This is a genomic window from Methylobacterium iners, assembly GCF_022179305.1.
GTDB classification, from domain to species: domain Bacteria; phylum Pseudomonadota; class Alphaproteobacteria; order Rhizobiales; family Beijerinckiaceae; genus Methylobacterium; species Methylobacterium iners.
This window is the reverse complement of sequence record NZ_BPQP01000089.1, coordinates 1-55,162: the sequence shown is the minus strand read 5'-3', so window position 1 is coordinate 55,162 and position 55,162 is coordinate 1. Positions and strand designations below refer to the sequence as shown.

The following is a 55,162-nucleotide window of genomic DNA, read 5'->3' as shown; positions in this document are numbered from 1 at the left end:
CTCGACCGTATGGCCGAGGGCGACGCCGGCATTCTTGAGCGTGTCCGCGGAGACGATGACGTAGTAGCGCCCGTCACCGGCCGGGATGAAGGCATTCTTGACCGGCAGCTCAGCGATCTCTCCCTCGACGCGCAGCTGGGGATAGCGGTCGAACGGCATTTCCTTGGCGATCACGTCGGGCAGGAACAGCACCGCATACCAGACCTTACGGTCGCGTCCGACGCCGTGACGTTCGATCGTCGCCTCGAAGCTGTGCGTAAACGGCCTCACGTCGGCGAGGCCTGCCACCGCGCCGTCGTGCTGGTGGTCCGGCTCGGCCCGTTCCCTCGATCCACTCGGCACAGCGAACCTCCTCGTCTCATCGACTCGCCCGCTCCGGCGAGGGCGGCAGTCATTACCGTGTCGATCCCAGCTTGCGCGGACACCAGCGCCGTGGCTGGCCTGGGATGGAATCGGCGCGGAGCATCCTCATCGGCCCGCCGATCAACTCCAAGATCCATGGAATGCTGGTGTGAGGTCACGGCCTTTCTCCTTCGACCCCCGCGAAGGTCTCTCACCCCACCGACACTCGCCGCCCCCGGTTCCAGGCCAGGAACGGCACCCCCGACAGCAGCGCGCTCAGCGCGGCATCGTTCTGGTGACAGCCGTTGATCGAGATCCGCGGCAGGGCGTGCAGGTGGGCGGCATGGGCCGCGAAGAGGTGGCCGGGCCGGGTCGTGACCGCGGTGGCGAAGCCCGCGTCGCGGGCCATCGCGAATTCGCGGGGACCGGCGGAGGTCGGGTCGCCCACCGGATAGGAGAGGTGGCGTACCGAGCGCCCGAGCTGTGCCGCGATCCGGTCGCGTCCTTGCGCGATCTCGCCGGCGGCGACCGCCGCACCGTGCTTGGCGAGCATCGGGTGGCTCACCGTATGGGCCCCGATTGTCACCGCCGGATCGACTGCCAGCGCGCGCAACTCGTCCCAGGAGAGGCAGAGACGCCCGGCCTCGCCGCCGGTTGCGATACCCGCCTCGGCGCAGAGATCGGCGATGCCTGAGAGAAGCGCCGCCTCCGGGCCGGCGCGCAGGTGCCGGTAGACCGTCTCGAAGGCTGCGAATTTCTCGGACGGGTCCGTCGCCGGCAGATCGAAGGACCCGAGCCTGACCCGGTTGAGGCGGGCGATGGCCCCTTCCAGCTCGAGCCACCACAGACGGCCGCGCCCTTCCGCAAAGTCGCTCGTCACGAACAGCGTCCAGGGTGCGCCGTGCCGGCGCAGCACGGGCAGGGCGTGCTCGACATTGTCGCGGTAGCCGTCGTCGAAGGTGAGCACCGCGAAGGGCGCGCGGCTCCCCTCGCCGGCCAGGCGCCCGGGCACCGCGTCGAGGCCGATCAGGTCGAAGCCGAGCGCCTTGAGCCGGGTCAGCACCCGGTCGAGGAAGGCCGGTGTGATCGTGAGCAGGCTGTTCGGTGCGTAGGCCCCCGGTGGCTCCGGGCGGACATGATGGAAGGTGAGGATCACCCCGAGCCCGCGCGCGAGAGGCGCGAGCCAGCGATCGGCCCGCGTGCCCGCGATCGCACGGAAGCTCGCATCGAACAGGCGGTGGCGGTTGCGGGAGGACAGCATGGGGCGAGCTTCGAGGAGGACCGGCGCTCCTTCCTAAGCCCGATGCGGCAAGGTTTCGTTACCCACGCCCGCAAGATCACGCGCAGCGGACGGCACGCCTCAACCCCGGCTTCAGGCCTTCCGGGGTTGGGTGAGCGGACGTGGTGGGACTGGAGTGGTGTGGTGGCGATTGCCGTCGATGATCTGGCCGGGGTTGGCATGGTCCGGGAGAGAATGAGCGCCGGACTGAGGGCGGAGGTCTTCGAGGATCTCGCCGGCGTCGAGGCGCTGTGGCGCGGGCTCGAGAGCGACCCGGCTGTGCTGGCCACGCCCTACCAGCGCTTCGACTGGGTCGCGGCCTATCTGCGTGCGGAGCCGGCCGCCGCCCTGCGCATCATCGTGCTGCGCGACGCCGCCGGGCGGGGCCGGATGATCCTGCCGCTCACCGTCGCCCGCGAGCGGGGCGCCGCCGTCGCGCGGGTCGTCGGGGCCAAGCACGCCAATTACCACATGCCGCTCTTCGCCTCCCGCGAGGCGGCGGCCATGCCCGGCGAGGATCTGCGCGAGGCGCTGCGGCTCGTCGGCGGGTCGGCGGGCATCGACGTCTACGCGCTCTCCCACCAGCCCCGGTTCTGGGACGGCGCGGCCAACCCGCTGGCCCTGCGGGCGGAACCTTCGCCGAGCGACGCCTACGGCCTCATGCTCGGTCCCGATCCGGATTCGACGATGAAGCGCGTCTTCAGCGCGGATGCCCGCAAGAAGCTGAGGGCCAAGGAGCGCAAGCTCGTCGAGGGCTTCGGCACGATCGAGCATCGGGTGGCGGCGACGCCCGAGGAGGCGACCGCCTATCTCCAGGCCTTCTACGCGCAGAAGGCCGTTCGATTCGCGCAGATGGGAGTCGCCGACCCCTATGCGGAGGCGGGCGTGCGCGACTTCCTCTCGGCGGGCGCCGCCGGCGAAAACTCGGCGATCGAGGTCCACGCCCTTGTCGCGGTCGAGACCGGGCGCGTGCTGGCGACGTTCGGCGGGGCCGTCGACACGCAGCGCTTCAGCGGCATGATGACGGCCTTCGATGGCGACCCGGCCGCGAGCCGCTGGAGCCCGGGCGACGTCCTCCTGCACCACCTCATCCGCGACCAGGCCGTTCGCGGGCGCCGGGGCTTCGACCTCGGCGTCGGCGAGGCGCGCTACAAGGCCAGCATCTGCGACGAGACCATCGAGCTTGCGGAGGTGGCGATCCCCGTCACCCTGCGCGGGACCGTCTTCGCGATGCAGGCGATCGGCCTCTCCCGCCTCAAGCGCCGGATCAAGCGTGACCCGCGCCTGTGGGCGGTGATCCAGCGCCTGCGGCGGTGGTCGGCGAGGGGCGCGCCGGCGGCCTAGGCCGCCGACAGGCGCAGCTGCATCTCCGGCTCGACGGGTTTCGCGGCTTCGATCGCCGCGCGATCCTGGGCCACCAGAACCTGGCCGGCGCCGGCATCCTCGGCGGCCGCGTAGAGGGCGAGCAGGTCCGGGTCGTCCGCCTCGGCGTTCGAGGCGATGACCACCGCCGCCATCCGTCCGGCCGTCGCGCTCAGGATGTCGTGGGCAGGGGTCTGCGCCGCGTCGAGGCGGCAGACGATCCAGTCATAGGCCTCGGCCAGCGCGTCGAGGGTGATGCCGAGCGCCTCGGCCTCCTCGATCAGGATCTCGGCCTCGATCGAGCCGCGAGCGATCCCGTGAAGCGGGCAATCCCGGAAGGACTGGATCACGTCGAAGAAGCCCGCCTCGCCGGCCACGAGATCGGTGAGGCCGGGCTCGTCCGCGCCGCCGGTCCGGCCGTTCAGGTCGACGAGCAGCGTCCGGGCACCCGCGGCCAGGGTCCGTGCCAGGCTCTCGGCGAGTCCCTGTCCCCCCTTCACGGGCACCGTCTCGGCCACGAGCACACGGCGACCGCCGTAAACCTTGCCCGAGCGCAGGCGCTCGATCAGCGGGTCGAGATGGTAGGCGGATGAGGCCTCCCTCGCGACCGGCGCCGGTGCGGGCATCGCCGTGGCCGGTTCTGCGGCTCGCGGAGCCTCGGGCGTCTCCAGTGTGGCGGCGATGGGCGGCGGCTCCCGGGGCTCCGCGCGCATCGGCGCGGCGGGCCGGGCGAGCGCCGGGGAGGCTTCCGGGAAGACGAAGGGCACCGGCTCGGGCCGGCCCGGGGGCTCGTCGGAAGGCGCACCCACCTCCGGCTCCCGGCGGCGCATGGGCTCGGCGGGCTCCGTGAGGAGGTGGCGGCCGAGCACGAGGCCGGCCGAGAGAAGGAAGCCCATGAGGGTGGCGAGGCCGACGATCGGCAGCTTCTTGGGGAAGGACGGCAGTTCCGGCACCACGGCGCGGGAGACCACGCGGGCATCGGCCGGTGCCGCGTTCTCGGCGTCGCGGGCGCTCGCCTCGCGGTAGCGGGACAGGTAGGATTCGAGCTGCTCGCGCTGGGCCTTGGCCTCGCGCTCCAGGGCGCGGAGCTGCACCTCGCTGGAATTGCCCTTGGCGACCGTGTCGCGCTGGCCGTCGACGGTCGCACCGAGTGCCTCGACCCGGGCCTCGGCGAGCTTGGCCTCGTTCTCCATGGTGCGGACCACCCGCTCGGCGGTGGCCTTGATCTGCGCGTCGAGGTCCGCGACCTGCGCCGTCAGCTCCTTGATGCGGGGATGCTCGGACAGCAGCGTGCGGGATTCGAGCGCGAGCTGGGCGCGCAGCGTGATGCGCTGCTCGACGGTGCGCCGGATGGTCTCGTTGTTGGCGACATCCGGGATCTCGAAGGCGCGCCCGTCCTTGATCATCTCCTTGATGAGCCTGGCGCGGGCCGTCAGGTCGGCCTTGGCGCTGCGGGCCTGCGAGAGCTGGCTCGACAGCTCGGCGAGCTGCTGGGCGTTGAGGGGCTGGTTGGCGACGCCCGTCGTGATCAGGCCGTTGCGGGCGCGGAAGGCCTCGACCTTCGCCTCGGCCTCGGCGACGCGGCTGCGCAGGGTCTCGATGTTGCCGCCGAGCCAGGTCGAGGCGTAGCGGGCGGTGTCGATCTTCGCCGCCTCCAGCGAGACGATGTAGAGCTCCGCGACCGTGTTGGCGGCCCGGGCCGCGAGCTCCGCGTCCCGCGAGCGGAACTCGATCGTCAGGATGCGCGACTTGCCCGCCGAATAGACCAGCAGCCGGTCGAAATAGGCTTCGAGCACCCGGTCCTCGGCCGGCCGCTCCAGGGGATTCTGCGCGAGGCTCACGGCCATCAGCGCACGCTTCACCGGGCCGATCCCCTCAACGCTGCCGTCGAATTCCGGGTTGCCGACGAGGTTGAGCCGGCGGATCGCCTCCCGGGCGAGGTCGCGCGACATCACGACCTGGACCTGGCTCGCCACCGCCTGCTCGTCGATGGGCAGGGCCGGCTCGCTGCGCTCCTGGGCGGAACGGGCGAAGGAGGCCTCGCGGCTCTCCAGCAGGACCTTTGCCTCGCCGGTGTAGCGCGGCGGCACGACCTGCACGAAGGCGAAGGCGCTCAAGCCCGCGATCGTCGTCGCCAGCGCGATCCCGAGCGCCGAGCGCCGCAGCGGTCCCCCAATCTGCGAGACCTTCAGACCCTCGCGCGCCGGCTGGGCGGCGGGTGCTTGAGCGGGGTGGAGCGTAGAGCGGGGCATGGCACGATCTTTACGCGAGGCAAGATGACCGACCGCTCGAACGCAGTCTCGACCCCGAATAGACATCGTTAAGATTGACCAGGAGTTAATTTCCGGCCGGTCCCCCGCATCCGTTTCGCGATGTCAGCTTTCGTTAACCATATCGCCTTAGCAATACGCCTCAGTAGGCTACTCATCGTGGCAGTGGTGATGAATCGGCGCGCGCTCCTTCTCGCTCTCGGCTCGAGTCTCGCGCTCGGCGGCTGCCTGCGGCCGGACTTTCGAACGGACCTGCTCGACGCGACCGGCACCGGATCGATCGGTGCCCGCTATACGTTGGCGGCCGGCGACCGCCTGCGCGTCATCGTGTTCGGCCAGGACAACCTCTCGAACATCTACGCCGTCGACGGCGGCGGCAATATCGCGATGCCGCTGATCGGCCTCGTGAAGGTCGGCGGCCAGAGCACGGCCCAGGCCGCCAAGACCGTCGAGACGAAGCTCGCGGCGGGCTTCGTGCGCGAGCCCAAGGTCACCGTCGAGGTCGACGCCTACCGTCCGTTCTACATCCTGGGCGAGGTGACGACCTCGGGCCAGTACCCCTACGTCAACGGCATGGCGGTCGAGACGGCGGTCGCCATCGCGGCGGGCTTCGGTCCGCGGGCGGCGCGCGACTATGCCGTCGTCACCCGCGAGGGCCGGGACGGCCTCGTCTCTGGCATCGTCCCGATGACCTACCCGGTCCGCCCCGGCGACACGATCGTGATCAAGGAGCGCTTCTTCTGATCGCTGTCGTTAGGTCCTTCCTAACCGCGATCGGCGTTTGGCCGCCGCGCGGCCTGGTTGCGCCTGCCGCTTAACCAGGCACCCAGACATTTCGTCTTAGGCTCCCGCGCAAGAACCCGTCGCGTGGAGACCCCGCTTTGGTCGCGTCAGCCCTCGATCCGGCCGCCCCTCCCTACCGAATCCTGCACGTCTTCCGTGCGCCGGTCGGGGGGTTGTTCCGGCACGTCAACGACCTCGCGCGCCTCCAGGCCGCGTCCGGCCATGCGGTGGGGATCATCTGCGATGCCTCGACGGGGGGCGAGCGCGCCGCCCGGCAGCTCGCCGAGCTCGAACCCTGCCTCGCGCTCGGCGTGACGCGTCTGCCGATGCGCCGCAACCCCACCCCGTCCGACCTCGCCGTGCTGGCGGTGATCGCCCGCCGCGCGGCGGCGCTCGGCGCGAACGTCCTGCACGGCCACGGCGCCAAGGGCGGCGTCTATGCGAGGCTCAGCCCCGTCCTCGGCCGCGGTCCGGCGCCGATCCGGGCCTACACGCCCCATGGCGGCAGCTACAATTACCGGCCGGGCACCGCCCTGCATCGCCTCTACATGGGCGCGGAGCGCCTGCTTTCCTTGCGCACCGACGCCTTCTTGTTCGAGAGCGAGTACGTGGCCGGGCGCCACGCCGCCTATGTCGGCCCGAGCCGGCACCTCACCCGCATCGTCCATAACGGCATCGCCGAGGCCGAGTTCGAGCCCGTCGAGCCGGCGGCCGAGCGCCATGACCTCCTCTACATCGGCGAGCTGCGCGACGCGAAGGGCGTGCCGTTCCTGCTGGAGGCGCTGGCGAGCCTGCGGGCCGCCGGGCGGCCGCTGACCCTCCTGATGGTCGGCTCGGGACCGGATGCCGAGATCATCCGCGAGCGGGCGCAGGCCATGGGCCTGTCCGAGGCGGTCACCTTCGAGCCGCCCCAGCCGATCCGGCCGGTCCTCGCCCGCGGCGACATCCTGGTGGTGCCCTCGCTCGCCGAATCCCTCCCCTACGTCGTTCTCGAAGCGGCGGCGGCGCGCCAGCCCCTGATCGCCACCAATGTCGGCGGCATCCCGGAGATCTTCGGCGCGGCGGCGTCCGAGCTCGTGCCGCCGCGCGATCCCGGCGCCCTCGCCGGGGCGATCGCGCGGGTGCTCGACGAGGCGCCGGACCAGCGGCGCGCCCGCTTCTGCGCCTTGAGCGAATCCGTACGCACGCGCTTCTCGATGACCCGAATGGGTGCCGACGTACTGTCCGGCTACGCCGCCGCCTTCCGCGCCAGGGAAGCCGCGCCCCCTGCGCCGGTGCTGGCCGGGAACGCGCCGAAATCGACGTGATCCGTCCGCCCCGGCATTAAGTCTTCCGTGATCAGCCTTCGCTAATCCTAAGTATTGCGCGAGGGCAGCGCAGGCAGCTTCGAGTAGACCCGATGAGTGCGTTCGACGTTCGTGATCTTCTCAGGGCGGCTGGCGGCTCCGCGGCCGTCCGCGTCACGGGCTTCGACGCGCCGGCCCCGCCCGAGGCGATGCCGCCGGCCGAAGTCCTTGCTCCGCCGATGTCGGCACCTGCCATGTCGTCGGTGGTGCTCATCGGCTGCGTGCGCCTCGCCGAATTCGCGCTGATCGCCACCCTCGGGCTTGCGATGCACCAGGCGGTGCTCGCGGGGCTCGTGCCGCTCGGGTTCCGCTACGCCGGCGCGGTGCTGGGCATCGCGGGCCTCGCCACGCTCCTGTTCCAGTTCGCCGGAACCTACCGGATCGGGGCGTTTCGCGGCTTCGGAAAGACCGCCCTGCGGCTCGCCGCCTCCTGGTCCCTCGTCTTCCTCCTGGCTGCGGCCGTGCTCGTCTTCGCCAAGCTCGCAGACCAGTATTCCCGAATCTGGCTCGGAAGCTTCTACGCCGCGGGCCTCGTCCTTCTCCTCGCCGAGCGCTTCGTCCTCTCCCGCGTGATCGGCGCCCAGATGCGGCAGGGCCGCTTCGACCGGCGCACTGCCGTCGTCGGCGGCGGGCCGCTGGCCGAGGACCTCATCCGCGCCCTCGAAACCCAGTCCGATTCCGGCATCCGGATCGTCGGTGTGTTCGACGACCGCGGCGACGACCGCGCCTCGACGGTGGTCGGCGGCTACCCCAAACTCGGCTCCGTCACCGATCTCGTCGCCTATGCCCGCACGACGCGGCTCGACCTCGTGGTCTTCACGCTGCCGATCGCGGCCGAGGACCGCATGCTCCAGATGCTCGCCAAGCTCTGGGTGCTGCCGATCGACATCCGGCTCTCCGCCCAGGCGACGAAGCTGCGCCTGCGCCCGCGCGCCTATTCCTATCTCGGCGACGTGCCGGTGCTCGACGTCTTCGACAAGCCGATGGCCGATTGGGACATCGTCGCCAAGAACGTGTTCGACCGGGTCGTCGGCCTCCTCGCGCTGGTCGGCCTCGCGCCGGTGATGCTCGCCGTGGCGCTCGCCGTCCGCCTCACCTCGTCCGGGCCGGTCCTGTTCCGGCAGAAGCGCTACGGCTTCAACAACGAGCTGATCGAGGTCTTCAAGTTCCGCTCGATGTACGCCGATCGGGGCGACGCGGCGGCCGCCAAGCTCGTCACGAAGGACGACCCGCGGGTGACGCCGGTCGGGCGCTTCATCCGCAAGACCTCGCTGGACGAGCTGCCCCAGCTCTTCAACGTGGTGAAGGGCGAGCTCTCCCTCGTCGGCCCGCGCCCGCACGCCCTGCAGGCCAAGGCCGCCAACACCCTCTACGACCAGGTCGTCGACGGCTACTTCGCCCGCCACAAGGTCAAGCCCGGCATCACCGGCTGGGCGCAGATCAACGGCTGGCGAGGCGAGACCGACACCAGCGAGAAGCTGCAGCGCCGCGTCGAGCACGACCTCTACTACATCGAGAACTGGTCGGTGCTGTTCGATATCCGCATCCTGCTCGCCACCCCGCTCGCGCTGTTCCGGACGAAGAACGCGTATTGAGGCGATGGCGGGGAGAGCCGCGCGCGCCTTCCGCCACCTTTGTCATTCCGGGTCGCCGCAAGGCGAGCCCGGAACCCAGAACCGCCGACGCGGCAAGTTGAGGCGCTGTCGGCGGCTCTGGGTCCCGGGCTCCGCGGAGTTGATCCTCGGACTGGCCAAAGGCCAGATCCGGGGGCGGTCCCGGGATGACAAGCGTGAGCGGGAAAGACCTACCTCACGAAGGCTGCGTCAGACCCGTGGGAAGCAGAAGTACGTGGCATTTCAGGCCTCGAAGACGGGCCGGCCCTCGACCACGCCGAATTCGAGGTAATGCCGCAGCGGATTGATCCCCGCCGCCCTGACGTCCGGGTTGGCCGCGAGATAGGCGTTGTTGTCGAACTCGTCCGACGGATTGCGGCCCTCCCGCCATCCGAAATTCGCGTAGTGCTCGAGCGGATTGACCCCGGCGGCGCGCACGTCGGCGTTGGCCTCGAGGTAATCCTCCGTCTCGAAGAACGCGTTCGGATCGCGGCCCTCCCGCCAGCCGAACTGCGCGTAATGCATGTCCGGGTCCACTCCGGCCTCGGCCACGTCCGGGTTCCGGCTGAGATAGTAGAGGTCGTCGACGAGCGGGCTGCCGTCGTTCTGCCTGACGATGAGCTCGCCGAACACGAAGGTCTCGACGTTGACCGTCTGAACGGTCAGGTCGCCCACGCCGCCGGCATCATCATCGTCGTCGTCGTCGTCGTCGCCTGCCGGCTGGACGGGAGCGTCGTCGTCATCGTCGTCTTCCCCCTCGTCATCGTCGTCGCCGCTGGTCGAGGAGATCGTCGCCACGTTGCCCGTCGAGACCACGCGCAGGTCGTCGAGCTCCGCGCCGACATCCAGGATGTCGATTCCGGCCTCGCCGTTGAACAGGAAGTTCGCGTCGGCCGCGTTCAGGGTGTCGTTGCCGCCGCCGCCGAGGAACACGCCGCTGCCGAAGGTGACGTTCAGCGCGTCGTTGCCGCCGCCGGCCACGACCGTCACCTGGTTGGGATCGTCGTCGTCCCCGGTGATGTTGAACAGGTCGTCGCCACCATTCCCGACGACCACGATCGTCTCGTCTTCTTCTTCGATATTAAAGATTTCGGTCGCAGAAGTACCAGTGAACGTTTTCGCCACGACGTTTCTCCCCGGGAGCGGCTTCTCGGCTCTACCTGAGGGAGAGTATAGCCAGGCTTTGTCCGTGTTAAGGACGTATTCTGCCTAGCTTAGATGGCGAAAGCCTCCCGGCCGTATTGCCGGATGCTCCCGAACCTGCGTGGCCGACGCCATTCGGGGCGTCAGACACCGACCACGATCCCCGCTCCACCTATTCGACGGAGCGGGGATCACAGGTGTCCTAGGGCAGCGCGCCGGCCTGCTCCTTGGCCTTCGTCATGGTGTCCTCGCAGCCCTTCACGTCGCCGGCCTTGTCCTGGGTCTTGGCCTTGGCGATCAGCTCGCGCGCCTCCTTGATGCCGGAGACGCTCGCCGTCGTGGACGGATCGGTGGGCTTCCCGCCGGGCGGTTGCGCGAGTGCCTTGTCCGAGCCCGAGGAGGTCGGGCCGCCCGGCGGCTCCTTGCCCGTCACCCGCTCGGCGCCCGCGCTGTCGAGGCGACGCTCGATCGTGGCGATCTGCTCGGTGCAGGACGAGGCATAGGCGCTGCCGGTGGTGGCAAGCGCGATGAGGACGGCCGAGAGGCCGGTCGCGAGCCGCATGAGGGTTCCTCCTGATCTTGGTTGTCCGGGAGGGAAACGTCGGTTCCGGCGCCCGCGTTGCAGCGGCATCGTCGCCGGGCCGGGGTCCTTCCCCTGACCCCGAACGAAAACGGCGCGGTCCCTCGGGACCGCGCCGTCGCAAAGGCCGCGAAGACTTCTCTCAGAACTTGCGGATGACCGGCTCCGGCATCGGCGCCGGAGGCGGGCCGAGCACGTAGCGGATGCCGCCGTAGATGGAGAGCGGCTGCACGATGGTCGTCGTGCGCGGATCGTTGAGCGCGAAGCGGTTGGCGAAGAGCTCGCCCGGCTCGGTCCGCTCCAGGAAGGTGCCGAAATTGGCGTGGCGGCTGTTGAGCAGGTTGGTGACGAGGCCGAAGACCTGCAGGTTCGGCGTCACCTGGTAGCTCGTGTTGAGGTTGACCGAGAAGTAGGCCGGCAGCTTCGGGTTCAGGTTCGACTCGTCGCCGCGGTAATAGGACGACGAGTAGGCCGCGAGGTTGGCGCCGAACCGCCAGGCCGGCGTCAGCGCGACGTCGAACCCGACCTTGAACTGATGGTCGGGCACGAGCGGCACCTTGTTGCCCGGGCGCACGGTGATGAGGCCGTCGTTGGCGAGCGGGTTGTTGGGTGAGGACAGGTCGCCCGTGAACTGGAAGGTGGCGTCGATCAGCGCGTAGTTCGCGTAGACGCTGAAATCCGGACCGATGAGTTCGGTCCCGACCTCGATGCCCTGGCGCTGGGTCGCCGGCACGTTGACGAAGTAGCCGCGCGCCGCGTTGCCGGGCACCGCGACCTGCAGGATGTCGTTGGTCAGGTCGGTGCGGAAGGCGCCGACCTTGTAGCTGAGGAGACCGCCCGCGTAGAAATCCGGCACCGTGCCGCGGAAGCCGACCTCGTAGGTGCGCGCCACGACCTGATCGAGGGGCGGGTCCGCCACCAGCGAGTTCGGCAGCAGGCAGGGTCGCAGCGGGTTCGCGCAGGCGAGTTCGAGCGGCGTCGGGGCGCGGTTCGACTCCGAGTAGCCGCCGTAGAGGTTCAGCCAGGGGTAGAACTTGTAGGTCAGGCCGGCGACCGGGTTGATCCGGTTGAAGTAATGCGTCCCCGTGACGTCCGGCGAGAAGCCGGTCTGGTCCTGGGTCGAGATCTTGGCGAAGTTCAGTCGCGCGCCGGCCGTGAGGGAGAGGGCGTCGGTCACGTCGAAAGTGTCGAGGGCGAAGAGGCCCATGTAGAGGTTGGTGCCGATGGCGTTGCTCGGCGCGATGCCGAGCGCCGCGGCCGTGCGCAGCTGCTCGGTGCCCACGCCGGGCACGAAGCCGTAGGTCGGGTTGTTCGGGTTGGTGGTGACGCTGAGGTCCGGGTTGATGATGCCGAGCGTGCTCTGCGACTTGTAGGTGAAGTGGGCCTGCTCGATGCTGCCGCCGACGATGAAGGTGTTGCCGCGGTCGAAGACCCGGTCGCGGTTCACCGCCTGGAGCGTGCCGCCGTAGCTCTCCGCCTCGGTGCGGACCGTGTCGAGGGTGCCGTAGGGAACGCCGGGGGTGAAGGGGATGCGGGTCGCGTTCCGGCCCTGCATCAGGAACTGGTTGCGGTAGGCCTGATTCGAGAGGTTGCCCTGCTGGAAGCCGTCGTCCTCGAAGCAGAGCGAGCCGCGGAAGGAGGATTGCCGGCTGCAATTCTCGAACTCGGCGTCGTTGCCGTCGATCACGAACTGGCTGAAGCGCCGGTAATAGGCGTTGCCCTGCAGATCCCAGGTCGGCGAGAGGTTGACCTTCCCCGTGACCTGGATCTGGCCCATCCGCGTGTCGATGGTCTGCGGGTAGGTGAAGATCGCCCGGTCGTCGAGATGGGTGAAGTCGACCGGCGCGGCCGCCGCGGCGCCGAAGAAGGTCTTGGCGCCCTGCGCGATGATGTGGAACTCGGAATCGAGGCTCTTGTAGCCGAGATCCGCGTAGACGCGGCCGATCTCCGAGGGCGATTCGAAGCGCCAGCCCCGGTCGCGCAGGCCCTCGCCGGCGAAGTAGAAGCTCCAGGGGCCGACCACCTGGCCGTGCTGCAGGGTGCCGAGGATGCGCCCGTCCGAGCCGCCGAGCACGGAGATCTCCGTGCCCTGCCAGGTGTAGCCGTTCTTCATCTCGATGTTGACCGCGCCGCCGAGCGCGTTGAGGCCGAAGATCGGGTTGCCGGTGACGATGTCGATGCGGTTGATGGCCACCGACGGGATCAAGTCCCAATTGACGACGTCGCCGAAGGCCTCGTTGATGCGCGCGCCGTTCTGGAAGACCGCGAGGCCCTGCGGCGCGCCCTGGAGCGGCGAGGCGTCGAAGCCGCGATAGGTGAGCGTCTGGCGGAAGCTGTTGCCCTGGCCGTCGGAGAGGTTCACGCCCGGCGTCGTGCGCTGAAGCGTGAAGGTCGGGTCGAGGGTCGCGCGGTCGACCTCGAGCTGGCGGGCGCTCACCGTCTCGACGGTGAAGGGCACCTTATCGATCCGCTGGCCGCCACCGCCGCCCGTCCCGCTCGCCGGCGTGGTCGCGACCACGTCGAGTTCCGGCAACGTCACCGATTGCTGGCCGCCCTGCGCGTAGACCGCCCCCGGCAGCAAGGCCGCCGTCACCAACAAGCTGCTCCGCAAGGCGCGAACAGACATCCCCAGACCCTCGTTCATGCTGTTTCTGCTCCTTGTCCGGAGCTTGAGGCGCATGCTTGCGAGGATCGCGGATGGGTTGCAATCGAGCGGGGACCCGTTTCGACCACAATTGCCCAGGTTCGGCCTGCCCGACCTATGTTAGCCGCCCGGCGTTGCGCGGCGGCAACATGGTTTTCCCGGGTTTATCAGTGACTTAGGGGATTTCAGGCAATCGCCGCGGGACGAAGTGGCAATGGCGGCGGACCCTTAGAGCCGCGCCTGGATCTTGCGGGCGATCTCACCGAGACGCTGCTCGAGCAGGGTCGGCACCTCGCAGACATAGGTCAGCGACTGGCTGCGCTCCTGGAAGATGCGGCGATCCCAGGCGAAGCGGGTCTCGAGGTCCGCGATCTCCTTCGAGACCGCTGCGTCGGACGCGCTCGGGCTGTCCTTGGTGGCGCTGATCTTCTCGGCCTCGTCGCGGATGCGCTCGGCCATGCGGCGCTGCCCCTGCGCGTAGCGGGCGATGCCGGCGATCACCTTGACGCGCTCGCCGTTGAGGATCTCGAAGGCGCCTGCGAAGACCCGCGTCAGCCGCTTGGCCTTCTCCTCGCCGGCCTTCTCCGCGAAGGCATCGAGCAGCGGATCGACCTCCGAGAGCTCGGTGCGCCGCGAAGCCACCTTCCGCGCGAGCAGCGCCGCCTCGGCATCGTCCCCCCAGGACCCGGCCTCCGCGAGGTCGGGCCCGGTCCAGACGGAGCCGGCGCTCAGCGTCGGCACCTTGCGCTGAACGCAGGGCCAGTCCGGGTCGGGCCTCGGTTGTGCGAGTGCCGGGCCGGCAAGGAGGGCGGAGGCGGCAAGAAGGAGGAGAAAGCGGGTCATCGAGAAATCTCTTGTCAGGTTGGCTCCGCCGCCGGCCCCCCGCGCCGGGCCATGATGCCGCGGCCGGGATCGTAGGCGATGACGGCGAGGGTGAAGAAGACGAGGGTGGTGCCGACGACGACGGCGCAGGCGATCGGCTCGAACCGGCCGTACAGGGCGAAGCGGACGAGCTCGACCGCGTGGGTGAAGGGGTTGGCCATGCAGATGACGTAGAGCGTCTCGGAGGATTCCCGGATTCGCCAGAGCGGGTAGAGAGCCGACGAGGCGAAGAACATCGGGAAGATCACGAAGTTCATGACGCTGGCGAAGTTCTCGAGCTGACGCACCAGGGAGGACAGGAACAGGCCGATGGCGCCGAGCATCAGCCCCGCCGCCAGGAAGGCCGGCAGGGCCGCGAGGTAGCCGATCGGCGGGATGTCGAGCTCCCAGAAATAGGCGATGGCGAGGAAGGTGTAGGCCTGGACCACCGAGACCACGACGCCGGCCACCAGCTTGGCGAAGAGCAGGGTCCAGCGCGGATAGGGGCTCGTCAGCAGCACCTTCATCGAGCCGACCTCGCGGTCGTAGACCATCGACAGCGACGATTGCATGCCGTTGAAGAGCTGGATCATCACGGCGAGGCCCGGCACCACGTAGACCTCGTAGAGCACGTAGGTCTCGTAGGGCGGCACGATCGAGACGCCGAGCACGTTGCGGAACCCCGCCGCGAAGATGAACAGCCAGACCAGCGGCCGCACCAGCGCCGAGAAGAACCGCTCCTTCTGGTTGAAGAAGCGCAGCAGCTCCCGGCGGGCGATGCCGGTGAGGCAGATGAGGTAGCCGACGAGGTCGAGCCGGCCGAGATGGGGGACGGACTTGCCCGCGGGAGCCGGGAGAGCCGGTGCGGCGACGTTGGTCTGTGTCGTCATGCAGCCTGCCTCGCCGGTTCGGCGACGAGCCGTCGGAACGCGGCTTCCAGGGTCTCTCCCGGCTTGGCGATGCTCCCGGCCGTGCCGCGCGCCACGATACGGCCCTTGTGGAGCACGACCGCGTCGTCGCCCGCCTCGATCTCCTCGAAGATATGCGTCGCCCAGAGCACCGACAGGCCCTCCTCCCGCACCAGCGCGCGCACGATCGCGACGATGTCGGCGCGGGACTCGAGGTCGAGGCCCACCGTCGGCTCGTCGAGGAGCAGCAGGCGCGGCTCGTGGATCAGGGAGCGGGCGATCTCGATGCGCCGTGACTGCCCGCCCGACAGGGTTCGGATCTTGTCGCCGCGCCGGTCGGCGAGCCCGACCCGGTCGAGGAGGACCGCGATCCGCGTCTTGGCCGCGCGCCGGGCGATGCCGTGCAGGCTGGCGTGGTAGAGCAGGTTCTGCTCGACGGTCAGATCCGTATCGAGGGTGCGGGCCTGGAACACCACGCCGAGGCGGGCCAGTGCCCGCGACGGCTCCCGGTTCAGGACGTGGCCGAAGATGGCGACGCGACCCTCCTGGTTGTTGTAGAGGCGTGTGACCACCGAGAAGAGCGTCGTCTTGCCGGCCCCGTTCGGCCCGAGCAGCGCCGTGAAGCGGCCGCGCTCGACCCGCAGCGAGACCTCGGACAGGGCCGCGCGCGCGCCGAAGCGGTGGCTCACCCCCGCGACCTCGAGGGCCGCCGTCTCCAGGGCCTGCGTGGTCATTTGACGATGAACTTTCCGGTCATGCCCTTGGCCTCCAGCCCGCGGACCGACCAGGGATACTCGCCCGGCTTGATCGAGACGAATTCGAGGGCGATCTCGCCGGGATCGTCGAACTCGAAATGGTCCGGCGGCCCGCCGCCGTGGATCTCGATGTGCTGGATGACGATCTGGTTGATCCAGATGTTGCGGAAGAACTCGGGGGCGTAGAACTTGTATTCCTGCCGGCCCTTGGCGACGATCCGCAGGCGATAGGCGCGCCCGGATTCGAGCTCGATGTCGCGGTTCTGCACGACGTAGTCGTTGCCCTCCTCGTTGCCGAGGACGAGCTCGGGCAGGTTCTCGCGCTTTCTGGTGAGATCGAGAGCGGAAACCGGCGTCGCGGCCAGCAGCGCGGCCAGGGTCAGGCCCATCCAGCGCTTCCATCGCATCGTCATTCGCTCCTCCCGCTGCGCCGCCTTTTGGCGGTCACCCTTTAGAACCCGTGGTCGTATTCCGTCCCCTTTGTCATCCCGGGGCCGCAAAGCGGAGCCCGGGACCCAGAACCGCTGACAGCGCCCCAGATTGCCCCATCAGCGGCTCTGGGTTCCGGGCTCGCCTTCGGCGCCCCGGAATGACAAAGCGACCCTGTAAAAAAGAGAGCCCCTAATTCGGCGACACCGCCACCCCCCAGGGCAGCAGCCCGACCGGGATGCTCTTGACCACCTTGCCAGCCTCGACGTCGATCACGGAGACGTCGTTCGAGGAGCCGTTCGTTGTGAACAGGAGCTTCTGGTCCGGCGTGAAGGCGAGCTGCCAGACCCGCTGGCCCACGGGCAGGTACTTCTCGACCTCGTGGGTCTGCGCGTTGACCAGGGCGACGCGGTTGGCCGGGCCCAGCGCCACGAAGGCCTTGGTCCCGTCCTTGGTCAGGCGGACGCCCACGGGCTGGATCGCCTCGTCGGTCACGCTCGGGATCTTGAAGGTGATCTTCTTGATCACGCGGCGGGCGGCGACGTCGATGACGCTGATCGTGCCTCCGACCTCGGCCGAGACCCACAGGAACTTGCCGTCGGCGGTGAACTCGGCGAAGCGCGGACGCGCGTCGACCAGCACGTTGTCGATGATCTGGTAGGTCGTCGTGTCGATGAAGTGGGCCATGTTGGTGGTCTCGGAGGTGTTCACGAGGACCTTGCCGTCCGGCGAGAGGCCCATGCCCTCCGGCTCGACCCCGACCGGCACCTCGGCCAGGATCTTGTTCTTCTCGATGTCGATGATCGTGACCTGGCTGTCGTCCTCGTTGGCCACGTAGAGCGGGTTGCCCGCCGGCCCCAGGATGAACTGCTCCGGGTCCGGCCCCGAGCGGAGCGAGCGCAGGGTCTTGCCGCTCGCGGTCTCGAGGACGTCGATGCGGTCGTCGTCGCTCGCGCAGACGAAGAGCTCCTTGCCGTCCTTGCTCGTGGTGACGCCGCGGGGGCGCCGGCCGACCTTCCAGGTCGCCGTGACGGCGAGCGTGGTCGAGTCGATGACGCTGACGGTGTTGCCCTTCTCGTTGGTGACGTAGACCATGTAGGCCTGCGCCGGGCCGGCGAGGACCAGGCCGGCGAGCGTCGCCAGCGCCGTTCCGGCCAGCGCCAAACCTGCTCTCGCGCCGCGGCTCATGTCTTCCTCCCTGACGGTCGCGCTCGTTGCGGGGCGCGGTTTGGCCCTTCTTATAGGGCAGTTGCGGGCATTGGGCAGCGCGCGACCGGATTGTGCGCGCCATCCTATCGTCGCAGGCCGGTAGCCCTAGCGCAGCTTGCAGGCCGTCTCCGGCTCGTCGACGCCCAAGGTGTCGAGCGGCGTGCGCTGGTGGCTGAAGCCCTGCTCGGGGGCGACGCTCACCACCGTCTTCGGCTGCACCACGATGATCGGCTGCCGGAGTTGCCGGTCCCAGGGGCGGTAGCTCAGCGCGACGCCCTTGTAGGCCGGCAGGCTGAAGGCGGGGTCGGAGAAATAGGGCACCAGCACCTTGGGGTCGGAGGTCTTCTTCTGCGTCGCGGCCTCGCCCACCGTCCGGACCGCCGCCCAGACCTGGTAGTCGAGGGGCCGCATCAGGCGCCCGGCGAAGCGGCGGAAGCGGTTCTGGGCCTGGGCGGCGCCCCAGGTCTCGAGCGTCGGGTGCCAGGTCGTCGCGATCAGCCCCTGCGTGCCCGCCACGGGCCGCGCATCGACGGTGCGGAAGGGCAGGTAATCGCCCCAGTCGCCCGCCTCGTCGGCGACGATGGCGAGGTCGTAATCGACGCCGCGGGTGAACACCATCGCCTCCGAGCGGGTCGGCGTGTCGCCCCGCGCCCGGGCGAGCGGCCCGAAGGTCCAGGGCTTCTCGGCGGTGATCTTCAGAGCGAACTTCTTCGCGGACGTCTTGAAGGCCTCGGCATAGGCGCGATCGTTGTCGGACGGGCCGACGATGAGGAACATCTTGCTCCAGCGCATCAGCCGGAAGAACTGCCCCAGCGCGTCGGTCTGCATCGCCCGGCTCGGGATCACGTGGAAGACGTTGAGCCGGCAATCGGGCCCGCGCAGGCGATCGTCCGGCGCGGCCGTGTTGAAGACCGCGACGCCCTCCCCCTTCACCGCGTCGGCAACCGCCAGGACCTCGTCGGCCGGCAGCGCCAGGACGAGGTAGCGGAGGCCGCGCCCGACGAGCTCCCGCGCGGCCTCGACGGCGCTGCGGCCCCCCTCGAGGGCGACCTCGTCGAGGGCGTAGGTCTGCTTCGTGAAGCGGCCGGTCGTGTTGTTATCGGCGACCGCCATGCGCCCGGCCGCGACGCCCTCGTCCTGGGGCACGGCCTCGGCATCGTAGGAGGAGGGGGGCGGGACCGGCCGGTAGATCACGCCGATCCGGGTCTCGCCGTCGGCGGCCTCGGCGGCCCTGGCGGAGGCGGGCGGCTCCTGCGCCATGCCCGGACCGGCAAGGGTCGTCGACAGAGCGGTCGACAGGGCGAACGCGGCGAGAAGGGAGCGGGAGAGGAGCGTCATGCGGGCGGCACGCTAACAACATCTCGCTCCCGCGCTCAACGCCCTATGTCTGAGGGAATGATAAGGGCTTGCCGACAGGGAACGGCTGTGCCGCGTTGCGCCTGGTCGCCGGTGATGCGAAACCGGGCCGGGCGCCAGCGTCGGGGCTCGAACCGATCCGCCCGGCCAGCCGAGACAGGGACAGCCACGCCATGCTCGCCACCACGCTCCGCCCCGCCCTCCTCTCCGCTTCCTTGGCGCTCGCCTGCACCTTGCTGCCGGCGGCGGCCCTCGCCGCGCCCGACAAGGCGGCGATCTTCGGCGTCGAGTTCAGCGATCCGGGGGTGGTCGGCGGTCGCAAGGCGCAGCCGGAGGAGGCGCGCCGCCTCGAGCTCGTGACCCAGGAGCTGCGCAAGGCGCTGACCACCAACGGCACGGTCGAGGTTGTCGACGTGGCCCCGCAGAGCGCCGAGATCGCCAAGCAGGCGCCGCTCTACAAGTGCGAGGGCTGCGCCGCCACCATCGCCAGGGCGCTCGGCGCGGATCTCGCCGTCAACGGTTTCGTTGAAAGGGGTTCGGGCCAGCTCTTCAACCTCTACGTCACCATCTCCGACGCGGCCACGGGCAAGGTCCTGCGCAACGGGCAGGCGGTCATCCGCGCCGATACCGACGATACCTGGGCCCATGCCATGCGCTGGGTCGTGAAGAACCGCCTCCTCGCCGAGCCGCTGCCGAACCGGTCCTGAGCCGCCCGTGACCCCTCGCCCATCGTTCGAGTTCCGCGCCGCAGTGCCGCGGCTCCTGGTCAGCGTCCGCGACGGCGCCGAGGCGGAGGCGGCCTGTGCGGCCGGCGCCGCCCTCGTCGACGGCAAGGACCCTCACCGGGGTGCGCTGGGCGCGCTGGACCCGGAGGTGGTGAGGGCGATGGTGGCCCGCCTGGCCGGACGCGCGATCACGAGCGCCGTGGCGGGCGAGCCCGACGGCCCGGATGCGCTCGCGACATCCGTCGCAACGCTGGCGGCGACGGGCGTGGATTACGTGAAGGTCGCCGTCCAGCCCGACTTCACGGGCGCCGCCCTCGCCCGCGCCGCCTCGGCGGCGCGGGGACGGCTGATCGCCGTCCTCTTCGCCGAGGTCGGGATCGATCCCGACCTCGTGGCGCGCCTCGCGGCGGCGGGGTTCGTGGGCGCTATGATCGACACCGCGGGCAAGGACGGCCGGCGCCTCACCGATTGGCTGGAGCCGCCGGCGCTCCAGGCCTTCACAACCGCCTGCCGCGAAGCCCGGCTGCTTTCGGGCCTCGCCGGCTCGCTGCGCCTTGAGGACATTCCCGCGCTCGCGCCGCTCGGTGCGACCTATCTCGGCTTCCGCGGCGGTCTCTGCGAGGACGGCGACCGCACCCGCCGGCTCGACCCGGGGCTCGTGGCCGGGGCGGCCCGCGCGCTGCGCGCCCTCGCGCGCCGCGACGCAGCGTGAGGCCGGCGCCTTGAAGCGAGACCTCAGCGTCGTGAAGGTCGGCGGCAGCCTCACGGCCGACGAGGGCCGCCTCCGCGCGATCCTCGGCGGCCTCGCCGGGAGCGATGACGTGATCGTGCCGGGCGGCGGCGCCTTCGCCGACGCCGTGCGCGCTGATCAGGCGGCCCTGGGCTACGACGACGCCCGGGCTCATCGCTTGGCGCTGGACGCGATGACGCGGATGGGGGAGCGCTTCCTCCGCCTGGAGCCGCGTCTCCTATCCGCCCGCAGCGTCGCGGCCTGCGCCCTCCCCGGTCGCACGCGGGTCTGGGACCCGGCGGCGCTGAAGGCGGGCCATCCCGAGATCCCCGAGAGCTGGGACGTCACCTCCGACAGCCTCGCCCTCTGGCTCGCCACGGAACTCGGCGCCGCGCGCTGCCTCCTCCTGAAATCCGTCGATGCCCCGTCCGGCGCCGGGCCGGCCGAGCTCAGCCGCCTCGGCCTCGTCGATGCCGCCTTCCCCGGCTTCGCTGCGCGCTTCCGGGGCGAGATCGTGATCCGCAGCCCCGACCGGTGTAAGGCAGCGGCGTGAGCACGCCCGAGCACCTCGTCTTCGTCACCGGCCGCATGGCCCGCGCCCGGCTGGAGAAGGTCGCCGCCACCCTGCCGGCGGACCGCTACGCCTGGAGCATCGCCGATGCCGGGGTGAAGGTCGCGGCGCTCATGACCGAGGAGATCATCCGCCGCCGCGTGACGATGCCGGAGGGCGCGACCCGGATCATCCTGCCCGGGCGCTGCCGGGCGAACCCGGAGGCGTTGAGCCGCCATTTCGGCCTGCCCGTCGAGCGCGGGCCCGACGAGGTCGTCGACCTTCCCGCCCATCTGGGCCTTGCCGGGCGGAAGGTGGACCTGTCCCGCCACGACCTGCGCATCTTCTCCGAGATCGTCGACGCCTCGAAGATGAGCGCGGAGCAGATCCTGGCCAAGGGCCTCGACCTCGCCCGGCGCGGCGCCGACGTGATCGATCTCGGCGGGCTGCCCGACACCGATTTCCCGCACCTCGAGGACAGCGTGCGCCTGCTCAAGGGCGCCGGGCTCAAGGTCAGCGTCGATTCCTTCTCCCTCGACGAGCTGCGCCGGGGCGCCAGGGCCGGGGCGGATTTCCTGCTCAGCCTGAACGAGGAGACGCTGGACCTCGCCTTCGAGACCGACGCGGTGCCCGTTCTCGTGCCGATGCGGCCCGACGATCTGCCCTCCCTCGACCGGGCGATCGAGCGGATGGAGCGGGCGGGCAAGCCCTACATGGCCGACCCGATCCTGGAGCCGATCCATTTCGGCTTCGTCGAATCGATCACCCGCTACCACGAGACCCGTCGGCGCTGGCCCGGCATCGAGATGATGATGGGCACGGGCAACCTCACCGAGCTCACCGAGGCCGACAGCCTCGGCGTCACCGCGCTCCTCGTCGGCATGTGCTCCGAGCTCGCCATCCGCAACGTGCTCATCGTCCAGGTCTCGAACCACACCCGCCGCACGGTGGAGGAGCACGATGCCGCACGACGGGTGATGTTCGCGGCCAAGGCCGACGCGGCCCTGCCCAAGGGCTACGGCCGGGCCTTGCTGGCGCTTCACGACAAGCGCCCCTTCGTGCAGACGCCCGACGAGATCGCGGCGCAGGCGGCCGAGGTGCGCGACCCGAACTACCGAATCGCGGTGGCCGAGGATGGCGTCCACATCTACAATCGCGCCATTCACGAGACCGGCACCGACGCGATGGCCTTCTTCCCGCACCTCGACGTCGCGAGCGACGGGGCGCACGCCTTCTATCTCGGCGGCGAGCTGACCAAGGCGGAGACCGCCTGGCGGCTGGGAAAACGCTACGTGCAGGACGAGCCCCTGCGCTGGGGTGCGGCCGCCGAAGCCGAGATCGAGGACACCACGGCCTTCAAGAAGGCGGGCCATACGAAGCACAGCGGCGGCGGTACGCCGGACGTCGGTCGGGTCGAGCGCGGGTCCCCTCTCCCAGGGGGAGAGGGACAGGGTGAGGGGAGCGAACTCTCCGGAGAGCGCACGCCCCTCACCCCAACCCTCTCCCCTCAGGAGAGGGAGCCCGTCGCGCAACCCGCGGCAACCGACGAGGTAGCGCGACCCGATGGCGGCGCGAGGATCGTCTGCGGCAAGCTCGTGCCGGCCGGGGAGCGCTGAGAAGGTGGCCTTCATCTTGGAGACCATCGTCACGACGCTCTCGCCGGACGGGAGCCTGCACCTCGTGCCCTTCGGGCTGATCCGCGACGGCGAGGACTGGATCCTGGCGCCATTCCGGCCCTCGCCGACCATCGCGAACCTGGAGGCGAGCCCCTGCTTCGCCGCCTCGTCCCCGAACGACGTGCGCGTCATCGCCGGCTGCGTTACCGGGCGGCGCGACTGGCCGGTGGTCGCCTGCGAGAAGATCCGGGGCCGGCGCCTCGCCGACAGCTTCGCTCACGCCGAGTTCGAGGTCGTCGCGGTGGATGACGATGCCACCCGGCCCCGCTTTCGCGGGCGCATGCTCCATCAGGCCAGCCACCGGCCCTTCCTCGGCTACAACCGCGCGCAAGCCGCGGTGCTGGAGGCCGCGATCCTCTCGACGCGGCTCCACATGCTGGACTCCGAGAAGATCCTGGGCGAGATGCGCTACCTCGCCATCGCGATCGACAAGACGGCCGGCCCCGCCGAGCGCGAGGCCTGGGACTGGATCGAGGACAAGGTCGCCGCCGCCCTCGGGCGGGAGGACCGCATCCTCGCCAGGCCCAAGGCCGCCCCCTGACACGCACAAGGAGACGACGCCCCATGAAGATGATTGCCCTCGCGACCATGGCGGCCTTCGCCGTCGTGGCCTCCAGCGCCCAGGCCCACGGCCCGACCCGCCAGAAGGTTTCCGAGACCATCGAGATCAACGCGCCCGCCGACAAGGTCTGGGCCGCCGTCGGCAATTTCCAGGATGCGGCCTGGATTCCCGTGGTCGAGAAGACCGAGGGCAAGGGCGGCAACGAGGCCAAGGCCACGCGCTTGCTGACGCTCAAGGGCGGCGCCACCGTCGAGGAAGAGCTCGTCAAGCACGATGCCGACAAGAAGAGCCTGGCGTACCGGATCACCAAGGTCGACGTGAAGACCCTGCCGGTGAACGATTATTCCTCCACGATCGAGGTCGCGGGCGACGGCGCCAAGAGCAAGGTCACCTGGCGCGGCGCCTTCTACCGCGGCTACATGAACAACGATCCGCCGGCCGACCTCAACGACGAGGCCTCGAAGAAGGCCGTGCTCGGCCTCTACAAGGCGGGCCTCGAGAACCTCAAGGCGAAGGTCGAGAAGGGCTCTTGAGGTTCGGCATCGCTTCGTGATGATGCGTGGCGCGGGTCCCCTCTCCTGGAAGGAGAGGGACAGGGTGAGGTGTGTGACCTTATCGGAAAGGGCACGCCCCTCACCCCAACCCTCTCCCCATGGGAGAGGGAGCCAGGTCGCGCTGCGTCAGAGGTCGGGATCGCCTTCATGATGCGGTCCATTCTGTGGGCTGGCCTTGCCGCGCTGATCGCCTCCCATCCCCTCGCCTCTCTGGCCGCCGAGGCGGTCGTCACCGTGCAGGGCGCCAACGCCGTCGAGATCATCGATCTCGACGCCTCCCGCGTCGTCGCCTCGATCCCGGTGCCGGGATCGCCGGCCGGCGTCGCGCTCTCGCCCGACAGGGCGACCGCCTACGTGACGAGGCCGGACGGGCCCGGCCTCGCGGTGATCGACCTCGCCGCGCGGCGGGTGACCGGCCTCGTGCCGCTTCCCGGCGGCCCGCTCGGCATCGCCGTCAACCCGGTCACGGGGGCGGTCTACGCCGCCGATTGGTACGCCGCCCGCGTCTTCGTCCTCGTGAACAGGGACGGCGCCCTCGTCCCCGACGGCGAGATCGCGACCGGGGCCTCGCCCTCGGGCATCGCCGTGACGCCGGACGGCGCCACGATCCTGGTCGCGAACCGGGAGGCCGATTCGGTCTCGATCGTCGATGCGACGACGCGGCGCGAGCGCGCCCGCCTCAAGGTGGGCCACCACCCCTTCGGCATCACCCTCGATGCGACGGGCACCCGGGCCTACACCGCCAACGTCACTGGCAACGACGTCTCCGTGATCGACGTCGCCGCCGGACGTGAGGTCGGCCGGTTCAAGACGGGCGATCGTCCCTATGTCGTCGCCCTGGCCGCCGGGCGCGGCTTCGTCACCGACCAGTACGGCAACACGGTCAGCGTGTTCGATGCCGCCAGCCTCGCGCCGGTCGCGACGATCGACGTCGGCGACCATCCCGAGGGGATCGCCGCCGCCTCGGACGGGCGGCGGCTCTACGTGGCGAACTGGGGCTCGAACACGGTGAGCGTCGTGGACGCCGCCACGCTCAAGGTCATCAAGGACATCCCCGTCGGGGACGGGCCCAGGGCCTTCGGCGATTTTCTTCGCTAGGCGCGTCTCACGCCGCCTCGGGCGGCCCGTCGCTCCCCGGGTCCGGGGGCGAGTTGAGGATGTCCTCAAGCTCGTCGATTAGCATGTCGATCTGATCGGGCGTGGCCACCACCCGCAGGGTCTGCCCGCCCTCCGTCGCGAGGGCGAGCTCGATGTTGGGGCCCGACCGCGTCGCGAGGAGGCGGGCGAGTTTCTGGGTCGCGCTCATGCAGGTCTCCGCTGAAGGATCGGATCGTCGGTGGCGAGGAGGCCGACGGCGAGGGCCGGGCCGCAGGTCGAGGCCCAGTCTAGGCCGGCGCCGTCGAGCCGCCCGGCAATCAGCTCCGTCAGGGCCAGGAAGCGGCGCCCGACGCGCGCGGCGAGCCGCTCGGCGAGGAAGCGGCCGGCGCCGCAGACGACGAGGGGCGCATCCGCCATGTCCGGTCGCGAGAGCAGCGTCGCCGCCGCGTCGTGGAGCGGGCGGATCTGGCACTCCGCGAAATGCGCCGCGAGCGCCCGCCACTGCGCCGCATCGCCCTCCCCGCGGTCGCGGCCGATTATCCGGGCGAGGCGGGTCTCGGTCTCTGGGATCGACTTGCCCTTGAGGTCGGCGCTGTCCTGCTGGTCGGCCGCCGCGTCGAGGTCGCCGGTGAGCCGGTAGATGTCGGCGGTGGTCGCGAAATACTCGGCCATCAAGGCCGTGCGGCGCCCGCCGAAGGGCGCGTGCATGCAGAGCGCGACGAGCGGCGTGCGCACGACGCCCGAATAGACGAGCTCGCCCGTCTCCAGGCGCTCGGCGTCGCTGTAGCCCGTCGCGGCCGGCAGGCCGCCGACGATCGGGATGAGGTCGGCAGTGGTCGATCCGATATCGACGAGGAGCGCCTGCCCGATGGCGCGGCCGGCGAGCGCGGCGGTCGCGTGCCAATTCGCCGAGGCGATGTCCGCCGCGGCGGCGCGCGCGGCCTCGGGTTCGAGGAAGCCCGCCCGCCCCGCATAGAGTCGGACCCGGCCGGCGAGGTGCCCCGCCGCCCAGCCCGAGAGCTGCGCCACCCCATCCGTCCGGTCGGCGAAGCAATCGGTCAGCTCGCCGGTCATCGTGACGGCGTGGTCGGCCTCGCCGCGCGCCCAGTCCGGCAGCGTCGAGAAGGTCTCGTCGAGGGCCGGGAGCCCGCGCCAGAGCGGACAGGGGGCCTGCACGACCTCGCGCACGCGGCCCGCCACGACGAGGGCCGCCTTGACATGGACGCCGCCGAGGTCCCAGCCGATCACCGGCGATGTCGGGGGCTCAGGTGAGGCTGGCACGGTCGCGTCTCGGGAGATGAGGTCGGGATGGGAGAGGAATTCCGGATCGTTCCAGTGGTCGATCTGCGCCACGGCCTCGCGGTCCGGGCCAGGGCCGGGGAGCGCGCCTCCTATGCCCCGATCGCGACGCCCTTGGCAAAGGGGTCGGCGCCGGAGGACGTCGCCCGCGGCCTGATCGCCGCGACGGGGGCCGACATCCTCTACCTCGCCGACCTCGACGCGATCATGGACGAGGTGCCGCCCGACCTCGCGCTCCTGCGGCGCGTCGCATCGGCCTGCCCCGGCGTGACGCTCTGGGTCGATGCCGGGTTCGCCACGATGGAGGGGGTCGCAGCCTTTCTCGATTCAGGATCGGGGCGACCGGTGATCGGCAGCGAGAGCCAGCGCGATGGTCGCCTCGTGCGCGAACTCGGCGACCGCGCCGTGCTCTCCCTCGACACCCGCGCCGGCGCCCGGCTCGGCCCCGACATCCTCCACGACGATCCCGGGCTCTGGCCGGGCTCGGTGATCGCGATGAGCCTTGACCGGGTCGGGATCGGTGCGGGGCCTGACCTCGCGCGGCTGCGCGATCTCAGGGCCAGACGCCCGGGGGTCCAGCTCTACGCGGCCGGCGGCGTGCGCGGGCCGGAGGACGTCCGAGTGCTTGAAGAGAGCGGAGTCGCGGGGGCGCTCGTTGCCTCGGCGATCCATGACGGGCGCTTAGGCCGGGCCAAAGCAGAAGGGGCGGCCTGAGCCGCCCCTTCGTTTTAGTCTCATCGTCCGAGGAAGATCGAAGCCAGTCGCTGGAGCAGGCCCCGCGGTGCGGGCGGAGGCTCGCTCTGCCCAGGACTGCCCCCGATCTAAGCGTTCGCGGCGAAGGGGTGCGACGCCGAGTTGCGCTGCTCGGTGACGGTGCGGGCGGTCGGCTCGCCCTTCACGGCGCGCTCGATCGAGAGCTTGGTGGCCTCGTAGTTGTACTTCTGGATCTTGGCGTCGTCCGCCGCTTCCCAGTGGATGAATACGCCGACCAGGATGAACAGGTCGTCGGCCTCGTCGGCCGGGATGGTGCCTTCGGCGACGCAATCCTGCACCGCCTTCGCGACGCCGTGCTGGGCGGGGCCGAACATCTGGACGGCCTGACGGGCGTCGTTGATGGTCACCTTGTTGAACATCAGGGTGTTGGGCTTGCAAGGCAGGTTCGGCGCGATGACCGCGAGCAGGCTGGTGAAGCCGTGCTTGTTGTTCACGAGGCCGTTGGCGAACGCGGTCTCGGCCGGCGAGCCGCGCGGTCCGATGATGAGGTCGATATGGGCCACCTCGTTGCCGTCGCCGACGAGGGCTTCGCCGACCTGCAGCTTGTTGATCTTTGCCATGTGGGGTTTCTCCCAGGAGTCTTGAAAGGTGACCGCCCCGAGGGCGGGCGCGGCCGTAAGCCATCCTTGTTCACGGCGTCCAGCCCTTGAGGCCGGACCGGTTAGCCCGGATCGCGGCGCGGACCCTACTCTGCACCCCGGCCAGGAACAACCCGTCTCACGGCCGAGATTTTGCCAAATGAGCGGACCGGTTGCGGTTTCATGAACCTGGCTGCCGGGATCGCATCCGGGCCGCATTCGGCCGTCAGGATTCGACTCCCGCAGCAGCGGTCAGACGATCGAGGAAGAGCGTCGCCACCGTGAAATCCGCGCTGGTACCCGGGTTGAGATTCGCCGCCTTCAGGCGCGCGTCGTGGGCCAGAAGGTCGGCGACGGGCGCCGTGCCGAGGTCGAGGGAGAGCAGCGCGGCGGCCTCGACGCGGACGGCTTCCGCCCGGGCCGCGCCGTGCTTGCGCGCGATGTGGCTGTCGGCCACGCGCGCGAGATAGGCGAGGAACACGGCGGTGGTGCTCCAGGGTGGCGTCAGGCCGCGCGCGCGCGCCGCCTCAAGGGCGGGCAGGCCGATCGTGAACAGGTCCTCGAAGCCCGTGACGTAGGCGCGGGCGATGCGGTCGCGGGGCGCCGCCTCCGCCATCGCCGCCTGAAGCAAGGCCGCACCGGGATCGTGGATGTCGTGCCGCTCCGCCCGGCCGAGGCCGCCGGGATTGGCGAGGCGGATCGCGGAAAAGACATCGGCCGCATCCCGCGGATCGAGTCCTTCAAGGACGCCCTGCAGGGCCGGGCGCAGCGGGCCGCCGCGCTCCGCCGCCAGGGCCAGGGGGGCGCAGAGAAGCAGGATGCCGAGATTGGTGTTCTGGTCCGTCGCGGCGAGCGTCGCCTTCACACCGCCGCGCACCCGCGTCCCGACCCCCGCGCCAGCCTGCGCGAGATGGGGCGTCGAGACCTCGGCGCTCGCGACGAAATCGGCGACCCGCATGCGGTGGCCGTCGGCGAAGGCGTGGACGTTGCCTGGCTTGAGCGCGTCGAGCTCGTCGAGGCAGCTCACGCGGTAGGCGGCCGCGATCTGTGCGGACGAGAGGCCGCTCACCCCTGGGCCGCCACGAGGCGGGGCGGCCTCGACGCGCGCACCGCGTTGAGGAAGCCGCGGGCGACGGCGCCCGCGATGTCGACCTCCGTCACCTTCTGCAGGCCCGACCAGGCGGGCATCGAATTGACCTCGAGGACGAGGTAGCCGCCCTCCCCGTCCTCGACGAGGTCGACCCCGGAATAATCGACCCCGACCGCCGCCGCGGCCCGCTCGGCGAGCTCGGCCGCGCGCGGCGGCATCGCCCAGGGCAGCGGCCGGCCGCCGCGATGGACGTTGGTGATCCAGCCGTCGCCCTCGCGGATCATGCCGGCGATGGTCCGGCCCTCGCAGACGAAGACGCGGTAGTCGCGCCAGAGCCCGTCGGTACGGGGCACGTAGCGCTGCAGGTAATAGACGCGGGAGACCGCCTCCTCGCCGGGCAGGTCCTCGGGCCGCTCGATGAGCTGAAGCCCCTCGCCTTGCGAGCCGAACAGGGGCTTGAGCACGATCGGCCGGCCGGGCCGGGCCTCGCGGGCCACGCATTCGGCGGCGGCCTCGCGCTTGGAGAACACGAAGGTGTCGGGCGTCGGCAGCCCGGCCCGCGCGATGAGCAGGCTCGTCATCGCCTTGTCGACGGAGCGCTCGATGGCGACGGGCGCGTTCCAGACGACCGTGCCGGCGGCGGCGAGCGCGTGGAGCACGCCGAGCCGCATCGTGGTGGCCTCGAAGGTGCCGCCCGCGATGGTGCGCAGGAGGAGCCCGTCGGGCAATGCCTCGGGAAAGCCCGGCACGCGCAGGGGCTCGGGCCCGCGGGTGACCACCGCGACGTCGGAGAGCGAGAACAGCACCGGCTCGACGCCGAGCGCGCGCAGGGCCGCCAGAAGGCGCCCCTTGTGCCAATTGCCGTTATCGGCGGCGAGCCCGATGCGCATCGTTGTCGTGACTCTCAGGTGGTTCCGATACCCCCTTACGGGCGAGGGTGGCCCGCGCAGCGGGCCGGGCGAGGGGATTGCGACCTCTCCGGAAGGGGCGGTGCTCCCCTCTCCCGCCCGGCCTTCGGGCACCCTCCCCCGCAGAGGGGAGAGGGTTCAAGCGCGCACTTCAGGCGAAGGACGCCTCGACCAGCTCCGGCATCAGCTTGCCCCCGCGGAAGCTCTTGCCCGTGGTGACGGAGGTGACGATCACCTCGGCGGGCGAGAACAGGGCGCCGTCGATCTTGTAGAAGTCTCCGTTCACGCGGGAGAAGATCTCGGCGAAGGGAGCACCGTGATCCTTCGAGTTGGTGCTGGGCACCTGCTCGGCCAGTTGCCGGGCCTCGGAATCGTCGGCCTCGACGAAGAGCTGCACCCGCCCGCCGTAGATGATGGCGTCGTTGGTGCGGCCCATCGCCTTGATGAAGTCCGGATGCTGCGGCGAGAGCGGCGCCGACCCGATCCCGTCGAGGATCTTGTGGAGGTCGAAGCCCACCGTGTGCGCCTTGTGCAGCGCCACTTCGAGGACGCGGGCGACGACCTGGGTCGCGCCGGCGAGGCTCTGGGTCGGCGCATAGATGAAGGTGAGGTCCCCGGCCGAGAGGCCGGTGGCCTCGGCGACCTTGGCGATGACCGAGGCCGGCGGGCCGCCCGCGCCCTCGAGGACGAGCGCCGTCTTCGTCGCGGTGTCGCGATAGCCGAGCTCCTCGTAGAGGTGCTCCACCACCGCCACCGCCCGGCCGGGGCCGGAGCCGAGCGCGAAGAAGTCCGAGCCGCCATCCTCGTCGGCGAGGCTCCAACCGGCATATTGGCTGCCCAGGCAGGCGATGACGGGATCGGCGGAATGCACGATCACCGAGTAGGGCCAGGACGCGATCGGGCCGGTCGGGGCGATGGTGACGGTGCCCAAGCCGCCGAGGCAGATCTCGGCGATGCGGCGCCCGGCCTCGATCGAGCCGCGGACATTGGCGCCGGCATCGATCATGCGGGCGCCGTTCTCGTTCGTCACCGCGAGGCGCAGGGCCTCGGCATCGGCCGCGAGCCGCTCGACCAGGGGCGCCGTGAGCGCGTTGACGCTCGGGAATCTACGGCTCGCGCCGGTCGCACTCGTGCTCATCGTCGTCCTCTCTTGGCCTCAGGAGAGCGCCGAGCATGTTGGCCCTCTCCCCCAATCGCGTTCGCACCGCCGCCGCGTCCGGTCCTTCGGCGATCAGCGTGCAGAGCGGCGCCTCTCGCGCGACGGAGCTGCCGGCGCGGGGGCGGTCACGCACGAAATCCGGCCAGCGGATCGGGGGCACCGGGGCGTACTTCGTTGCCGCGTAACAGATTGCGGCCGCCGCCGCATCACTCGGCGCGGCCTCCATGCGCGAAAGTCGCCCGAGGCTCGCCGCGATATGGGCGGCGAGGAGCGGGGTCGGGCGCCGGTCCAGCACGTCGAGGGTCGCGCCGGGCCGCGGATTGATCTCGGTAAGCCACCAGGCCTCGCCCTCGAGGAGGAAATCGGCGCTGGCGAGCCCGCGCAGACCGGTGGCGGCGACGATACGGGCGACGGCCCCGGCGATCTCGGCCTCGAGGGCGGGCGGCAGGGCGGGGTGTTCGGTCGCCCCGCGCTCCAGGGCTCCGCCGTAGCGATGGGGGCGCAGCTGGGATGGAGCGCTCCATTGCTCGGTGAAGCCGACGATTTCCAAGCCTCGTCCATCCGCGAGGATGGCGAGCGCGTGGGCGCGGCCGGGCATGCGGGCCTGGAAATAGGCACCCGGCGGGGCGCGGCCGGCGCCCGCGGCGCGGATATGGCTGCCGCCCGAGCCGCCGGCCCGCTTCAGGAGCCAACCCGCTCGGTCGGCGAGAGGGTCGAGCGTCACGGGTGGATGAGGGATCGACAATCGGGCGCAAAGCGCCGCGAAGCCGAGCGGGTCCTTGAGAGCCGCGACGGCTCCAGGGCTCGCCCCGATCAGCCGGTGGCGCCGGGCGACCGCCGCCATGAGGTCCGGCGCGCCCTCGAACCCGCTGCCGAGCACGATGCCGATGGGTGGGGTGCGGGACAATCCCGCCAGCTCATCCAGCTGCCGCAGGACGTCCTCGCCGAGGCGCGTTGCGCCGAAGCGCCCGCGCGCCGTCCGGTGGTGCTCGGCGAGGGCGAGGGTGTCGGCGTCGCCGAACAGGTCGAGGACGAGCGGGATGAGGCCCGCCCGGCGCGCGGCCTGGGCGAGCGCGCGGCCGGACTGGGCGGCGATGAGCACCGCCGCGCCCCCGGATCGGGGCACGCGTCAGGACCGGTTTCGTAGGTCGGGCGAGTTCAGCCCGAAACCTTGACGGCCAGCGTGTAGGCGTCGCGGAAATCGAGGATCAGGGGCTCCTTGGAGTCAAGCATCCGCCGGAAGAGCTGGGCCTGGGTCTGATACTTCACGTTGCCGACGGCGAGCGCGCCGATGCCGACGCCCTTGCCGGTGGGCAGCGCGACGTCCACCGCGTTCACGTCGATGCCGGCGATGCCGGCCGGCGGCACCGCGTTCACGTCGGAGGCGACGAGGAGCTTGGGCGCGCATTCGAGATCCTCGGCCGAGAGGATCGGGATGCCGGCGGGACCCGCCGAGAGGATGACGTCCGCCTCGCGAATCGCTTCGCGTCGGGCTTCCGGCGTCGAGCCGTCGACCGAGCCCACCTCGATGCCGAAGCGCCATTTCATGGTGAAGGCGATCTTCGAGACCCGCTCCTCGCCGTCATGGCCGACGAGCACCGTCTTGGCGCCGTTGAGCGCCCCGATGACGGCCGCGACGTAGGCGACGACGCCGGCGCCGCCGAAGATCACGATGCGCTTGCCGTTGAGATCCGTGTCGAACTTCGCCTTGAGCGCGCGGGTGACCTCGGCGACCATCGCCGCGCCGGTGGTGAAGGAGCCGGCCGGGTCGGCGATGATGTGATTGGCAAACGGCGGCACCAGCGCCTTCTTGGCACGGTCCATCATGTCGAGGGCGTCCTCGGCGTTCTTGCCGCCGATGAAGATGCCGGTGCGCACGCCGTCCCCGGGCGCGCGGGAGAAGATCGAATCCTGCACCAGCGAGGTCACGTCGGGCAGCGTGACGTTCTCGTAGGTTGCGACCGTCTCGAACCCGGCATCCACGGCCATGTTCACGTCGAAGGGGCTCATATGCTTCAACGGCGTGAGCATGTGCAGGATCGAGCGGGCCATCTATGGTCTCCCTCCGCTTGGTCGCGGCTGCCGCAGTCCCGGCAGGGGCGAGGTCAGTCAACGCGGCTCGTCGCCGGTTCGGTCGAGGCCGTCTACACCATCGCTCCTTAAAGCGCGGTGACCAAGGCCCCGGCATTGCGACCACGTGCAACCAGAAAGCGCAAGGGACCCGGCCGTTCCAGCCGCGCGACGAGGGCGCGGGCCTCCGCCTCGGAGGGCATGAGCGCGAAGCCGGTCGGCCCCCACGAGCTCTGTCCGTAGCCGGCCACGCCCTCGGCGGCGAGGGACGCCAGGACCTGGGCCACCACCGGGCTGGCATAGCGACCGCCCTGATGGGGCGCGAAGTGATCGCCGATCAGGCGCTGGATCGCGGTGATGCCCGCGCCGAAACCCTGCGGCTCGGCGGTCGCGGCGGCGGGCAGCACCTGCATCAGCACGGTCCGGCAGATCTCGGCGGCCTGGGCCTCGGGGAAGCGCGGCAGGTCGCGAAACGCCTCGAGCTCGCGGCTGCCGTGGACGCCGCGCATGCTCTCGTCGAGGATCAGAACGATGCGCCAGGCCTCCGGATAGGGGAGCCGCGCGATCACCGGCGGCGGGTCGCCGCTGCCATCGCGACCGCCGTCGACGATGAGGCCCCCATCCGTGAAGGCGGCAAGCCCGACGCCGGAGCGGTTGCCGCGGTCCAGCACGGCGGCGAAGGCGGCGGGCGAGAAGGCTTTTCCGTGGAGCCGCGCGAGCGACGCGGCGACGGCGAGCGCGAGCTGCGTGCCCGAACCGAAGCCGGCATGGGTGGGAATGGCTTGCTCGAGCTGGAAGGCGGCCCCGGCCTCGATCCCGAGATGGGTGGCCGCGGCGGCGGCATAGGCGCAGACCCGCTCGGCCTCAAGGCCTTCGACGGTCAGCTCCGGGCCGGCCTCGGCGGAGAGGCGCAGGGCCGGCCCGTCGACGGCGAGGCCGATGCTGCCGAAGCGCCGGCCGAGGCCGCCATGCAGGTCGAGGAACCCGAAATGCAGCCGGGCCGGGGCGCAGACCTCGACGCGCCTGGGCAAAGTGTCCGGGGCCTCCGCCACGACGATCCCCTTCGTCCTCGCACCTCTAGGGTGACGACCGCCCTGGCGCGCCGTCGAGCGGGCTTCTCCCACGGAGACGCGATGGCTCGCAAGCGCGCGGGTGCATTTGCAATTCGTGCATCCTGGCGCGGCTCGGGATGCCGGAAGCCCCCTCGGGGCTTGCTTGCGGCTTTGCGCGAATGCAAACGTGCCGAGAACGGGCGCGAGACCGGCGAAATCGGTCGACCGCCGCGCGTTTTTCCGAAGGTGAGGGTCGATGGCAGCCTGGGTGAAGGGGGGCGCGGCGGATGCGGACGCGGCGATCGATGCCGCGGCCGCGCTGCTCGCCCAGGCGCGCATGCCCGTCATCGCCGGCCTCTGCGCCGAGCTCTCCGCAATCCGCGCCGCCTATGGGCTCGCCGGCGCCATCGGCGCCTCGCTGGACCCTATCGCTGGTCCGAGCCTCTACGCCGAGCTCGGCTCGCTGAGCCGCAGCGGCGCGATGGGCACGACGCCGGCCGAAGCCATCGGCCGCGCCGACGCGCTGTTCGTCGTCGGCAACGCGCCCTGGGACCGGCCGATCGTCGCGAGCCTCGCCGAGGGCGGGCCGACGCGCGGCCGTGCGGCCGGGGCCGAGCGCACCATCCTGTCGCTCGGCGGCCCACGCAACGGCGCGACGCGGCACGTCGCCTACCCGGCCGAGCCCGGCGGGCTTGCCATCGCTATCGCCCATCTGCGCGCCTGCGCGAAGGGACATCTCGCGGACGAGACCGCCTATCACGACTTGGCGCGGCGCCTGTTCGCGGCGCAGTACGGCGTGGTGCTCTACGCGGCCGAGGAGGTCGGCGAGCACGGCGTCGAGATGCTCCAGGGCCTGATCAAGGACCTCAACGAGACCACCCGTTTCTTCTCGCTGCCGGTCTCGGACCCGTTCCAGGGCCGCGCGCTCCTCCAGCTCTCCGCCTGGACGACGGGCCAAGCGCCGCGCGTCGGGTTCGGCCGCGGGCTGCCCGAGCACGATCCCTGGCGCTTCGACGGCGCTCGTCAGGTCGCGTCCGGCGAGGCCGACGCCGCCCTCTGGCTCGCCTCCCTGCCCGCCCCCCGGCCGGATTGGCTGAGCCGCCTGCCCTCGATCGCCATCGTCGGCGAGGGCAGCGCCGACGCCACCGCCGACGCGGCGGAGATCGTCATTGCGGTCGGCGTGCCGGGCGCGAGCGCCGGCGGCGCCATCTGGGACGAGCGCCGCGGCGCCATCGCCTACATCCCCGCCTCCGGTCACGCCGCGGAACGCGACGCGGCGGCCGTGATCGAGGCCATCCGCGACCGCATCAACGCTGGGACACTCGCCGAATGCTGACCCGGATCTCTGGCGGCCGCGTGGTCGACCCGACCGCCGACCGCGACGGCGTCGGCGACGTCTGGATCGAGGACGGCCGCGTCGTCGCGCCTTCCGACCGCGCGCCCGACCGGACCATCGACGCGACGGGCTGCGTCGTGATGGCCGGCGGCGTCGAGGTGCATTCCCACATCGCGGGCGGCAACGTCGTGCTCTCGCGCCTGCTCCTGCCGGAGCTCTACGCGAGCGAGGCGGCGCCGGAGGGCCATCCCTTCGCCCATGCCGGCGGCTCGGCCGCCTGGATCGGGGCCAATTACGCGCGGATGGGCTACACCGTGGCCGTCGAGCCCGCGATGCCGCCGGCCAACGCGCTCGCGACCCAGCTCGAACTCGCCGACATCCCGCTCCTCGACCGCGGCGGCCTCGCCGTGATGGGCAACGACGACCAGCTCCTCGACCTCCTGCGCAAGCGCGAGGGCGGCAATGCCGTTCGCGACCTCGTGGCGCTCACCGTCGCGACCTCGCGGGCGCTCGGCGTGAAATGCATCAACGCGGGCGGCGCCTCGGCCTTCAAGGACGGCGTGCTGAAGCTCAGCCTCGACGACGAGATCCCCGTCTACGGGCTCTCGACGCGCAAGATCATGGGCGCGCTCCTCGATGCGGTGGAGGAGATCGGGGTGCCCCATCCGCTCCACGTCCATTGCAACAATCTCGGCCTACCGGGCGCCGACGATTCCTTCGTCGCGACCCTTGAGGCGGCCGAGGGGCGTCGCATCCACTTCGCGCATTCGCAGTTCTACGCCTACGCCGCGGCCGACCCCGAGAACCCGATGACGGGGGGCTTCCGCTCGGCGGCTTTGCGCCTCAACGAGGCCATGGCGCGCCATCCCAACGCCACCTACGACGTCGGCCAGGTCGCCTTCGGCCAGACCGTGACGATCTCTCTCGACATCCTGCGCCAGTTCGGCGGCCGGAAGGGCGCCAAGCCCAAGAAGTGGATCCTCAACGCGGGCGATGCCGAGGGCGGCGGCGTGGTGCCGTTCCTTTACCGCCCCCGCGGCCCGACGAGTTCCCTGCAATGGGCGATCGGCCTCGAGCTGATGCTGACCTCACCGGATCTCGAGCGCACCATCCTGACCACCGACCACCCGAATGGCGGCCCCTTCACGGAGTACCCGCGCATCATCCACTGGCTGATGGACAAGGAGGCCCGCGACCGCGAGATCGCGACCCTGCCCAAGGTCGTGGGCGAGCGCTCGACCCTGCCTGCCATCGAGCGGGAGCTGACCCTCCTCGACGTCGCGAAGCTGACCCGCTCCGGGCCGGCCAAGCTCCTCGGGCTCGACGATCGCGGCCACCTGCGCCCGGGCGCCCGGGCCGACGTCGCCCTCTACCGCGACGACCGCGACCGGACGGCGATGTTCTCGCGGGCGAGGCTCGTCCTCAAGGACGGCGCCGTCATCGTGGAGGACGGCGAGATCGTCGATTGGCGCTCCGGACGAACCCTGGAGCTCAGCGTCGAGTCGGACAAGGCGATGGAGAAGCGGACCGATGCCTACCTCTCGGACCGCTTCGGCGCCGGCTTGGAGAGCTTCGCGGTGCCCGATGCCGCCTTCCCGACCCCCGAGACCTTCCAAGACGTGGCCTGCCGGTGACCGGGATGTCTGATCTCACCCTCAACGGCATCCCGGTGATCGACACCTTCGCCGAGGCCTTCGACGTCGCCGGGACGGCGCTCATCATCACGAACGACACCGCCAAGTGGGCGATGATCGCGGCGACCGTCATGACCGGGTTCGCCACCTCCGTGATCGGCTGCGGCGCCGAGGCCGGCATCGACGCCGAACTCTCGCCTGAGGAGACGCCCGATGGGCGTCCCGGCGTGCGCGTGCTGCTGTTCGGCTTCGAGCCCAACGGGCTCAAGGACCAGCTCCTCAAGCGCGTCGGCCAGTGCATCCTCACCTGCCCCGGCACCGCCTGCTACGCCGGCGTCGAGGGCCCGACCAAGATCAAGCTCGGCGGCGCGATCCGCTATTTCGGCGACGGCTTCGCCGTGGCCAAGCGCCTGCCCGACGCGACCGGCAAGTCGCGGCGCTATTGGCGCATCCCGGTGATGGACGGCGAGTTCCTCTGCGAGGATTTCGTCCGGGCCGTCGACGGCGCGGTGGGCGGCGGCAACCTGCTCTTCCTCGGGCGCAACCACGCGGAGACGCTGAAGGTCGCCGAGATCGCGGTGGACGCAGCCCGCGCCGTGCCGGACGTGATCCTGCCCTTCCCCGGCGGCATCGTGCGCTCGGGCTCGAAGGTCGGAGCGCGCACCAAGGGCATGATGGCCTCCACCAACGACGCCTATTGCCCCACGCTGAAGGGCCGGGCCGGCTCCGAACTGTCGGCCGAGGTCGGCGTCGTCCTCGAAATCGTCATCGATGGACTGACCTCGCGCTCCGTCGCTGAATCGATGCGGGCGGGGCTCCACGCCGCGACGGCGGCGGGCGCCGCGCACGGGCTCGTCGCGGTGACCGCGGGCAATTACGGCGGCAATCTCGGCCGCCACCACTATCACCTCCGGGACCTGCTCGAGGCGCCGGCGAGCGCGGGGAACGCGGCATGAGTACCCTCACCCTGCGCGCCGCCCCGCCGGAGCGCCTCGACCTCCTGCGCGTCAATCCCTTGAGCCTGAGCGGCCTCTCCGTGGCGGAGGCGTCGCGCCTGCCCGTCGGCACGAGCCGGCGCGGCCTCCTCCTCGGTGATTGCTTCACCCTCGCCCTCGACGGATCGGACACCCTGACGATCGAGGGCGGCTCGGACCGCCTCGACCGGGTCGGCGCTTCCTTGAGCGGCGGGCATATCCGCGTCGTCGGCGATGTCGGGCAGCGGCTCGGGGAAGGCATGGTCGGCGGCACCCTCACGGTGACCGGCTCGGCCGGGCCCTTCGCGGGCTCCGGCGCCACCGGCGGCACCCTGACGATCGAGGGCGATGCCGGCGATCATGCCGGCGGCGCGGCCTACGCCGCCAAGGCCGGGCTCGACGGGGCGACGCTGGTGATCCGTGGCCGCGCCGGCAATTACCTCGGCGACCGGATGCGGCGCGGCCTCCTCGTCGTGGGCGAGGCGGGGGCCTTTGCGGGCTCGCGGATGATCGCCGGCACGATCGCGGCGGCGAGCGTCGGCGACCATCCGGGCTACGGCATGCGCCGGGGCACCATCCTCGCGCGCGCGCACGGCGCCATCGCCCCGAGCTTCGTCGAGACGGGCACGCACGACCTCGTCTTCCTGCGGCTCCTCGCCCGGTCGCTGCGCGCCTTGAGCCCGGCCCATGCCGACCTCGCGGCCGGCGCGCTCAAGCGCTACTCGGGCGACCTCGCGACGCTCGGCAAGGGCGAACTCTGGGTCGCCGCGGGCTGAACGCAGCTGCCGACACGGAGTTCGGGATAATCACGTGGACTCGTTGCGAAGCGGCGTAATCCGCCCGCCATCTGAGTGACTGGAATGATGGTGCAGGATTCGCGCGCAAATTGATCCGGTTCCGGACGTTGTTACGCATCCGGTGCGGCCACGAGCGCCTGTGTCGCGCACCGCACGAGATATGTTGCGTGTCTCAGCGCATTGGGTGACGATCCGCATCCGCACGCAGCTCTCGCGATAAAGCGAGGTCGCGCCTATGCGCATCTAGTCGCCAGGGCATCGCCGATGTTCATCCTGCTCTCCATCTGCCTCCTCTCGCAGCCCAGTCAGTGCCGGGAGGACCGCATCAGCCTTTCCTACGAAGCCTCGAATCCGATCGTCTGCCTGCGCACGGCGCAGAGCAGGCTCGCGGCATGGCAGGCCGCGCATCCCGAATGGCAGATCAATAGCTGGCGCTGCGCAGCGCGGGGCAGCCTGCCCAAGGACCTGTGAGGGGCGCCCCTCCTCGGCCTTGGCCAGGCGCGACGGCGGTGACATGGTCGGCGCCGCGCGACAGGGAACGGTGAAGGATGCGCTCGCTCAAGGCTCGGTTCGCGCTGCTGCTCGGTTCGACCGCGATCCTCGTCGTGCTCGCGGCCGTCGGAGCCCTTTGGTCGATCGGCGCGGCCGAGCGGACGATCGACCGCACCCTCGACGCGCAGGGACGGCTCGAGCTCCTGGTCGAGCTGTCGGGGCGCATGTCCCAGTACGGTCTCGCGGCGCTGGAGGCCGTCAGCAACCCGGACGCGCAGCCCGAGGGCCTCGCCCTCGCCCGCAGCCATGTCGACAAGGCCCTCGTCGCGGTCGACGAGGCGCTCGGCCGCAGCATCGCCGCGAGCGACGATCCCCTCGACCGGACACTCTACGCCGCGCGGACCCGGCCGCTGGCGCAGCTGCGCTCCGCCCGGGCCATCCTCGACCGCCAGGTTTCCCTGGTCCAGCGCCAGTCCGAGGACGAGAACCGCCGCAACGCCATCCGCGGGGCGCTGAACGGCTTCGGCGCGATGACCGGGCAGCCGCTCTCCTTCCTGATGGAGGTCGAGCGCCGGTCGATGATCGCGGGCTCCGAACAGGCCCGTGCCCTGTCCTCGCGGCTTCGCATGGTTTCGCTCGCCGCCGCCGTTCTCGCCCTCGGGATCGTGCTCGTGCTCTACCGGGCGGTGACCCGCCCGACGCTCGCCCGGATCGACGCGATCCGGCGGGCCGCCGGCGCCGTCGGCCGGGGCGAGCTCGACACGCGCCTCTCCGTCGCGACTCGCGACGAGCTCGGCCTGCTCGTGGCCAACTTCAACCGCATGGCCGCGCGCCTCGCCCGGCGCGAGGGCCGCCTCGCCGCCGACCGGGCCGCGCTGGAGGACACCGTGGCCGCCCGCACCACGGATCTGCGCGCGGCCAACGAACGGCTGGAGGCGGTCGACCGGTCGCGTCGACGCTTCTTCGCCGATGTCAGCCACGAGCTGCGCACGCCGCTCACCGTCATCCTCGGCGAATGCGATATCGCGGGCCGCTCGGCCGGGCGCGCCGTCGACCACGGGCCGGTCTTCGCGACGATCCGCAAGCGGGCCCAGCGCCTGCAGCGGCGGGTCGAGGACCTGCTGCGCGTCGCCCGCTCGGAATCGGGGCAGATCGAGCTCGACCGCCGGCCGACCGGTGCGCTCGCGATCCTCACCGACGCGGTGGACAGCATGGCCTCCGAGGCCTCGCGCCGCCGCGTCGCCCTCACCCTGGAGGCGGGCCGCGACGCCGACATTCTCGCCGATCGGGAATGGCTGCGGCAGGTGATGGAGAGCCTGATCGACAACGCGCTCCGCCACGCCACCGGCCTGACCCGCGTGGTCGTCGCCCTCGACACCACGGGGACGCGCGCCACCCTCACCATCGCGGATGACGGGCCGGGCTTTCCCGAGATCGGCGACGGCTTGTTCGAGCGCTTCCGGCGCGAGAGCCGATCGGGGGAAATCGGCTTCGGCATCGGCTTGGCACTGGCGCGCTGGGTGATCGAGCGGCATGATGGTGCGATCCGCCTCGAACACGGTCGACAGGGTGGCGCGCGCGTGGTGCTTGAAATGCCCCTGCTCGACCCTGCGACCGAGAAGAACGAAGGGCGGGAAAGGGAGGGCGTCGCATGACGCGCATACTGATCGTCGAGGACGACAGCGACATCCGCGCCATGCTGGCGCGCGGGCTCGAGGCGGAGGGCTTCTCCGTCGGCGTGGCGGGCTGCGTCGACGACGCCCTGAACGCGGCCCGCGACGACGCCCCGGAGGCCGTGGTCCTCGACATCACCCTGCCCGACGGCTCCGGCCACGACGTCTGCCGTTCGCTTCGCGAGGGCGGCTATCCTGGCCCGATCCTGTTCCTCAGCGCCCGCGACGAGGTCCGTGACCGCGCCGAGGGACTGGCGCTCGGGGCCGACGACTACATCGTGAAGCCCTTCGTCTTCGACGAGCTCCTTGCCCGCCTCCAGACGCACCTCCTGCGCCGCAAGGAATCGGAGGAGCCGCGCACCATCGTGACCGCCGGCAAGCTCATCCTCGATCTCAACATCCGGCAGGTCGCCTTCGCGGATGCGACCGCACGCCTCACGCCCCGCGAGGCGGAGCTTCTGGCCCTCCTGATGGATCAGGCCAACCAGCCGGTTTCGCGCGGCGACATCTTCGACAAGCTCTGGGGCAGCCAGGGCGGCCTCTCGCTGAATGTCGTCGATGTTTACGTAGGTTACCTCCGCACCAAGCTCTCGGATTTCGTGCGCTTCGGCGGCCCCGTGATCGTCACCGTGCGCGGCCGCGGCTTCATGCTGGACCTGCGCGGCAAGGACTTCCGGCATTAAAGGCTTGAGAGCTTTCTCAGAGGGATCCGGGACGATCCGGCAATTTAGCGCTTGAAGAGTCCCGCCAAATTGTCGATATAGCCGCTGCGACAGAAACCACTGCGCCGTCAGTATCTTACGATCTTCTTAAAGGGATCGCGCAGAGGCTGGCGTCTCATAGAAGTCTAGGAGAAACACCATGAAGTGGGCAGCCCCCGTCGTTTCCGAGATCTGCGTCGGCATGGAAGTCACGAGCTACGACTCGGCCGAGATCGATACCTTCAACTAAGGTGTTTCCGCCGAGGTCCGGGACTCGATTGGCATCGGTCAACCCATGCGCATCGTGATCCTCGGCTCGGCCGCGGGCGGCGGCCTTCCCCAGTGGAATTGCCGCTGCCCCATCTGCTCTCTGGCCCGCGCGGAACCCGCTCGCGTGCGTCCCCGGACCCAGTCGAGCATCGCGGTCTCCCCGGACGGGGAACGCTGGCTCCTGGTGAATGCCTCGCCGGACATCCGGCAACAGATTTCCGACAATCCGGTCCTGCATCCGCGCGGAGGCCTGCGGCACTCGCCGATCCACGCGGTGCTGCTGACGAACGGCGACGTCGACCACGTCGCGGGCCTCCTCACCCTGCGCGAGGGCCAGCCCTTCACCCTGTACGGCACCGCCGGCATTCTCGATTCCGTCAACGCCAACCGAGTGTTCGACGTGATGTCGGCCGACGTGGTGGCGCGCCGTCCGATCAGCCTTGGCCAATCCTTCGAGCCCGTGCCGGGCCTCACGGTCACGCTGTTCGCGGTGCCCGGCAAGGTTCCCCTCTGGCTGGAGGACGAGACCATGCAGATCGGTGCCGAGACCGAGACCACGGTCGGCGCGATGATCGAGGCGGGCGGGCGTCGCCTCGCCTACATCCCGGGCTGCGCCCGGGTCACGGACGATCTCAAGGCCCGCATCGCCGGCGTCGACGCGCTCCTCTTCGACGGCACCGTGCTCCTCGACGACGACATGATCCGGGCCGGGGTCGGTACCAAGACGGGCTGGCGCATGGGCCACGTGCCCATGACGGGCGAAGGCGGCTCGATCGCGGCCCTGGCCGATGTCGAGATCGGGCATCGCGTCTTCGTGCACATCAACAACACCAACCCGGTGCTGGTCGAGGATTCGGAGGAGCGCCGCCGGGTCGGGGCCGAGGGCTGGACCGTGGCCCATGACGGCCTGACCCTGAGCCTGTAGCGTCGCGTTCGGGTCCGGCAGGCCGCTGGAATTTTAGTGCCGGCGGTTTTATATGACGCACGATATAATCGCGTCACTGGCGTCGATGGCTTCCGGCGGCCTCGGCACCATCTAAAACCAAGAGTTCCGGGAAACGCTCAGACGGACGCGCCAACGCCATGACTGCACCTTTTCCGACCCCCGTCGCCGACGAGGCCCAGCGCCTGCTGACGCCCGAGGAACTCGAGGCGGCGCTCCGCGACATCGGCGCCCGCCGCTACCACAACCTGCATCCGTTTCACCGCCTGCTGCACGACGGCAAGCTGAACAAGGATCAGGTCCGGGCCTGGGCGCTGAACCGCTACTATTACCAGGCGATGATCCCGGTGAAGGACGCGGCGGTGCTTGCCCGGATGGAGGATGCGAGCCTTCGCCGGATCTGGCGCCAGCGCATCGTCGACCATGACGGCGACCATCCGGGCGACGGCGGCATCGAGCGCTGGCTCAAGCTCGCCGAGGGTGTCGGCTTCCGCCGCGACTACGTCGAGTCGACGCAGGGCATCCTGTCGGCGACCCGGTTCTCGGTCGATGCCTACGTGCATTTCGTGCGCGAGCGCTCGCTCCTCGAGGCGATCGCCTCCTCGCTCACCGAGATGTTCTCGCCGACCATCATCTCGGAGCGCGTCGCCGGGATGCTGAAGAACTACGACTTCATCACCAAGGACACGCTCGCCTATTTCGACAAGCGCCTCACCCAGGCGCCGCGGGATGCCGAGTTCGCCATCGAGTACGTGAAGCAGCACGCCACCACGCCCGAGCTGCAGCGCAAGGCGATGGCCGCGCTGACCTTCAAGTGCAACGTGCTCTGGACGCAGCTCGACGCCCTGTACTTCTCCTACGTCGCGCCTGGGCTGACCCCGCCCGACGCCTGGACGCCAGGCACGGGGCTCGTGCCGGAGGCGGCCGTGGCGCAGGCCCCCGGGACCGGCACCCTGGTGGCGACCGACGTGCCGCGGCTGCCCCGCGGCGTGCGGCTGCGCCGGGACGAGGTGCGCGGCCAGCACGTGCTGCTCGCGCCAGAGCGCACCTTCGACCTCGACGACAACGCGGTCGCCGTGCTCTCGCTCGTCGATGGAAGCCGCAGCGTCCACGACATCGCGGGTGCGCTGGCTGAGCAATTCGCCGCCGACCGCACTGTGATCGAGGCCGACGTGCTCGTGATGCTCAACGACCTCGCCGCCAAACGGGTGCTGGAGCGATGAACGCGCTGACGCCGAACGCCCCCGCCCTGCCGGCACCGGTCGGTCTCCTCGCGGAGCTGACCCATCGCTGCCCCCTGCGCTGTCCCTATTGCTCGAACCCGCTCGAACTCGACCGGCGCTCGGGCGAGCTCGACACGGCGACCTGGCAGCGCGTGCTGACGGAGGCCGCGGGCCTCGGCGTCCTCCACGTCCATCTCTCGGGCGGCGAGCCGACGGCGCGCAACGACATCGTCGAGATCACCGAGAGCTGCGCCAAGCTCGGCCTCTACTCGAACCTGATCACCTCGGGCGTCGGCGGCGCCCTGCAGAAGCTCGACGCGCTCTACGACGTCGGGCTCGATCACGTGCAGCTCTCCGTCCAGGGCGTGGACGCCGCGAACGCCGAGAAGATCGGCGGCCTGAAGAACGCGCAGCCCCAGAAGTTCGCCTTCGCTGAGCGCGTGACGCAGCTCGGCCTGCCGCTGACCCTCAACTCGGTGATCCACCGCGGCAACATCCACGAGGTCGAGGGTTTCATCGACCTCGCGGTGAAGCTCGGCGCCAAGCGCCTGGAGGTCGCGCACACGCAGTATTACGGCTGGGCCTACGTGAACCGCGCCGCCCTGATGCCTAACAAGGCCGATGTCGACCGCTCGATCCGGATCGTCGAGGCGGCGCGCGAGCGCCTCAAGGGCCAGCTCGTCATCGACCTCGTGGTGCCGGACTATTACGCGAAGTATCCCAAGGCCTGCGCCGGCGGCTGGGGCCGCAAGCTCATGAACGTGACGCCGGCCGGTAAGGTCCTGCCCTGCCACGCCGCCGAGACGATTCCCGGTCTTGAGTTCTGGTACGTCGCCGACCATTCGCTCGGTGACATCTGGGCGAACTCGCCGGCCTTCACCGCCTATCGCGGCACCGACTGGATGAAGGAGCCCTGCCGCTCCTGCGACCGGCGCGAGAAGGATTGGGGCGGCTGCCGCTGCCAGGCCCTGGCGTTGGCGGGCGACGCCGCCGCCACCGACCCGGCCTGTTCCCTGTCGCCGCTCCACGCCAAGGTGCGGGCGCTGGCGACCGAGGAGGCGGCCGAGAGCCCGCCCGACTACACCTATCGGACGATCGGCAGTAACGTTCGATCGCCGCTGAAGGAGGAAGCCCCGCTGTGAAGCCCGTCGTCATCGCCGCAGCCCTCTCGCTGCTGGGCCTGCCCGTCCTCGCGCAACAGGGCACGCCCGCGGCGGACGCGCCCGCCGTCACGAAAGCGAACACCACCAACCCGCCGAACGCCGCCGACGTGCTGTTCGAGCATCCGCAGATGAAGAACGTCGCGCCCGGTACCACGCTGAGCTACGCCTACCTGCGCCGCAGCGGCATCGAGAAGGCGCCGTTCGGGCCGCCGCTTCAGGATCAGATCCGCCTCAAGATCGAGCCCGGCAGCGCGGAGGACAACCGCAACATCCGCGTCGAGATGTTCTCAGGGATGAACCGCTTCCCCGCGGGTCCCTTCGAGGCGATGCCGGGCAATCCGGTGATGACGCTGTTCCTGGAGCACCATCTCCAGAAGCTCTCGGGGGTGTTGAAGAGCAACCCGCGCTATATCAAGACCGCGATCCGCAAGGCCCTGCGCGACAAGGCCGTGGTCACCCCGGTGCAGGTCGATTTCAAGGGTCGTCAGGTCGAGGCCTGGCGGATCGAAGCGGAGCCCTTCCTGGACGATCCGAACAAGGAACGCATGCGGGGCATGTCGAACCTGAAATACACCTTCGTCACCTCGACCTCGGTTCCGGGCGAACTGCTCTCCATCGAGGTGCAGTCCAAGGACGGGCAGGGCGGCGAACTCCTCGAGGAGCGGTTGAGCTATGATCAGAACGCTGGCTAAGGGCGCCCTCGCGGCCGCCCTGCTCGCCCTGCCCGCCGCGGCCGCCGAGCTCGAGAACGATTACCCGACCGAGACGCGGGCCGATTACATCTTCGGCTGCATGGCGGCCAACGGCCAGTCGCGGGAGGCTCTGTCTCGGTGCTCGTGCTCCCTCGACGCCCTGGCCTCGATCCTGCCTTACGACAAGTACGAGCAGGCCAACACGATCCTGTCCATGCGCCAGGGCATCGGGCAGCGCGCCACCAACTTCAAGGGCACCAAGGTCTTCGACGACAAGGTCGCGGATCTGCGCCGCGCCCAGGCCGAGGCCGAGATCCGCTGCTACCGCGGCGGGGTCTGAGCGGGCCGAGTCCTTCTCCCGCTCACGGGCGGCCCGGCCTCTCATCCGCCACCGCTTTCCCGCCCCCTCTCGGGGCGGGACAGCGGGCTTGCGAGACGAGACCTGACCCCCTGACGATGGTACGGCGTCGTTCCGTAAGATCGCGAGACCCCGTGCCGATGCCCTCCCCCGCCGCCCTTCACGCACTCCTGCCCGATCTCGGCCGGCGCGTGCTCGTCATGGGCATCCTCAACGTTACGCCGGATTCCTTCTCGGATGGCGGCCGCTTCGCGGGTGTCGCCGCGGCGCGAGCCCAAGCCGAGACCCTGGCACGGGAGGGCGCGGCCGTCGTCGATATCGGCGGGGAATCCACGCGGCCGGGGCACGTCCCGGTTTCAGCCGAGGACGAGCAGGCCCGCATCCTGCCCGTCATCCGTGACCTCGCTCCCCGCCTGCCCATCCCGATCTCGGTCGACACCTACAAGGCCTCGACGGCGCGCGTGGCGCTCGAGGCGGGCGCCCGCATCGTCAACGACGTTTGGGGTCTGCAGCGCGAGCCTGAGATCGCCACCGTCGCGGCCGCCCACGGCGCTCCGGTCATGGTGATGCACAACCGCGAGACGATCGAGCCCGAGATCGACATCGTCGCCGACATGCTCCGCTTCTTCGAGCGATCGCTCGCCATCGCCCGCCGCGCCGGCATCCCGGATTCCGACATCGTGCTCGATCCCGGCATCGGCTTCGGCAAGAGTTGGGCGCAGCATCTCGAGGCCCTCAGGCGCCTGCCCGAGATCGTGGCTTTGGGCTTTCCCGTCCTCGTCGGCGTCTCGCGCAAGTCCCTCCTCGGGCGCCTGCACAATGCCGAGACGGTGCCGGCCGACCGGTTGTTCGGCTCGATCGCGAGCCACGTGCTGGCCGGGACCCTCGGCGCAGCGATCGTGCGCGTCCACGATGTCGCCGCGCATGTCGATGCGCTCAGGGTGGTGGACGCCGTGATGCGGCCGCAGGCGGCGTCACCCGCGTCATGAGCGACTGCATCCTCGTCCAGCGCATCGCCGTCTTCGCCTATCATGGGCTGCTGGAGGAAGAGGCGCGCCTCGGCCAGCGCTTCTACATCTCCCTCGATTGCCGCCTCGACCTCGGCCAGGCCGGGCGCAGCGACGACGTGGCCCACACGGTGAGCTACGCCGACCTCACGGCGATCGCGATACGGATCGCCACGCAGCGGCGCTTCGCCCTGATCGAAGCGCTCGCCGAGGCGATCGCGGCCGAGATCCTGGACGGCTTCCCCCTGCTCCAGGCGGTGAGTGTGCGCGTCGACAAGCCGAGCGCCCCCGTCCCCGCTGCGATCGAGGGCGTCGCCGTCGAGATCACCCGGACGCGCAATCGGTGACGGCCGCCTATCTCGGGCTCGGCAGCAATGTCGGAGACAAGGCCGCGATGATCGCCGAGGCCGTGGCGCGGCTTGCCGCGACGCCGGGCATCGCCGTTACCGCGCGCTCCGGCGACTACCGGACTCCGCCCTGGGGAGACACCGATCAGGACTGGTTCCTCAACGCGGCGCTCGCCGTGGAGACGACGCTGTCGCCCCACGATCTCCTGGAGGCGGGGCTCGCCATCGAGACGGCGCTCGGGCGGGTGCGAGAGCGGCGCTGGGGACCGCGGGTCATCGATATCGATGTGCTGTCCTACGCCGGCGCAGAGGTTTCCGATGCTCGCCTCGTCCTGCCGCACCGCTTCGTGCGCGAGCGTGCCTTCGTGCTCGTGCCCCTGGCGGAAATCGCGCCCGACCTGATGATCGGGCCCGAGACCGTCGCACAGGCCCTGGCCAAGCTCGACGCCAGCGGCATCGAGCGGGTCTGACTCAGGGCTTGCTCGGCTCGAGGAGCTTGTTGCCCTCTTCCTCGAGCAACGGCACCTCGAACTCCCGCAGCACCGCCTCGATGTCCGCCCGGCGCTTGCGCAGGACGTTATTAAGGAGCCGCTTCCAGTCGTTCTCCTCAATGCGCACGCCCATGGCGATGCGGAAGGTCAGCGGCGGCCGGTCCGGCTCCTGCAGGAGCGGAACGACGTCCATCGGCACGCCGCTCTGCTTGGCCAGCCAGCCCGCAGCGGGCCCCCAGAGAACCGCCGCTTCGATGCGACCGCCGGCGAGGTCGGCGATCACCTCGGCCGACACCGTCTGGTACTTGTGGGAGGGATCGAACTGGTAGGGCGCATAGGCCTTCATCGAACTGATCAGCCCGACCTCGCCCATCCGGTTCACGGGGGGCGTGCCGCCGATGACGCCGATCGACTTGCCCTTGAGCTTCGGATCGTCGAGCCGCTCCACGCCCGCCAGCTCACCCCGTCGGGAGACGAGAACGTAAGCTGAGCGATAATAGGGGTTGGTCGCCTGCACGAGTTCGGCGCCCGCTGCCGATCCCACGATCAGGTCGCACAGGCCCGTGCCGAGGGTGTTGCGGACGAAGCCCGGGCCTTGCCCGAGCCAGTAGTAGCGGACCTTGACCTTGAGCTCGTCGGCGATGATCGCGGCGATCCGGTTCTCGAACCCGTCCTCCTTGCGCTGCGAGAACGGCATGTTGGCCGGATCGCCGCAGATGCGCAGGACATCGGTGGTGACGAGGTCGGGAAGGTGTTGTGCCTGCGCGGTTCGCGCTCCTGCCGTCATCAGCAGGAGCGCGAGCACGGCACTCGTCCAGGGTCCTGAGCGCATCATCAGCCGCCCAGGCACTCCTTCTCGGCCTTCTTGGCGGCCTCGGGCTTGTCTTCCTTGTCGCCCGGCCGGACGCGCGGCATCGCGCCCGAGGCGCGGGCCTTCAGGTAGACGTAAAGGTCGTCGGCGTAGCACATGACATTCTTGTTATCGCCGAACGACGGCATCACGCTCTGGCCGCCCGCGCTGGAGTTCTGCTGGCCGCCAGCCAGGATGCCGATGAACTGCTCGTAGGAGATGCGCTTCAGCGAGTCCTTCAGGGCCGGCGCGTAGGTCGAACCCATGGCGTCGGGACCGTGGCAGACATGGCACTCGGCGTGGTAGCGGCGGTAGCCGGAATAGGCATACCAGTCGAACTTCTTGCCATCGTTCGTGATGTGGTAGGTCGGCGCACCTTCCTTATCGACGTACTTGCCGTCTTCCACCTTCACGGCCGCGAACTTGTCGAGGAGCTGCGGATCATGGCCGCTCGCCTGGCTCTGGTCGAGCTGGTTGGCGAGTGCTGCGTCGGCCGGCTTGGCGTTCTGTGCGATCGCCGGGATCGTGGCGAGGGCAAGGACGGCCGCGAGCGGCGCGATGACGGCTTTGCTTAAGTACTGCAACGACGTTTCTCCCAGGGACATTCCGTCTGGCCTTCGGCGGTGACGGTTAGCTTTGTTGACCGCAGTCTAATCATAAAGATGCCGGCGCGGGAACCCGCGCCGGCACCGTAACTCAGGTGGTTTCGTGCGACCGATTAGTTCGGGAGCGCGAAGACCGTGAGCTGACCACCGAGGTTGGTGTAGTTCGAGAGGGCTGCGTAGCCACCCACCGCACCGAGGCCGGCGTTCGGGTCGGTCAGGCCGGCCGCGAGGCCGATGCCGGCCCAGCCACCGACACCCGACAGGATGCCGACGTACTGCTTGCCCTTGTGCTGGTAGGTCATCACGTTGCCGATGATGCCCGACGGGGTCTTGAACTTGTAGAGTTCCTTACCCGACTTGGCGTCGACGGCCTTCAGGTAGCCTTCGAGCGTGCCGTAGAAGACAACGTCACCGGCCGTGGCGAGCGCGCCGCCCCAAGCCGAGAACTGCTCCGGGTTCGACCAAACGATCTTACCCTTGATGTTGTCCCAGGCGATGAAGTTGCCCATGCCGCCGTGGCTGCCGGGGGCCGGGTACATCGCCAGCGTCGCACCGACGTAGGGCTGGCCCGGGGTGTAGGTCACCCGGAACGGCTCGTAGTCCATGCAGACGTGGTTGGTGGGCACGTAGAACAGGTTGGTCTTGGGCGAGAACGCCGCCGGCTGCTGGTCCTTGGAACCGAGAGCCGCAGGGCAGATGCCCTTGGAGTTCACGTCCTCACCGTTCTGCTCGGTGGAGTACTTGGCGACGACGAGGGGGCGACCGTAGTTCTTGGAGCCCTTGTCCATGTCGACCTTGGAGACCCAGTTCACTGCCGGATCGTACTTCTCGGCGACGAGAAGCTCGCCGGTCGTGCGATCGAGGGTGTAGCCGAGGCCGTTGCGGTCGAAGTGGGTGAGGAGCGTACGATCCTTGCCATCGATCTTCTGATCCGTGAGGATCATCTCGTTGATGCCGTCGTAGTCCCACTCGTCATGCGGGGTCATCTGGTAGACCCATTTGGTCATGCCCGTGTCGACGTCACGCGCCCAGATGGACATGGACCACTTGTTGTCGCCCGGACGCTGCTTGGGGTTCCAGGTCGAGGGGTTGCCCGAGCCGTAGTACATGAGGTTCAGCTTGGGGTCGTAGGAGAACCAGCCCCAGGTGCAGCCGCCGCCGGTCTTCCACTGATCGCCTTCCCAGGTCTTCAGCGAGGAGTCCTTGCCGATCGGCTTGCCGAGCGAGGTGGTCTTCTCGGGGTCGACGAGCATGTCGGCGTCCGGGCCCTGCGAGTGGCCGCGCCACACCTTCTTGCCCGTCTTGGAGTCGTAGGCGGTGACGTGGCAGTTCACGCCGAACTCGCCACCCGAGATGCCGACGATGATCTTGTCCTTCACCGGCAGAACCGTCGCGGTGTTGGTCTCGCCCTTCTTCGGGTCGCCGTTCACGGCCGACCAGTTCACCTTGCCCGACTTGGCGTCGAGCGAGACGACCGTGGTGTCGGCCTGGTGCAGGATGACGGCGCCGTCGGCGTAGGCGAGACCACGGTTGACCGTGTCACAGCACATCACCGGGATGACGCTCGGGTCCTGCTTGGGCTCGTACTTCCAGGCGATCTTGCCGTCCTGGTCGAGATCCAGGGCGTACACGATGTTCGGGAAGGGGGTGTGGACGTACATCATGTTGCCGACGACGAGCGGGGAGCCCTCGTGGCCGCGCAGCACGCCCGTCGAGAACGTCCAGGCCACCTGGAGGTTCTTCACGTTGCCGGCGTTGATCTGGTCGAGCTTCGAAAAGCGGGTGTTGGCGTAGTCGACGGTCTGGAGCACCTGCTCGGCCGGGTTGGCCGTGCGCTTCAGAACGTCTTCGTTGGCGAGGACGGGGGCCGAAGCCACCAGACCGGCGCCGAGTGCGAGAAGATGAACCGCTCTCATGCATTCCTCCGACAGGTCTTTACAGCCGTTGTCCGCTCGGTTGAGCAGCGTGTCCGGTGCGACCTGCTGTTTGCGACAGGGACTGATCCGCTTCGATGGCTTTCCGCAACCCTTTGCACCAGCGCGATTATTCGCTGAGCAAGAAATTGCCTGGCCGAGTTCCGCTGTCCCTTTGCGGCGCCCCTCGAGACCGAAGCTTGAACGAACTCTAAGAAAAAAAATTCGACGGCGTCAACACGCTCCACCGGCGCCGGCGGCGCTTACGATCAAGTTTCAGTTACTCGTTTGAGGCGGGATCGACGGGTTATCGCTGCGCAGCAAATCGTGCTGCGCTGCAAAATTCAGTTCAGCCATCAAAAATACTTTTCATCGTTCCAGCTTCACCTCCATGCGCCGAAGGCATGCTGCTTCCGTGATCAAGCTACCTGTATGCTCTGCACGGCAGATGGGTGCCGCGTTCATCCCGACGGATGCCACCGGCACAGGTATGCCAGGTCTGGCGTCGCAATATCTTTCCGCTGGCCTGCATGCTGGTATTCCAATTCGCCGGGGGCTGCGGATCGCAGGGACGCGCAATTCAATCGACCGTGCGCTTTCTCGCCGCATCGGTGCGGGGGGCGTGAAGACCGGGGAGAAGGGCTGACGGAGCCCTCTGCAGGAGGCAGGATGGTGCTCCTTTCCTCAGGCCGCGATGACCCCGGGATAGCGAATCGCAAGGTCGCGGCGGGTCGCGTCGGCCCAGGCGCGGTCTCGCTGGCCGCGCGGGAGTGCTAACGGCACGGTCGCGGTCAGGCTCGCGGGTCGCGGCGAGAGCAGGATCAGCCGGTCGGCGATCTCGATGGCTTCGGCGACATTGTGCGTGACCATCAGCACGCTGACCCCGGCCCGCTCCACCGTCTCCACCACGATGGCGCGGAGGGCAGCCGCGGCCGCGTCGTCCAGGGAGACGAAGGGCTCATCGAGGACGAGGATGCGGGGCTGCAGCGCCAGGGCCCGGGCCAGGGCCACCCGCCGTGCCATGCCGAGCGAGAGCGCGCCGGGAAAACGTCCGCGCCAGGGCGTCAGGCCCAGGGAGGCGAACAGCGCGTCGAGGTCGCGCCCACGCTCCGGACGCGGCAGGGCGAGGCGGACGTTCTGCTCGACGGTCCGCCAGGGCAGCAGGCGCGGTTCCTGGAAGACCATGCTGATCCCCGCCTGGGCCGGGTCGGGCGTGACCGATCCGTCGTAGTCGGGGTCGAGCCCGAGCAGGATGCGCAGGGTCGTGGTCTTGCCGGCACCCGAGGGACCGATCAGGCAGGTGATCTCCGCCCGGTTCAGGCTGAAGGCGAGGTCGTGCACCGCCTCCACGGGCTCGCTCCCGCCGGCACCGTAGACCTTGCGGCGGATCGCGACCGACAGGACCGGGGCGTCGGCCACCGCCTCAGCGCCAGCGGCGGACATAGGCTTCGAGCCTCTGCAGGAGGAGGATGTCGATGGCGATCATCACGCTCATGAAGACGACGCTGTAGCCGATGATGGCCGCCACGTTCAGGTTCTGCACGAAGTAGAAGTTGATGGCGAAGCCGACGCCGTTGGGGCGCCCGAGCAGCTCGATGACCAGGACGATCTTCCAGGCGAGCGACAGGCCCGAACGCGCGGCCGCGACGGCGAAGGGCTGGAGCTGCGGGATGAGGACGTGGGCGATCCAGGTTCGTCGGTCGAAGCGGTAGGTCCGCGCCATCTCCTCCAGCCCGGGATCGAGGCCGCGCGCGCCCTCGCGCATGATGACGGCGACGTTGGGCAGCTTGTTGAGGACGACCGCCAGCACCGCCGCGGCCTCGTTCAGCCCGACCCAGATATAGGCGAGCACGGTGATCACGAGGGCCGGGGTGTTCAGCAGGATCAGGAGGGGCGTGTCGAGGGCGAGGTTGAGGGCCTTCGAGCGCCCGAGCGCGATGCCGAGCATGACGCCGAGCAGCATGGCGAGGAGGAACGACACCGCGACCCGCGCGAGGGTGACGCCGACATTGAAGCCGAGGTCGCCGCTTTCCGCCTCCATGCGGATGAAATCGAGGATGGTCAGGGGCGCCGGCAGCAGGCGCGATCCGGCGAGCGACGCGGCGACCTGCCAGGCCGTCAGCAGCACGAGGACCGAGACGAGACGGGTGGCGAAGCCCATGCCGGTCAGGGCCGCGTCCGCAGGTTGCCGTCAGCCATTCCCCGGACCGTCATAGTAGAGACCGGCCGGCAGGGTCGCGCCCGAGCCGACGAGCTTCTCGCCGCCGAGCCGCGACAGCACCCCGTAGAGCCGCTCGCCGTCGCCGCGCTCCGTCGCGATGGGCCGGCGCGGGATACCGGCGAGGAAGTCGCGCTTCAACGCCTCGAAGGTCGGCTCGTCGTCGGCCGACATCAGCGGCCGCACGATGGACCAGGCGGAGGGATCGCTGGCGAGCAGGTCCTTCGCCGCCTTGGAGGCGCGTGCGAAGCCCGCGACCGCCTCGGCCTTCGCCTGCAGGTTGGCGCCCTCGAACAGGTAGCCGATGAGCGCGATCGACCCCGTCGCGCCGAAGGCGCGCATGATCTCATCCGAACCGATGAGGCGCTTGAAGCCCTTGGGCTCCAGGCGCGCGCAATAGGTCCAGTACAGGAGCCCGGCGTCGAGCTCTCCCTGTTCGAGCTTGAGGGTGATCAGCGGCGGCGCTCCGAAGGCGATCTGCGCGGTCTTCTCGAGATCGATGCCGGCCGTATCGCGGGCCTTGGCCTTGAGGAGGAGCCAGTTCTTGTCGAGCGGCCCGCCGGCGACCCCGAGCCGCTTGCCGGCGAGGCCCTTCAGGTCCGTGATGCCGCTAGCCCCCGGCACCATCAGGGCGCCCTCGGTGGTGGAATAGGGAAAGAAGCGGATCGCCCGGCCCTCGTTGCCGAGGCGGGCGGCCCAGAGCAGGTCGCCGACGATGGTGTCGACCTGGCCGCCGAGGAAGGCGATGCGGGCCGCGTCGTTGCCGGCGAGCTTCACGATGTCGAGGGTGAAGCCGTTCGCCGCGTCGAGGCCGCGCGCCTTGATGACGGCGGCCTCCCAGGAGACCGTGCCGAAGGGAAGGCTTCCGACCCGGATCGTGCCGGGCGCCGCGCGGGCGACGCGGGGCGTGAGTGCGGGCGCGAGCGCCAGGGTGGCGAGCAATCCGCGCCGCGACAGCATGGCGTCCCTCCCTGTTTCGTTCGCGACCGCCTCCGCGCTGGCGCGCAGGGCGATCCGTTGGGGTCGTGCATAGGGCCTCGCAGGGGCGGCGTCCACAGCCCGCCCTCGCGAAACCGGCGCACGATTGTGTTGCGCGCGTCGCACCCCCGCCGGCCTGCCCATCTTGCGCGGCCACCGCCGTCGCGGCAGGGTCCGGGCGATCGATCATCGCAGGGGGGAACGTGACATGGCCGGACAGCGTGAGGACGTCCTCGATCCAGGGATGATCGCCGAGCGGCTCAAGAGCGAGCTGCCGCACTGGATCTTCGAGGACGGCTGGATCAAGCGCACCTACAAGACCGCGAGCTGGAAGGGCACGCTCATGGTCATCAACACGGTGGGCCACCTCGCCGAGGCGGCCTGGCACCATCCCGACCTCACGGCCTCCTACGCCTGGGTCGAGGTGCGGCTGACCAACCACGCCGCCAAGGGCGTCACCGAGAAGGATTTCGCGCTGGCGCGCAAGATCGAGGAGGTGGTCGGCTGGAACCCGGGCGCCGAGGGCGGTTCGCTCGACGGCACGCCGAGCGACCCGCGCTTCGCCTACATCAAGTACGACAGGTGATTTCGGTTTCGGTTCACGGGTTCGGTGGAGGGCATCCCCTCTCCCCGCCGCGCGGGGAGAGGGCCTTGCCGACCCCGTCGTCGGCAAAGCGAGGCGGCAGCCGAAGGTGAGGGGGCTTCCTCGGAGGAGCCACACGCGAAGAGACCCCCTCACCCTCGCTCCGCTCGTCGCATGGACGACGGGGTCCATGCGACCCTCTCCCCGCC

General features: G+C 70.0%; 56 protein-coding genes (1 of these 56 cut by a window edge). 29 read left to right on the top strand and 27 right to left on the bottom strand.

The window, feature by feature from the left end; all coding sequences use genetic code 11:
• Positions 1–288, bottom strand: partial view of a YdeI/OmpD-associated family protein gene (locus tag MFF55_RS23225; RefSeq protein ID WP_238246484.1) — the start only. It extends 294 nt beyond the left edge of the window; 288 of the gene's 582 nt are visible here — the first part of the coding sequence; its start codon is at positions 286–288; its stop codon lies beyond the left edge, outside the window.
• A 265-nt stretch (positions 289–553) separates the two neighbouring features.
• Positions 554–1,603: a polysaccharide deacetylase family protein gene (locus MFF55_RS23220; protein WP_238246483.1), complete on the bottom strand. Its 1,050-nt coding sequence runs from the start codon at positions 1,601–1,603 to the stop codon at positions 554–556.
• A gap of 162 nt (positions 1,604–1,765) precedes the next feature.
• On the opposite strand from MFF55_RS23220, the gene MFF55_RS23215 reads away from it, so the two are divergent.
• Positions 1,766–2,965 carry a GNAT family N-acetyltransferase gene (locus MFF55_RS23215; RefSeq protein ID WP_373874855.1) on the top strand — a complete coding sequence of 400 codons (1,200 nt, stop codon included), beginning with the start codon at positions 1,766–1,768 and terminating at the stop codon, positions 2,963–2,965.
• On the opposite strand, the gene MFF55_RS23210 is transcribed toward MFF55_RS23215, so the two are convergent.
• Positions 2,962–5,235: a GumC family protein gene (locus tag MFF55_RS23210; RefSeq protein ID WP_238246481.1), complete on the bottom strand. Its 2,274-nt coding sequence runs from the start codon at positions 5,233–5,235 to the stop codon at positions 2,962–2,964. The two genes, MFF55_RS23215 and MFF55_RS23210, sit on opposite strands and share 4 nt — an antisense overlap.
• A gap of 189 nt (positions 5,236–5,424) precedes the next feature.
• On the opposite strand from MFF55_RS23210, the gene MFF55_RS23205 reads away from it, so the two are divergent.
• The 3 genes from MFF55_RS23205 to MFF55_RS23195 all read left to right on the top strand — a co-directional run bounded on the left by MFF55_RS23205 (position 5,425) and on the right by MFF55_RS23195 (position 8,977).
• Positions 5,425–5,997, top strand: a complete 573-nt coding sequence (locus MFF55_RS23205; RefSeq protein ID WP_238246596.1) for a polysaccharide biosynthesis/export family protein — start codon at positions 5,425–5,427, stop codon at positions 5,995–5,997.
• 137 nt (positions 5,998–6,134) lie between these two features.
• Positions 6,135–7,343: a glycosyltransferase family 4 protein gene (locus MFF55_RS23200; protein ID WP_238246480.1), complete on the top strand. Its 1,209-nt coding sequence runs from the start codon at positions 6,135–6,137 to the stop codon at positions 7,341–7,343.
• Positions 7,344–7,435: 92 nt separating this feature from the next.
• On the top strand, positions 7,436–8,977 hold the full coding sequence (locus MFF55_RS23195; protein WP_238246479.1) for an undecaprenyl-phosphate glucose phosphotransferase: 1,542 nt from the start codon (positions 7,436–7,438) through the stop codon (positions 8,975–8,977).
• 261 nt (positions 8,978–9,238) lie between these two features.
• Here the strand turns inward: MFF55_RS23195 and MFF55_RS23190 are convergent, their stop codons facing one another.
• From MFF55_RS23190 to pedA1, 9 genes are all read right to left on the bottom strand, one after another.
• Positions 9,239–10,120, bottom strand: coding sequence for a hypothetical protein (locus tag MFF55_RS23190; protein WP_238246478.1), 882 nt, complete (start codon positions 10,118–10,120; stop codon positions 9,239–9,241).
• A gap of 220 nt (positions 10,121–10,340) precedes the next feature.
• Complete coding sequence (locus MFF55_RS23185) at positions 10,341–10,700, bottom strand: hypothetical protein (protein WP_238246477.1); 360 nt, start codon at positions 10,698–10,700, stop codon at positions 10,341–10,343.
• Positions 10,701–10,860: 160 nt separating this feature from the next.
• Positions 10,861–13,362 carry a TonB-dependent receptor gene (locus tag MFF55_RS23180; RefSeq protein ID WP_238246476.1) on the bottom strand — a complete coding sequence of 834 codons (2,502 nt, stop codon included), beginning with the start codon at positions 13,360–13,362 and terminating at the stop codon, positions 10,861–10,863.
• Between the two features lie 228 nt (positions 13,363–13,590).
• The gene (locus tag MFF55_RS23175; RefSeq protein ID WP_238246475.1) at positions 13,591–14,205 is read right to left on the bottom strand and encodes a hypothetical protein; all 615 of its coding nucleotides are present in this window, start codon (positions 14,203–14,205) and stop codon (positions 13,591–13,593) included.
• A 14-nt stretch (positions 14,206–14,219) separates the two neighbouring features.
• Positions 14,220–15,113 carry a lanthanide ABC transporter permease protein PedC gene (gene pedC, locus MFF55_RS23170; RefSeq protein WP_238246474.1) on the bottom strand — a complete coding sequence of 298 codons (894 nt, stop codon included), beginning with the start codon at positions 15,111–15,113 and terminating at the stop codon, positions 14,220–14,222.
• On the bottom strand, positions 15,110–15,865 hold the full coding sequence (gene pedB / locus MFF55_RS23165; protein ID WP_238246473.1) for a lanthanide ABC transporter ATP-binding protein PedB/LutE: 756 nt from the start codon (positions 15,863–15,865) through the stop codon (positions 15,110–15,112). The genes pedC and pedB overlap by 4 nt, the downstream gene beginning before the upstream one ends.
• Positions 15,862–16,293 carry a cupredoxin domain-containing protein gene (locus tag MFF55_RS23160; RefSeq protein WP_238246595.1) on the bottom strand — a complete coding sequence of 144 codons (432 nt, stop codon included), beginning with the start codon at positions 16,291–16,293 and terminating at the stop codon, positions 15,862–15,864. Before MFF55_RS23160 ends, pedB begins: the two co-directional genes overlap by 4 nt.
• Positions 16,294–16,507: 214 nt before the next feature.
• Positions 16,508–17,503 (bottom strand): YVTN family beta-propeller repeat protein, encoded by a 996-nt coding sequence (locus MFF55_RS23155; RefSeq protein WP_283206791.1) that lies wholly within the window; start codon positions 17,501–17,503, stop codon positions 16,508–16,510.
• 126 nt (positions 17,504–17,629) lie between these two features.
• A complete protein-coding gene (pedA1, locus tag MFF55_RS23150; protein ID WP_238246472.1) occupies positions 17,630–18,862 on the bottom strand; it encodes a lanthanide ABC transporter ABC transporter substrate-binding protein PedA1 in 1,233 nt (410 codons plus the stop codon).
• 191 nt (positions 18,863–19,053) lie between these two features.
• On the opposite strand from pedA1, the gene MFF55_RS23145 reads away from it, so the two are divergent.
• From MFF55_RS23145 to MFF55_RS23115, 7 genes are all read left to right on the top strand, one after another.
• Positions 19,054–19,587, top strand: a complete 534-nt coding sequence (locus MFF55_RS23145) for a DUF3280 domain-containing protein (RefSeq protein WP_238246471.1) — start codon at positions 19,054–19,056, stop codon at positions 19,585–19,587.
• A 7-nt stretch (positions 19,588–19,594) separates the two neighbouring features.
• Positions 19,595–20,317 carry a (5-formylfuran-3-yl)methyl phosphate synthase gene (locus tag MFF55_RS23140; RefSeq protein ID WP_238246470.1) on the top strand — a complete coding sequence of 241 codons (723 nt, stop codon included), beginning with the start codon at positions 19,595–19,597 and terminating at the stop codon, positions 20,315–20,317.
• Between the two features lie 10 nt (positions 20,318–20,327).
• The gene (locus MFF55_RS23135; protein WP_238246469.1) at positions 20,328–20,888 is read left to right on the top strand and encodes an amino acid kinase family protein; all 561 of its coding nucleotides are present in this window, start codon (positions 20,328–20,330) and stop codon (positions 20,886–20,888) included.
• Positions 20,885–22,501 carry a DUF6513 domain-containing protein gene (locus MFF55_RS23130; protein ID WP_238246468.1) on the top strand — a complete coding sequence of 539 codons (1,617 nt, stop codon included), beginning with the start codon at positions 20,885–20,887 and terminating at the stop codon, positions 22,499–22,501. Before MFF55_RS23135 ends, MFF55_RS23130 begins: the two co-directional genes overlap by 4 nt.
• A gap of 4 nt (positions 22,502–22,505) precedes the next feature.
• Positions 22,506–23,102, top strand: a complete 597-nt coding sequence (locus MFF55_RS23125; protein ID WP_238246467.1) for a DUF447 domain-containing protein — start codon at positions 22,506–22,508, stop codon at positions 23,100–23,102.
• A gap of 23 nt (positions 23,103–23,125) precedes the next feature.
• Positions 23,126–23,656 (top strand): SRPBCC family protein, encoded by a 531-nt coding sequence (locus MFF55_RS23120; protein WP_238246466.1) that lies wholly within the window; start codon positions 23,126–23,128, stop codon positions 23,654–23,656.
• A 171-nt stretch (positions 23,657–23,827) separates the two neighbouring features.
• Positions 23,828–24,775 (top strand): YVTN family beta-propeller repeat protein, encoded by a 948-nt coding sequence (locus tag MFF55_RS23115; RefSeq protein ID WP_238246593.1) that lies wholly within the window; start codon positions 23,828–23,830, stop codon positions 24,773–24,775.
• Between the two features lie 7 nt (positions 24,776–24,782).
• Here the strand turns inward: MFF55_RS23115 and MFF55_RS23110 are convergent, their stop codons facing one another.
• Positions 24,783–24,983, bottom strand: coding sequence for a hypothetical protein (locus tag MFF55_RS23110; RefSeq protein ID WP_238246465.1), 201 nt, complete (start codon positions 24,981–24,983; stop codon positions 24,783–24,785).
• Complete coding sequence (locus MFF55_RS23105; RefSeq protein ID WP_238246592.1) at positions 24,980–26,056, bottom strand: hydantoinase/oxoprolinase family protein; 1,077 nt, start codon at positions 26,054–26,056, stop codon at positions 24,980–24,982. Before MFF55_RS23105 ends, MFF55_RS23110 begins: the two co-directional genes overlap by 4 nt.
• A gap of 27 nt (positions 26,057–26,083) precedes the next feature.
• Here MFF55_RS23105 and MFF55_RS23100 point away from each other — a divergent pair, with 27 nt between their 5' ends.
• Positions 26,084–26,788 carry a HisA/HisF-related TIM barrel protein gene (locus tag MFF55_RS23100; RefSeq protein ID WP_238246464.1) on the top strand — a complete coding sequence of 235 codons (705 nt, stop codon included), beginning with the start codon at positions 26,084–26,086 and terminating at the stop codon, positions 26,786–26,788.
• A 107-nt stretch (positions 26,789–26,895) separates the two neighbouring features.
• Here MFF55_RS23100 and fae read toward each other — a convergent pair whose 3' ends face one another.
• The 7 genes from fae to MFF55_RS23065 all read right to left on the bottom strand — a co-directional run bounded on the left by fae (position 26,896) and on the right by MFF55_RS23065 (position 33,705).
• Positions 26,896–27,408, bottom strand: a complete 513-nt coding sequence (gene fae / locus MFF55_RS23095) for a formaldehyde-activating enzyme (protein ID WP_238246463.1) — start codon at positions 27,406–27,408, stop codon at positions 26,896–26,898.
• Positions 27,409–27,652: 244 nt separating this feature from the next.
• A complete protein-coding gene (locus MFF55_RS23090) occupies positions 27,653–28,495 on the bottom strand; it encodes a triphosphoribosyl-dephospho-CoA synthase (protein WP_238246462.1) in 843 nt (280 codons plus the stop codon).
• A complete protein-coding gene (locus MFF55_RS23085) occupies positions 28,492–29,406 on the bottom strand; it encodes an ATP-grasp domain-containing protein (protein ID WP_238246461.1) in 915 nt (304 codons plus the stop codon). The genes MFF55_RS23090 and MFF55_RS23085 overlap by 4 nt, the downstream gene beginning before the upstream one ends.
• Before the next feature lie 169 nt (positions 29,407–29,575).
• Positions 29,576–30,562: a methenyltetrahydromethanopterin cyclohydrolase gene (gene mch / locus MFF55_RS23080; RefSeq protein WP_238246460.1), complete on the bottom strand. Its 987-nt coding sequence runs from the start codon at positions 30,560–30,562 to the stop codon at positions 29,576–29,578.
• Positions 30,531–31,709, bottom strand: coding sequence for an ATP-grasp domain-containing protein (locus MFF55_RS23075; protein ID WP_238246459.1), 1,179 nt, complete (start codon positions 31,707–31,709; stop codon positions 30,531–30,533). The genes mch and MFF55_RS23075 overlap by 32 nt, the downstream gene beginning before the upstream one ends.
• A gap of 32 nt (positions 31,710–31,741) precedes the next feature.
• Positions 31,742–32,635 carry an NAD(P)-dependent methylenetetrahydromethanopterin dehydrogenase gene (locus tag MFF55_RS23070; RefSeq protein WP_238246458.1) on the bottom strand — a complete coding sequence of 298 codons (894 nt, stop codon included), beginning with the start codon at positions 32,633–32,635 and terminating at the stop codon, positions 31,742–31,744.
• 107 nt (positions 32,636–32,742) lie between these two features.
• A complete protein-coding gene (locus MFF55_RS23065) occupies positions 32,743–33,705 on the bottom strand; it encodes a beta-ribofuranosylaminobenzene 5'-phosphate synthase family protein (protein WP_238246457.1) in 963 nt (320 codons plus the stop codon).
• Positions 33,706–33,961: 256 nt separating this feature from the next.
• Here MFF55_RS23065 and MFF55_RS23060 point away from each other — a divergent pair, with 256 nt between their 5' ends.
• The 16 genes from MFF55_RS23060 to folK all read left to right on the top strand — a co-directional run bounded on the left by MFF55_RS23060 (position 33,962) and on the right by folK (position 47,785).
• Positions 33,962–35,041, top strand: coding sequence for a molybdopterin-binding domain-containing protein (locus tag MFF55_RS23060; protein WP_238246456.1), 1,080 nt, complete (start codon positions 33,962–33,964; stop codon positions 35,039–35,041).
• Positions 35,035–36,675 carry a formylmethanofuran dehydrogenase subunit A gene (locus tag MFF55_RS23055; RefSeq protein ID WP_238246455.1) on the top strand — a complete coding sequence of 547 codons (1,641 nt, stop codon included), beginning with the start codon at positions 35,035–35,037 and terminating at the stop codon, positions 36,673–36,675. Before MFF55_RS23060 ends, MFF55_RS23055 begins: the two co-directional genes overlap by 7 nt.
• 5 nt (positions 36,676–36,680) lie before the next feature.
• Positions 36,681–37,631 (top strand): formylmethanofuran--tetrahydromethanopterin N-formyltransferase, encoded by a 951-nt coding sequence (gene fhcD, locus MFF55_RS23050; protein ID WP_238246454.1) that lies wholly within the window; start codon positions 36,681–36,683, stop codon positions 37,629–37,631.
• A complete protein-coding gene (locus MFF55_RS23045) occupies positions 37,628–38,425 on the top strand; it encodes a formylmethanofuran dehydrogenase subunit C (RefSeq protein WP_238246453.1) in 798 nt (265 codons plus the stop codon). The genes fhcD and MFF55_RS23045 overlap by 4 nt, the downstream gene beginning before the upstream one ends.
• Positions 38,426–38,710: 285 nt before the next feature.
• On the top strand, positions 38,711–38,917 hold the full coding sequence (locus tag MFF55_RS23040) for a hypothetical protein (RefSeq protein ID WP_238246452.1): 207 nt from the start codon (positions 38,711–38,713) through the stop codon (positions 38,915–38,917).
• 77 nt (positions 38,918–38,994) lie between these two features.
• Entirely contained in the window at positions 38,995–40,593 is a 1,599-nt protein-coding gene (locus tag MFF55_RS23035; RefSeq protein WP_238246451.1) for a sensor histidine kinase, read from the top strand.
• Positions 40,590–41,294, top strand: a complete 705-nt coding sequence (locus MFF55_RS23030) for a response regulator transcription factor (protein ID WP_238246450.1) — start codon at positions 40,590–40,592, stop codon at positions 41,292–41,294. Before MFF55_RS23035 ends, MFF55_RS23030 begins: the two co-directional genes overlap by 4 nt.
• Positions 41,295–41,472: 178 nt before the next feature.
• Positions 41,473–41,562 carry a pyrroloquinoline quinone precursor peptide PqqA gene (gene pqqA, locus MFF55_RS23025; protein ID WP_238246449.1) on the top strand — a complete coding sequence of 30 codons (90 nt, stop codon included), beginning with the start codon at positions 41,473–41,475 and terminating at the stop codon, positions 41,560–41,562.
• A gap of 45 nt (positions 41,563–41,607) precedes the next feature.
• Positions 41,608–42,507: a pyrroloquinoline quinone biosynthesis protein PqqB gene (pqqB, locus tag MFF55_RS23020; protein WP_238246448.1), complete on the top strand. Its 900-nt coding sequence runs from the start codon at positions 41,608–41,610 to the stop codon at positions 42,505–42,507.
• Between the two features lie 158 nt (positions 42,508–42,665).
• Positions 42,666–43,748 (top strand): pyrroloquinoline-quinone synthase PqqC, encoded by a 1,083-nt coding sequence (gene pqqC / locus MFF55_RS23015; RefSeq protein WP_238246447.1) that lies wholly within the window; start codon positions 42,666–42,668, stop codon positions 43,746–43,748.
• Positions 43,745–44,890 carry a pyrroloquinoline quinone biosynthesis protein PqqE gene (gene pqqE, locus MFF55_RS23010; RefSeq protein WP_238246446.1) on the top strand — a complete coding sequence of 382 codons (1,146 nt, stop codon included), beginning with the start codon at positions 43,745–43,747 and terminating at the stop codon, positions 44,888–44,890. The genes pqqC and pqqE overlap by 4 nt, the downstream gene beginning before the upstream one ends.
• Positions 44,887–45,603 carry a hypothetical protein gene (locus MFF55_RS23005; RefSeq protein WP_238246445.1) on the top strand — a complete coding sequence of 239 codons (717 nt, stop codon included), beginning with the start codon at positions 44,887–44,889 and terminating at the stop codon, positions 45,601–45,603. The genes pqqE and MFF55_RS23005 overlap by 4 nt, the downstream gene beginning before the upstream one ends.
• On the top strand, positions 45,584–45,943 hold the full coding sequence (locus MFF55_RS23000) for a hypothetical protein (protein ID WP_238246444.1): 360 nt from the start codon (positions 45,584–45,586) through the stop codon (positions 45,941–45,943). The genes MFF55_RS23005 and MFF55_RS23000 overlap by 20 nt, the downstream gene beginning before the upstream one ends.
• A 158-nt stretch (positions 45,944–46,101) precedes the next feature.
• Complete coding sequence (gene folP, locus MFF55_RS22995) at positions 46,102–46,950, top strand: dihydropteroate synthase (protein ID WP_238246443.1); 849 nt, start codon at positions 46,102–46,104, stop codon at positions 46,948–46,950.
• Entirely contained in the window at positions 46,947–47,315 is a 369-nt protein-coding gene (folB, locus tag MFF55_RS22990; RefSeq protein ID WP_238246442.1) for a dihydroneopterin aldolase, read from the top strand. Before folP ends, folB begins: the two co-directional genes overlap by 4 nt.
• Complete coding sequence (gene folK / locus MFF55_RS22985; protein WP_238246441.1) at positions 47,312–47,785, top strand: 2-amino-4-hydroxy-6-hydroxymethyldihydropteridine diphosphokinase; 474 nt, start codon at positions 47,312–47,314, stop codon at positions 47,783–47,785. The genes folB and folK overlap by 4 nt, the downstream gene beginning before the upstream one ends.
• Position 47,786: 1 nt before the next feature.
• Here the strand turns inward: folK and xoxJ are convergent, their stop codons facing one another.
• The 6 genes from xoxJ to MFF55_RS22955 all read right to left on the bottom strand — a co-directional run bounded on the left by xoxJ (position 47,787) and on the right by MFF55_RS22955 (position 54,352).
• Positions 47,787–48,641 (bottom strand): rare earth element methanol dehydrogenase accessory protein XoxJ, encoded by an 855-nt coding sequence (gene xoxJ / locus MFF55_RS22980; protein ID WP_238246440.1) that lies wholly within the window; start codon positions 48,639–48,641, stop codon positions 47,787–47,789.
• Positions 48,641–49,240: a c-type cytochrome, methanol metabolism-related gene (locus MFF55_RS22975; RefSeq protein ID WP_238246439.1), complete on the bottom strand. Its 600-nt coding sequence runs from the start codon at positions 49,238–49,240 to the stop codon at positions 48,641–48,643. Before MFF55_RS22975 ends, xoxJ begins: the two co-directional genes overlap by 1 nt.
• Before the next feature lie 134 nt (positions 49,241–49,374).
• Positions 49,375–51,177, bottom strand: coding sequence for a lanthanide-dependent methanol dehydrogenase XoxF5 (xoxF5, locus tag MFF55_RS22970; protein WP_238246438.1), 1,803 nt, complete (start codon positions 51,175–51,177; stop codon positions 49,375–49,377).
• 681 nt (positions 51,178–51,858) lie between these two features.
• Entirely contained in the window at positions 51,859–52,617 is a 759-nt protein-coding gene (locus tag MFF55_RS22965; RefSeq protein ID WP_238246437.1) for an ABC transporter ATP-binding protein, read from the bottom strand.
• The gene (locus tag MFF55_RS22960; protein ID WP_238246436.1) at positions 52,598–53,335 is read right to left on the bottom strand and encodes an ABC transporter permease; all 738 of its coding nucleotides are present in this window, start codon (positions 53,333–53,335) and stop codon (positions 52,598–52,600) included. Before MFF55_RS22960 ends, MFF55_RS22965 begins: the two co-directional genes overlap by 20 nt.
• Positions 53,336–53,365: 30 nt before the next feature.
• Positions 53,366–54,352 carry an ABC transporter substrate-binding protein gene (locus tag MFF55_RS22955; protein WP_238246435.1) on the bottom strand — a complete coding sequence of 329 codons (987 nt, stop codon included), beginning with the start codon at positions 54,350–54,352 and terminating at the stop codon, positions 53,366–53,368.
• A 226-nt stretch (positions 54,353–54,578) separates the two neighbouring features.
• Here MFF55_RS22955 and MFF55_RS22950 point away from each other — a divergent pair, with 226 nt between their 5' ends.
• The gene (locus MFF55_RS22950; protein ID WP_238246434.1) at positions 54,579–54,956 is read left to right on the top strand and encodes a 4a-hydroxytetrahydrobiopterin dehydratase; all 378 of its coding nucleotides are present in this window, start codon (positions 54,579–54,581) and stop codon (positions 54,954–54,956) included.
• The last annotated feature ends 206 nt before the right edge of the window (positions 54,957–55,162 follow it).

What these genes read in the sequence shown, in the direction of transcription:
- MFF55_RS23220 (WP_238246483.1), bottom strand. Translation starts at nt 1,603, where the DNA reads ATGCTGTCCTCCCGCAACCGCCACCGCCTGTTCGATGCGAGCTTCCGT.
- MFF55_RS23210 (WP_238246481.1), bottom strand. Translation starts at nt 5,235, where the DNA reads ATGCCCCGCTCTACGCTCCACCCCGCTCAAGCACCCGCCGCCCAGCCG.
- MFF55_RS23205 (WP_238246596.1), top strand. Translation starts at nt 5,425, where the DNA reads ATGAATCGGCGCGCGCTCCTTCTCGCTCTCGGCTCGAGTCTCGCGCTC.
- MFF55_RS23195 (WP_238246479.1), top strand. Translation starts at nt 7,436, where the DNA reads ATGAGTGCGTTCGACGTTCGTGATCTTCTCAGGGCGGCTGGCGGCTCC.
- MFF55_RS23185 (WP_238246477.1), bottom strand. Translation starts at nt 10,700, where the DNA reads ATGCGGCTCGCGACCGGCCTCTCGGCCGTCCTCATCGCGCTTGCCACC.
- MFF55_RS23180 (WP_238246476.1), bottom strand. Translation starts at nt 13,362, where the DNA reads ATGAACGAGGGTCTGGGGATGTCTGTTCGCGCCTTGCGGAGCAGCTTG.
- MFF55_RS23175 (WP_238246475.1), bottom strand. Translation starts at nt 14,205, where the DNA reads ATGACCCGCTTTCTCCTCCTTCTTGCCGCCTCCGCCCTCCTTGCCGGC.
- pedC (WP_238246474.1), bottom strand. Translation starts at nt 15,113, where the DNA reads ATGACGACACAGACCAACGTCGCCGCACCGGCTCTCCCGGCTCCCGCG.
- pedB (WP_238246473.1), bottom strand. Translation starts at nt 15,865, where the DNA reads ATGACCACGCAGGCCCTGGAGACGGCGGCCCTCGAGGTCGCGGGGGTG.
- MFF55_RS23160 (WP_238246595.1), bottom strand. Translation starts at nt 16,293, where the DNA reads ATGCGATGGAAGCGCTGGATGGGCCTGACCCTGGCCGCGCTGCTGGCC.
- MFF55_RS23155 (WP_283206791.1), bottom strand. Translation starts at nt 17,503, where the DNA reads ATGAGCCGCGGCGCGAGAGCAGGTTTGGCGCTGGCCGGAACGGCGCTG.
- pedA1 (WP_238246472.1), bottom strand. Translation starts at nt 18,862, where the DNA reads ATGACGCTCCTCTCCCGCTCCCTTCTCGCCGCGTTCGCCCTGTCGACC.
- MFF55_RS23145 (WP_238246471.1), top strand. Translation starts at nt 19,054, where the DNA reads ATGCTCGCCACCACGCTCCGCCCCGCCCTCCTCTCCGCTTCCTTGGCG.
- MFF55_RS23120 (WP_238246466.1), top strand. Translation starts at nt 23,126, where the DNA reads ATGAAGATGATTGCCCTCGCGACCATGGCGGCCTTCGCCGTCGTGGCC.
- MFF55_RS23115 (WP_238246593.1), top strand. Translation starts at nt 23,828, where the DNA reads ATGCGGTCCATTCTGTGGGCTGGCCTTGCCGCGCTGATCGCCTCCCAT.
- MFF55_RS23110 (WP_238246465.1), bottom strand. Translation starts at nt 24,983, where the DNA reads ATGAGCGCGACCCAGAAACTCGCCCGCCTCCTCGCGACGCGGTCGGGC.
- MFF55_RS23100 (WP_238246464.1), top strand. Translation starts at nt 26,084, where the DNA reads ATGGGAGAGGAATTCCGGATCGTTCCAGTGGTCGATCTGCGCCACGGC.
- fae (WP_238246463.1), bottom strand. Translation starts at nt 27,408, where the DNA reads ATGGCAAAGATCAACAAGCTGCAGGTCGGCGAAGCCCTCGTCGGCGAC.
- MFF55_RS23085 (WP_238246461.1), bottom strand. Translation starts at nt 29,406, where the DNA reads ATGCGCATCGGGCTCGCCGCCGATAACGGCAATTGGCACAAGGGGCGC.
- mch (WP_238246460.1), bottom strand. Translation starts at nt 30,562, where the DNA reads ATGAGCACGAGTGCGACCGGCGCGAGCCGTAGATTCCCGAGCGTCAAC.
- MFF55_RS23070 (WP_238246458.1), bottom strand. Translation starts at nt 32,635, where the DNA reads ATGGCCCGCTCGATCCTGCACATGCTCACGCCGTTGAAGCATATGAGC.
- MFF55_RS23060 (WP_238246456.1), top strand. Translation starts at nt 33,962, where the DNA reads ATGGCAGCCTGGGTGAAGGGGGGCGCGGCGGATGCGGACGCGGCGATC.
- MFF55_RS23055 (WP_238246455.1), top strand. Translation starts at nt 35,035, where the DNA reads ATGCTGACCCGGATCTCTGGCGGCCGCGTGGTCGACCCGACCGCCGAC.
- fhcD (WP_238246454.1), top strand. Translation starts at nt 36,681, where the DNA reads ATGTCTGATCTCACCCTCAACGGCATCCCGGTGATCGACACCTTCGCC.
- MFF55_RS23045 (WP_238246453.1), top strand. Translation starts at nt 37,628, where the DNA reads ATGAGTACCCTCACCCTGCGCGCCGCCCCGCCGGAGCGCCTCGACCTC.
- MFF55_RS23040 (WP_238246452.1), top strand. Translation starts at nt 38,711, where the DNA reads ATGTTCATCCTGCTCTCCATCTGCCTCCTCTCGCAGCCCAGTCAGTGC.
- MFF55_RS23035 (WP_238246451.1), top strand. Translation starts at nt 38,995, where the DNA reads ATGCGCTCGCTCAAGGCTCGGTTCGCGCTGCTGCTCGGTTCGACCGCG.
- MFF55_RS23030 (WP_238246450.1), top strand. Translation starts at nt 40,590, where the DNA reads ATGACGCGCATACTGATCGTCGAGGACGACAGCGACATCCGCGCCATG.
- pqqA (WP_238246449.1), top strand. Translation starts at nt 41,473, where the DNA reads ATGAAGTGGGCAGCCCCCGTCGTTTCCGAGATCTGCGTCGGCATGGAA.
- pqqB (WP_238246448.1), top strand. Translation starts at nt 41,608, where the DNA reads ATGCGCATCGTGATCCTCGGCTCGGCCGCGGGCGGCGGCCTTCCCCAG.
- pqqC (WP_238246447.1), top strand. Translation starts at nt 42,666, where the DNA reads ATGACTGCACCTTTTCCGACCCCCGTCGCCGACGAGGCCCAGCGCCTG.
- pqqE (WP_238246446.1), top strand. Translation starts at nt 43,745, where the DNA reads ATGAACGCGCTGACGCCGAACGCCCCCGCCCTGCCGGCACCGGTCGGT.
- MFF55_RS23000 (WP_238246444.1), top strand. Translation starts at nt 45,584, where the DNA reads ATGATCAGAACGCTGGCTAAGGGCGCCCTCGCGGCCGCCCTGCTCGCC.
- folP (WP_238246443.1), top strand. Translation starts at nt 46,102, where the DNA reads ATGCCCTCCCCCGCCGCCCTTCACGCACTCCTGCCCGATCTCGGCCGG.
- folB (WP_238246442.1), top strand. Translation starts at nt 46,947, where the DNA reads ATGAGCGACTGCATCCTCGTCCAGCGCATCGCCGTCTTCGCCTATCAT.
- xoxJ (WP_238246440.1), bottom strand. Translation starts at nt 48,641, where the DNA reads ATGATGCGCTCAGGACCCTGGACGAGTGCCGTGCTCGCGCTCCTGCTG.
- xoxF5 (WP_238246438.1), bottom strand. Translation starts at nt 51,177, where the DNA reads ATGAGAGCGGTTCATCTTCTCGCACTCGGCGCCGGTCTGGTGGCTTCG.
- MFF55_RS22965 (WP_238246437.1), bottom strand. Translation starts at nt 52,617, where the DNA reads ATGTCCGCCGCTGGCGCTGAGGCGGTGGCCGACGCCCCGGTCCTGTCG.
- MFF55_RS22960 (WP_238246436.1), bottom strand. Translation starts at nt 53,335, where the DNA reads ATGGGCTTCGCCACCCGTCTCGTCTCGGTCCTCGTGCTGCTGACGGCC.
- MFF55_RS22955 (WP_238246435.1), bottom strand. Translation starts at nt 54,352, where the DNA reads ATGCTGTCGCGGCGCGGATTGCTCGCCACCCTGGCGCTCGCGCCCGCA.
- MFF55_RS22950 (WP_238246434.1), top strand. Translation starts at nt 54,579, where the DNA reads ATGGCCGGACAGCGTGAGGACGTCCTCGATCCAGGGATGATCGCCGAG.